A 57671-nucleotide genomic window follows, 5' to 3' on the forward strand; every position below is an offset into this window, starting at 1 on the left:
CCCAACTGTTCCCCACGCTGCGCGGCCCGTCGAACCTGCGCACGACGATGCACAAGATCATCGCCCGCGCTGGGCTCACCCCCTGGCCCCGGTTGTTCCAGAACATGCGCGCTTCATGCGCCACCGATTGGGCGAGCGAGTTTCCCAACCACGACGCCGCCTCGTGGCTGGGCCATTCGCCCATGATCGCGGCGCAGCACTACCTCAAGCCGCGCGACGAGCACTTCCGCAAGGCCGCCGGACTTGGGGGTGGCGCTCAAAGCGACGCACGGGTGGCGCAAAAAGCGACGCAGAGCATCGCGGCAGATTCTGGCACCGAACCGAAGCGCACGCCGCAAACCCTTGGCGTCGCGGACTTTCTGCCGCAAGACGCCGAAGGCTGCAACGGTTCGCATTCCGGTCTAGTAGGCGGGCGGGGACTCGAACCCCGGACCCTTCGCGTGTAAGGCGAATGCTCTAGCCAACTGAGCTACCCGCCCGGGTATGCGGACATCCTATTCGCCCGCTACCACGGCGGCGTGTCGTCGTCGGGCTCGAGGTACTCGGCCTCGTCGGGGCGTCCGTGGTCCACCCGCTCGTCGAAGGGGCGGTTGTCCTGGGCCTTGTCGGCGGTGCTGGGCCGGTGGCCGAAGGCCGACCCGCCGCCCATGGCCGGTGCGTGAGGGCTGGTGCCAGCGTCGACCTTGGGCTCGAAGCTGCCCACGGGCTCGTCCTTGGCCCACGTGTCGTTGCGCGCGTAGCCGGCGCGGTTCTTGAACCGCGTCGTGTGGTTGTCCCACACCAGCTTCACGATGCCGGTCGGACCGTTTCGCTGCTTGGCGATGATCAGCTCGGCCTCGTTGACACGGTCCTCGTTCTCCTCCATCCAGGCCGGGTCGCTCAGGTGGTAGTACGCCTCGCGGTGCAGCAGCAGCACGACGTCGGCGTCCTGCTCGATGCTGCCCGACTCGCGCAGGTCGCTCATGCGTGGGCGGTTGCCCTCGCGCTGCTCGCTGCCGCGGTTGAGCTGGGCCAGGCACACCACGGGAAGCTCCAATTCGCGTGCCATGGCCTTGATGCCCCGGCTGATCGTGCTGACCTCCACCTGCCGGCTCTCGCGCCCCGCGCCCGGGGCGGTCAACAACTGCAAATAGTCCACCACCACGCAGCGGATGCCGAAACGCTGCTTCATGCGGCGTGCGCGTGCACGCAGGGCCGTCACGCTCAGGGCCGGTGAGTCATCGATATACAATGGCGCCCGCTCGAGCGTCTCGCACGCCGGGCGGATGCGGTTGACCAACTCATCCTGGCTGAACTGGCCGGTTCGCAGCTTGTGGCTGTCCACGCCCGAGTAGGCACTGATCAGGCGCTGCACCAGGCTGCTCTTGCTCATTTCCAGGCTGAACACGCCCACCGGCACGCGCTCGTCGCCCGCGGGTTCGAAGGGCGTGGCGCCGCCCATCGCGATCTGCTCGGCCAGGTTCAACGCAAGGGCGGTCTTGCCCATCGAGGGACGGGCGGCGATGATGATCATCTCGCCGTCCTGCAAGCCGCTGAGAGGTTCGTCCAGGTCGGTAAAGCCCGTCTTGAGCCCCGTCGTCGCGCCCGCGTCGCGGTCGGCGATGCGCTCGTACTCGGCCCGCAGCAGCTCCTCGAGCTTCTGGATGTCGGCCGACTGGTCGTCGTCGGCGATCTCGAAGATGCTCTGCTCGGCACGATCGATGAGCTGGCGGGCCTCTTCGGGCTCGTCCTGGCCCGCGTGCATCGCCTCGTGCACGATCTGGTTGGCCGCGGCGATCAGCTTGCGCAGCCGGCTCTTGGTCTGCACCAGCCTGGCGTACAGCCCGGCGTTGTTGGGGGTGCTGACCGCCTCGGCCAGGCTGGCCAGGTAGGCCGCCCCGCCGATGGCCTCCAACTCGTTGCGCTCGCGGAGGCGGTCGGCCACGACGTTCAGGTCGGCCTGGGGCTCGCGCTCGTAGACCTCCTTCAGCACGCGGAACACCGTCGCGTTGCTCTGGCGGTAGAAGTCCTCGGGCGTAGACACCAGCGGCAGGACGTCGGCCAGGGTGTAGGGGTCGAGGATGATCGAGCCCAGCAGCGCCATCTCGGCCTCGGGCGCGTGCGGCGGCAGCTTGTCGTATACCCGGCTCAGGTCGATCGCCGGCGTGCCGCGGTCCTTGCCGGCCCTGCGGTGGTCCCCATTTCCGTGCAGGTTTTCCGATCCGTTCGCGTCCATGCGTGCTCCCGAAGTGTTCGACCTGCGAGAGTACGATCAGCCATGAGCACCGGGCAAGACGGCCACAAGCAGAACCTCTCCGACACCGCGTCCACGGGCTCGCAGACGCCTTCCGACAAGCCCACCGACGCGCATTTTTCCGGGCCGCTCGACGCCATCCACGCCTACGGCACCACCCACGACGAACACCTGCCCGACGAACTGCCCGAAGACCCCTTCCCCACCCTGCACGAGTGGGTCGAGTTCGCCAAGACAAACAAGGTCCAGCCCAATCCCACCGCCATCGCGCTGGCGACAGCAAACGACACCGCGTCGGAAGCGTGGCCCAACGTCCGCATCGTGCTCTGCCGCGGCATCGACGTCGATTCGGGCTCGATCTGGTTCTTCACCAACGGCAAGAGCGCCAAGGGCCAGGAACTGGCCGCCAACGCCCACGCGGCCGCGGTCTTCCACTGGGACGCCCTGGACCGCCAGGCACGCCTGCGGGGCATCGTCGAGCCCCTGCCCGCGGCCGAGAGCGACGCCTACTTCGCCAGCCGGAGCTGGGAGAAGCGCGTGGGCGCCTGGGCCAGCGACCAGAGCCAGCCCATCCAGTCGCGCCAGGCCCTGGTCGACAAGCTCGCACAGACCCTGCGCCGCTTCGGCATCGACCCCGACAACCCCCCGCCCCACGGCGCCGACGTGGACATCCCCCGCCCCCCGCACTGGGGCGGCTTCCGCATCATCGCCACCGAGGTCGAACTCTGGGTCGGCAGCCCGGCCCGCATCCACGATCGGGCCCGGTGGACGCGAGGGACGCCGGGCGAGGCTTGGCGTGCAACTCGGTTGCAGCCGTAAGCGGGCTGGTCCTCGACTCGGATTCGTTTCTTGTCTCGCCGAACCCACACCCGGGCGGTATAAGAAAAGAAACGTGTAGTAGGGATGACGCCGATAGATGCTGGCCTTCGTGGAGCCCCTTCATGACGCCCTTCACGAGTCGATGACCAGGGAGGTGCTTATCGGATTCGTTTCCTATCTCTCGCCCCACCCCGGGGGGCGAGAGATAGGAAACGAATCACGCTTCACCATCTGGTCACGCCGCCCTTGCCCGCACAACCCGCACGGCCCACCCCGGTTCCCGTCGATAGCCGCGAAGTTGCCGCCACTGACCGCCGATGATCCCTGGGTCGCCCGCGGAGTCGTGGGTGCGGGGGAACGCCCGTGGCAGGAAAGGTCCGCGCCCAACTGAGCAGCGTCGAGGTGGAAGCCCTCACCGAGCTTCTCATGCGCAAGCTCGATGCGATGATCATCGAGACCCAGCCCGAGGTCGCCGCACGCCTGCTCGAACTGGTCTCCGACCCCGACGCGGGGCTCAACGACTTTGCCAGCGTCATCCGCAACGACACCGCCCTGAGCGGCCGCCTGCTGCGCATGAGCAACTCGGCCTACTTCGCCCAACGCGAGCCGGTCACCACCCTCGAGCGCGCCTGCGTGCTGCTGGGCATCAACCGCATCCGCGCCCTGGCCCTGGGCTTCTACATGAGCCGATCCATCGACGCAGGCGGCGAGAAACGCTACGGCCGGACCATGTGGGGCAAGAGCCTGCTGCGGGCCTGCTTTGCCGCCAAGCTGGCCGAGGCCGTCAAGCCCAGCCTCTACGCCGAGGCGTTCCTCATCGGGCTCATGATGGACGCGGGCGTGCCGCTGGTGCGCACGCTCATCGGGCCATCGGTCTACGACGAGGTCTGCCCGGCCCAGCTCCCGCCCTCGCGCGCCTGCAAGAGCGAAAGCGAGCACTTCACCTATACGCATATCGACATGGCCCGCGCCCTAGTGCGGCGGTGGCGGATGCCCGACATTCTGGCCAAGCCCATCCTCTGGCATCACAGCCCGCCGCAGAACCTCAAGAGCACCGAGCCGGTGCACCTGCTGCACCGCATCTCGTTCTACGTGGGCGCCATGCACATCGAGCACGAGCCCCCGGCGGCCATGGCCGTCCCCCTGCCCACGCTGGGCAACAAGCTGCTGGGCCTGCCGAGCGACAAGCTGGGCCGCACCTTCGCCGTGGCCTGCAAGGAATACGCCGCGGTGCGCGAGTTCTTCGGGCACGTGGCCGAGGGCATTACCGACGTCGAGGCCCTGGGCATGCGGGTGCACGGCGCGATCAACAAGATCATGGAGCGCAGCATCGAGGAAGACCTGAAGCAAGAGGGCGATCTCTCACCAGCCACCTTCCGCTTCAACGCCGGACAGATCCAGGTTACGCGAGACGACGAGAACAGCGAGTTCCTGGTTGCCTTCGTACTCGACAGCGTCGGAAACCCCCAGGCCCGACATCGCTTTCCGGTGGGATCGGCCAGCGCCGCCGACCTGCTCAACGAACTCTGCCTCGAACAAGAGGACATCGACAAGGCCGAGCTGGAGAGCATGAGCGACTACCTGCGCGCCGTGGCGGCCTGACGCGCTCGACCATCACGCTCAATCGGCCAGTTCGCTGCCCGGGCGCACGCGTCGTGCCCGCCACACCATCCGCAGCAGTTCCAGCGGCCCGACCGGCTCGTGGCCCATGGATCGACGCATCATGCCCAGGCGATACGCGTGGGCCCACTGCTGGCTCATCACCTCGATGGCCCACCACCACGTTCGCGTAGGGTCGTACACGTTGGTCGCCTCGGCCGATGAACCGTTCAGCTCGATCACGCTGAACCCTCGGCCGGCCTTCAACTCCTGCTCGTCGGCATAGCGGATGTCGAACCGTCCGATGTCCAGGCCACCGGGCGACCCGTCGGCATTCGGGAACCGCCGGCAGATGCCATCAATCACGTCGGTCAGCTCGTCGGTGATCAGGTCGCCGCCGTCCTCGAACCGGCAGCCCTGCACGTGGTTGCCGGCCATGCCCATCTTCACCCGCTCGCCCGCCGGGGGCACGCGGTCAATAGCGCGCCCGAACCGCGCAACGAACACCGGCTCCTGCACGCGGAAGCGATCGTCTGCCAGAACGAGCTGGCGCAGGGTGCGCCTGCCATCGCCCTCGATGACCGGAAACACCTTGCGCGTCACCGCGAAGATCTCGCCCTCGTGGCCCCGCTCGTCGACTTCACCCGGCTTGTGCAGCCGAACCCAGAACAAGCCGACCTCGTGCGGCGAGGGATCGAACTTCTGCAGCACCAGGTCTGCCGGCACGCGAGCCACCTGCTCGCGCACGTCCTCGATGCCGTGGCACACCCGCACCGCCCGGCCGCGTTCGCCGCGATCGGGCTTGAGCACGACCGGGTAACCACCCAACTCGGGCCGCGTCTGGAGCAACCGTTCCACGCGCCGCACGCGACGCTGCGGATCGCTGTGCATGCGCACGAGCACGGTCGGCAGCAACGGCGCACCCGCGTGCTCCAGGGCCGCGGCGATCGTGCTCTTGCGCTCGCCCACGAACCCGCCCGCACCGGCGATGCCCGGGTTGGTGGCCGTAAATACGACCGGATGCCTGGCCCGCAGCGTCTGCGTTACGAACGTCGGGGTGAGCAGGATGTAACTGATCCAGCTGGGCCAGAACTCGTGGCTGATCCATCGCCACACCTGCGCCCGGATGCGCTGGCGGCCCATCCTGGTCCACACGCGCGGCAGCACCCACGTCAGCGGCGCCGCCAGCAGCAGCACGACCACGAGCGCCGCCACGCCCCACTGCTCCACCGCCCACCACCCGCCGAATCGCACCAGCAACCATGCGGGCAGCAGGGCCAGGATCCCGATAAGCAGGCACAGCACGCGTCGCCAAAGCCCGGGCCCGCGGATCGCCACGGCCACCGCCAGCCCGATGCTCGCGACGCCATAGTCGATGTACATACCCGCCACCAGTGCCGCGGTAACCACCAGCCCCATACGCCACCACGCCAGTGCCAGCAGCATGACGACCAGCGCCTCCAGCGTCCAATGCCGAGATCGCAGCCACGTTGCCGCCTGATCCAGCGACCGCGTCAGCGGGCCATGCTCGGGCCCCATCGCCACGTCCACCGTCGATCGAACGGGCCGGGCCCCCGGGTCCTCGTGCCGACGTACGAACGCCGCGATGTGCGCCGCCAGCGGCTCGGGCTGGGTGAAGGGCATGATGTGCCCGCCGTCCAGCCGTACGAGCGTCGATCGCTCGGCAAGCTCGTGGTGCACCTCGGCCGCCCATGGCGCTACCAGGAAGTCCTTCTGGGCCTGCAGGATGAGTAGCGGCTCGTCGAGCGTGCGCAGCGTATCGGCCAGCGGCCGCTGGTCGGTCTCCATGAAGTTCGCGATGAACGAGTACCAAAAGCTCCGCGGCCCCAGCATCCCGAAGTGCGGAACCAGCTCCACCGCCGCGAACACGCCTACGTATCCCAACGCGTACTTGGCCTTCTCGAACAGGTAGTCGCCCGATCCCTCGGTCTGCTGAGCGCCCGTGGCCATCATCATGGTGATCGACGCGATCTCCACCTGCCACGCCTCGGGCAGATCGGTCATGTTCAGCACGACCGCCCCGCCGTTGCTCCAGCCCAGGACGTGCACGCGATGCGGCGCCTCGCCCTGCTCTTGCAGGTGCTGGATCAACTCGCTGCACACGAATGCCATCCAACGGGCCGACGCATCGGACTGCGTCTGCGAGGCTCCGAATCCGGGCAGATCGACCGCGACCGAGTCGATGCCACGCCGGGCTAAGGCCGGAGCGAGTTGATCGAAGTTCGTCGCATCGCCCGGCGAGCCGTGGATAAGGAGAACAAAAGGCGCATCGGGCTGGCCCGACGCGTATGCGGTGTACGCAACGTCGCGGCTGGCAATGTTGACCACGCCCGTTGGCTGCGGCGGGGGCATCACCATGAGCCCGCGCGGCCAGATCGCGTACACCACGTGAGAGGCCACCAGCAGCGACAGGTACACCCCCAGCACCCACCGCCAACGCACGCGCCGCTCGGGCCGGGTCCAGTGCTCGACGCCCCGCACCGCCGTCAGCTTTCGCCGCCGATGGTGATCGGCGTGAGTGGCCCGACCACCTTGCGCCGCCGGATGCCCGGGTTGCCCAATTGACCGCACGCGGCCATGGTGCTGCGCCCCTTCGTGCGGCGCCGCTTCACGAACACGCCGTGCGAACTCAGGCGATGCACGAATGCCTCGACGTCTTCCTCGTGCGGCTCGGGCCACGGGCTGTCACGCCGGGGGTTGTAGGGAATCACGTTGACCATGCAACGCAGCGGCTTGACCCACTCGGCCAGTTCGTCGGCGTGCTCCATCGCGTCATTCAACCCCGGAATCAGCACGTATGCGATCAGGTATGGCTTGCCCGTGCCGTTGGGAAAGTCCAGCAGCGCATCACGCAACTGCCCCATCGGCATCGCTCGGTTGATCGGCATGATCTGGTTGCGGATGGCGTCGTTGGGCGCATTGAGGCTGATCGACACCCCAAGACGATGCCACCCCGGCTGCCGCACCGCCTCGCGCAGTCGCGCCAGACCGTCAAGCCGCCCCACCGTCGAGACGGTCACCTTGCTCATCGCAAGCCCACAACCGGCCTGATCGGTGAGCACCGCGATGGCCTGAAGCACCGAATCGGTGTTGTCCAGCGGCTCGCCCATGCCCATGAATACGAGATTGCTCGGCTCGGCCCCGAGCTGGTGCCGGGCGGCGTGCCACTGGCCGACGATCTGGGCGGGCGTGAGCGAGGCCATGAGCCCCATCTGCGCCGTCTCGCAGAAGCCACAGCCCATGGCGCATCCGACCTGGCTGCTGACGCACAGCGAGTGCGCCAGCCGGCCCTTGCGCCCGATCATGGGAATCACGACCGACTCGGCCTCCAGCTTCACGCCCTGCCGCTCGATGTCCAGTTCTTGGACGAACTTGGTGATGACCCCCTCGGGGGTGTCTTCCCGCTCGCTGCGAACTAGCCGACCGACATGCGGCACGCCCACCTGCTCGAACACAGGGTCGTCAGTCCGGCCTTCTCGCAGGAAGGCCTTGTACGCCCGAAGGGCCCATAACCCCCGCCCCTTCACCCGCGGGCCAACGGCCTCCACCCACTGGCGGCTGGTCAGGCCCAGGGGACTGGGCGTGTCGGTCGTCTGTTCGGCCTGGCTGTGCATTGCACCGATCGTACCGGCCGCCCGGAGGGGTCGGCCAGCGGAATTGTGAGGATCTGGCTTTCGACGCCACGCCGCGTGAAGTCGCGTCCCGATCAGGCCGAAGTCTGGAAGACGTGCATCGCCGGGCGCAGGGGCCAGGCAATGGGCACACCAACGCGGAGGCGCCGATGCCCCATCGCTCACGCCCGGCCATGGCCGGGTTCACGCTCATCGAGTTACTGGTCGTCATCGGCATCATCGCCGTGATTGCCGCCATCACGGTCCCCGCGGTCGCCAGCGCCCGCCAGACCGCACGCAGCACCATCACGCTGCAGCGACTGGGCCAGCTCTCGACGGTCGCCAACCTCTACGGCAGCGACCACAAGGACCGCATCTGGACCGCTCAGAACTGGCTCAAGACCGTCGAGGGCGACACTGCCCTTCCCGGCGTGCTGATCGAGGGCGGCTACCTGACCGACGACGAGATCCTCGAGTGCGCCGTCAATGGACGCCGGCTGCCCTACAAGGACTCCAGCGGGCGCACGCCCACCCCGCCACCGGGCCTCTACGCACACGCCGAGGTCGATAGCGACTTCGCCTTCGTGCACCAGGTCGAGGGCGCTCGTCTCGGGCTGCACACCCAGTTTGCCTATTACCGCGACCCGGCCCAGCGCGGCTGGAGCGGTGGCGTCTGGCTCGAAGATCAGAACGCGCTGGAGAATCTCCCGGGCGTTCCCGTCTTCGTGGAAGAGAATCCCGCCTTCTATCACGCCAACGACGAGATGCTCACCTTCAAGGGCTTTGACCAGCTCGACCGGCGCCACGATGGTGGCGGCACGGGCAAGAGCCTCATGGCCTTCCTCGACGGACACGCGGCCGGCATGGCTCCGCCCGCCGACGACGCGCCCGAGGGCCTGGAGGTCAGCGATCTGACAGCCGCACACTTCTACCTGAGCGCCCGCGGCGGACGCTGGCGGGCCATGACCCTCAGCAGCGAGTACCGCTACGGCTGGGTCAACGACCCGCGCTGAACCAGCGCCACGGACCGCGTGGCATCACGCCCCGTGGTGCCACGCTCGGAACATCCACACCTTCTTCTGGATCTCATCGCCGATTCCATCCAGGAGATTGACCGTCGTGCGATCGCCGGCCGTCTCGGCATCGTCGATGACCTCGCGGACTTCCTTGTGGATCGCCAGCATGTCCGCCACGAGGTTCTCGACCATGCGCTTGTCGTCGGGCGTGCCTTCCTCCTCGGCGATGCGCGTGTGCTCGAGGCACCGCGCCAGCGTCGGGAGCGGCGAGGCTTCCTTCGCACGCACACGCTCGGCCAGCTCGTCCAAGTACGTGGTCCAGGCGTTGTACATCTCCTCGAACTGCGCATGCAGCTCAAAGAACTGCCGCCCACGCACGTTCCAGTGGTAGTTCTGGATCTTGTAGCGGAACACCGCTGCATCGGCCAGCAACCCGTTGAGGCCGCTGATGATCTTGGCGTCGATCTCGGCGTTCATGGCTTCGCTCATGCGAATCCTCCCGTTCTCGGTCCTGCGGCCATGCCATGCAAGTGAAATAGCCCGCTGGGGACCGCGTTCTCCGCGTATTATTTTAGCCGGTGCACGACCCGCACCACCGGGGGTTCCACATGCACAAGCCGCTCTCGCTCGCCGCCATCGCCATCGCCACGCCCGCGTGCTGGGCACAGTGCGACTACGCCCGGGCCGACACGCTCGCGGCCGCCATCGTCGACGACAATCCGCTGATCTCGGGCGCCAGCATGCGTTTCGAAGACCCGCTGCTGCCCGGCCCGAGCCTGGAGCGTTTCTACGGCGACTACGACCGCGGCACCGTCGTGCCCATCGCCAGCGCCACCAAGCTGCTCTCGGCGATCGTCGTCATGAGTTGCGTGGAACGCGACGGCCTCGACCTGGACGCCCCCGTTTCGACGTATCTACCCGAGTTCGTCGGCACCAAGGGCACGATGACCGTCCGCCAGATGTTCAGCCACACCTCGGGCCTGCCTAGCAACAGCGTGTTCGCGTTCGATCCTTCGCTCACCCTCGCCCAGGCGGTCACGCGCATCGCGCTGTTCACACCGCTCGAAGCATCGCCGGGCACGGACTTCTGCTACGGCCAGGTCGGCATGCACGTGGCGGGCCGCGTGTGCGAAGTCGTGAGCGGAACCGACTGGGACACGCTCTTTGACGAACGCGTCGCCTCGCCTCTGGGCCTGACTTCGACCAACTACGACGGGCTCTACGAGACCGACAACCCGCTCATCGCCGGTGGCGCCGAGAGCAGCCTGGGCGACTACGCACGCGTGATCCGCATGCTGGTCGACGGCGGCGTCTACCGCGGCACGCGCATCATCGAACAGTCCTCCATCGATGCCATGACGACCGACCTCACCGCCGGACTGCCCATCCGATGCACGCCCGACCCCGGCGGCTTCCGCAACTACGGCCTGGGCGTCTGGGTGCAGACGCGGGCCGACGCCTCCCGGAGGATCGAGAGCCCGGGCGCCTTCGCGTATACGCCCTGGCTCGAACTCGATCAATCCGGCACACCCCTGCTCGGCGGCGTCTTCATGATCGAAGACGCATTCTCCTCGCTGAGCGATCCCATCGACGAGTTGCAGGACGCAGCCCTCGACGCCAGGCTCGCATGCACGCCGTGCCCGGCAGACCTGGACAACGACGGCACGCTCACGCTCTTCGACTTCCTGGCATTCCAATCGGCTTGGGCCGCGGGCGAGCCGGCCGGAGACTTCGATCGCAGCGGCATGCTCGACCTGTTCGATTTCCTCGCGTTCTCGAACGCCTTCGACGACGGCTGCCCCTAGCCGTTGTTCGACGACCGCCGACGCGTGCGCGGGCCATGGCCGCCAGCCGCGAGCTGCGCGGCGGTAAAGCTCCGCCCCGTGGTGCGCTTGTCCCATGTGTGCGCGGGTCCCTTGAATGACTCGTAGCTCATCCACAGGTCGAGCCAGTAGCTGCGAAACGCGTTGCCGTCCAGGCCCACGCCAAATCGCTCATAGTGCTCGTTCACGAGCCTCAGGACGCGGCGATCATCACCCTCGAACCCGAGCACGTTGCGGCCGTGGCGAACGCTCTCGGTATCCAGCGGCAGGAACCCGTAGCGGCCCAGCAACTGCATGATGTTGTGGGCCGCGTAAGGACCGACGCCCGGAAGATCAAGCAGGAAGCGCCGCACCTCATCATCGGGCGTGTTGGGATCTTCCAGCCACGCCTGCGGCACCTCGCCCCGGTTGAAGAGCCGGGCAAGGTCGACGATGCGCTGGTCGCGGTAGCCCACCCCGCACCTCGAACGAAGCCAGGAAGGCGACTTGCGCGCCAACTGATCGGCCGTGGGGAATGCATGCACGCCGCTGGGCGCGGCCTTGCCCACCCGAGCGCACAGGGCGGCGTTCATGTCGATGGTGCCCGTCCACCGCACGTTGCAACTGGTCACCGTCTTGATCACGTCTTCGAACAGCGAGCCCGAACGCATCAGCCGACCCCGGCCGCTGAAGCGCCAGCGATCGTCGATGGCGTGAAACGCGGCGATGTCGTCGGCCGACTCGTCCAGCCGCAGCATCCGCGTGATCATTGCACGGGCCTGGGCACACTCGCTCCGCGAAAGGGAACGGTCGGCCGTGGCGGTCAGCGGCATGCCCACGCGCTGTTGCCGAAGCACGAACCTTGCGGGCCCATGCTCGAGCATGTACGCCGCCGAGTAAGTCGAACTCGCAGGGACCCACTCGTACGGATCGAGCAGAAAGTAGCCGTACGAGCACGCGTCGCGCGGTAGATCGAAGTCGGCAGGCACCGCCAGGCGGAGCCGGGTCACGCGCGATGATGGCTGCGAGACCGGCACCGGCTAGACCGCCAGCAATCGATCGAACGGCACCGCGAAGGATGCAATATTCACGCACAGACGGTCGGCGGCGCGCGAGAACATCGGGTAGTGCTCGTCGAGCCGAGACTCGAGCTCGTCCAGCGTCATGGGCAAATCGCCCTTGATCTTCTTGAGCACCGACACGTGCCGCGTGATGCCAGGGCGGTCGAACTCGAAGTGGTACTGGAATCCGTACGTACGGATGCCGGCCTTGAAGCACTCCACGGGCGTGGTGCCGCTCTTGGCGAGCACCGTGGCGCCGGGGGGCGCCTGGGCCACGTGGTGCTCGTGGCTCTGGAACATCGCCACCTTCCAGGGCACGCCGGCCAGCATCGTCTCGGTCTGCCCGGCCACGGTCAGTTCCACGGGCTCGAAGCCAAGGGACATCTGCGGCAGCTTCTCGACCTCGCCTCCCAGCGCTCGCGCGATGAGTTGGTGGCCCATGCACAGCCCGATGACGGGCATCTGCGCCTCGTGGGCGGTCCGGATCAGGTCCAGCGTGCGCAGGATCCACGGCTCGTCGCTCAATGGCGAGCCCGGGCTTCCCAGCACGATGAGGCCCTGGGCGTTGTCCATATCGCCGGGCACCGCGGCCTCGCCATCGCGGTCGATGCGGCGGTAATCGAGCTTGAAGCCGTGGTCGCGCAGGGTGACCCCCAGGCGACCGGGGCCGAGGTGCTGTCCATCCTGAAGAACGATGATCGTGGCCATGGGAGCCGATGTTAGCGTGTGGGGGCCGTGTCCGCCCGGATCCATCCCCGGGCTCTAACCTGTGATGGGCCCAGCCCCAAGGCTCGACGCCCGACCCCGGCCCAGGAGAACGACGTGAAGAAGACAAGCCCCCGACTTATCCGGACGCTGCAAGCCACCTGCCTGGCGGTCACCCTGGCCGCCGGAGCGAGCACCGCCGCGGCCCAGAATGGCGCCCCCGCCACCACGGCCGACGCCCAGGAGCAGGTCGCCCCGGCCGACATCCGCCAATCCACCGTGAAGATCTTCACCACCAGCCGCGGCCCCGATCTGACCCGCCCCTGGACACGCCAGCAGCCCACCGACTCCACCGGCTCGGGCCTGGTCATCGAGGGCGGTCGCATCCTCACCAACGCCCACGTGGTCGAGTACGGCCAGCAGATCTTCGTGCAGCCCTACCTGACGAGCCAGCGACTGGCCGCCCGCGTCGTGGCGCGGAACACCGGCATCGACCTGGCCCTGCTCGAACTCGAAGACCAGGACGCGATCGATGGCGTGCCCGAGGCGGTGCTCTCGGCCGACCTGCCCGATATCGGCGACAAGGCCAATGCACTCGGCTATCCGCTGGGCGGCGAAGAGCTCTCCATCACCGAAGGCATCGTGTCGCGCATCGAGTTCGTGGGCTACCAGGCCGGCACACTCGGCCTGCGCATCCAAGTCGATGCCGCGCTCAACCCTGGCAATTCGGGCGGGCCCGTCACCGTCGACGGCAAGGTCATCGGCCTGACGTTCAGCGGCATCTCGCAGGCCGACAACATCGGCTACATCATTCCCAACGAGGAAATCCGCCTGTTCCTGGACGACATCGAGGACGGCGAGATCGACGGCCGCCCGTTCCTGCGCGAGACCTTCGACGGCACCCGCAACCCGGGCGTGCGGGCCAAGCTGGGCCTGTCGCCACAGCTCGAGGGCATGGTCGTCGCCGGTGCCGTCGAGGGCAACCCGCTCCAGTCGTGGGACGTGGTGACGAGCATCGCCGGCCGCAGCATCGACAGCCAGGGGCTGGTCAGCGTGACCGACGACCTGCGTCTTTACTTCGAGTACTTCGTGCACCACGGCCTCAACGACGACGACACCGTGACGCTGGGCGTACTCCGCGATGGCGAGCAGATCGAGGTCCGCTCGCCCGTCGTGCGCGGCGATGACGACTTCTACGAACCGCTGGACAACACCTATCCCAGCTACATGGTTTTCGGTCCGCTCGTGTTCACGCCGGTCTACCAGGCGCACGTCTACGGGCTTGATCTCGATCGCATGGCCGCCCGTCGCAGCCCGATCGTGAAGCGCGCCTTCACGGGCAAGGACCCCGACGCCGAGATCCAGGAATTCGTCATCCTCGCCGGCGGCCTGCTCAACCATCGCGTCAACGTGGCCTACGAAGTGCCACCCTTCTCGACGCTCAAGAGCATCAACGGCACGGCCATCACGAGCCTGGCCCACTGCGTCAAGACGCTCAAGGAACTGGCCAGTTCCTCGGAAGAGTTCATCATCTTCGAGTTCCATGACCGGGGAGCCGACCGCCTCGTCTACAAGCGCACGGACATCCTCGCGTCCATTGAAGACGTGCTTAACGAGAACGGCATCCGCCGACCGATCTCGAGCGATTTGGAAGATCTCTGGCCCGATCTGGGCGAATAACCAGCCTCACGCATACAACGCGACGGTGGCGTCGTGCGGGCCCAGGTAGTCCTGGCGGAACAGCATCCGCCCGCTGGCCCGCTGCGCCCACTTGAAGACGTGGAAGCTGCTGAAGCGGTTGGCCGGCCCGGTCGACTCTCGCCGCTTTCGCCCCGCAGAACTCAGGAAGTTGAACGCCAGCACCGCGCCCTCGCGCCGATGCAGGGCGTCCCACGCGCGGTCGAGCACCAGCAGGGCCGTGCGCTCGTCGAGCGTGTTGAGCGAGCCGCTGAAGACGACCTGGCTCACGCCGTGTTCGCGAACGAGTCGCTCGAACAGCCCCGCATCGCGCACGAAATCGGCGATCTCCCACGCGCTGCCCGGGAAGCGGGCCCGGGCTGGTTCGACCAGTTCGCTGATGCCCTCGACGCCGACGTAGGTCCTGGGCGTCTGATTGGCCGCTTGCAGGAACTCGAGCAGATCACCCCGCCCGGCGCCCATGTCGGCAAGCACAGCGCCCTTGGGCCGGCAGACCTCGGCCAACACCTTGAACCGCGTGACCTGATACTCCTGGCTGCGCCAGAGCAACGCCTCGAAGCCCGGGCCGTGAGCGCGCACCGCTTCGCGGTACGGCTCGAGATACCGCGGGTCGGGCTGGTCTGTGTTGGATGGCATGGGGTGCGGTTGGGTCAGCCGAAGCGGACCATGCGGGCAAACTGCTCGAATCGCTCGTCCAGTTCGCTGGTCTTCAGGCTCGCCAGGCGATCGAGGCTGAACGACTCGATGTTAAAACTCGCCACGATCGTCCCGTGCGCCACGGCACGGTGGATGGCCTCGAACGAGGTCGGGTCGGTGCCCGCATCGCCTTCGCGCGAGAGTGAGCCCATCATGCCGCCTGCAAAGCTGTCGCCGGCGCCCGTGGGGTCAACCACCTCTTCGGTCGGGTAGGCCGGCAGGGCGGCGATGCCGTCCCGATGCACGATGATGCAGCCGTGCTCGCCCTTCTTCACCACGACGAACTTGGGCCCCATCTCGATGATCTGCCGGGCCGCGGCCACGGTGTTGCGCTTGCCGGTAAACTGCTCGGCCTCTTCGAAGTTCAGCACCAGCCCGTCGATCTTCTCGCACAACTGGCTCAGCTCGGTCTTGGCGGTATCGATCCACAGGTCCATCGTGTCGGCGACGGCCAGCTTGCGATCATTCAACTGCTCGAGCAGGCCGAGCTGCACCGACGGGTGCGTGTTGGCCAGGAACACGTACTTGCTGTCGCGGAACGAGTCCGGCACGGCCGGCGGCTCTTCGGCCAGCACGCCCAGATCGGTGTACAGCGTCTCGCGCTGGTCCATGTTCTCCAGGTACTTGCCGCCCCAGCGGAAGGTCTTGGAGCCCTTGCGAACCTCCAGCCCGCTGTGATCGACGCCCTGGAAGTGCTCCATCGTCTTGCGGAGTTCGTCGGGGAAGTCTTCGCCCACCGCCGCCACGACCCGGACGGGCTGGCAATAGAAGGAGGCGGCCGCCGCAAAATACGTACACGAACCGCCCAGCACGTTCTCCCGATGGCCGTGATCAGGGGTGTAGACGGTGTCGATTCCAACGGTTCCGGTGACAATCAGAGGCATGGGATCAGCATAGGGCCAGCCCTTGGGGAAACAACCCCCCTCGCATGGAGCGTGGGAAACTCCGACGCGCACGTCCAGCCCGCTACGCTCGCCCTCCATGGCCAACCCCACCTCGCCCGCAACCCCGAACGCCAATCCCGCCGCCGGCGTGGGCTTCGGGCTGCTGGCCTACATCTGGTGGGGCAGCGTAGTGCCGATCTACATCAACACGCTCACCCGCGGCGACTGGGCGACGCCCGCGATCGAACTGATCGCACAACGCGTGCTCTTCGGCATACCGGTGTTGATCGCGCTGCTGGCGGTCATGGGCCGGCTGGGCGAACTCAAGGCTGCTCTCACCGAGCCCAAACGCCTGCGCGTCCTTGTCATGAGCGCGGGGCTAATTGCTTGCAACTGGTTCGCGTTCATCTACGCCGTCTCGACCAAGCGGCTCATCGACGCCAGCCTTGGGTACTACATCACCCCCCTGGTCTCCATTGCCCTGGGCATCCTGCTGCTGGGCGAACGCCCGCGCAAGCCACAGATCATCGCAATCGCCCTCGCGCTCGTGGCCGTGGTCATCCTCACGATCGATCGCGGCGGACTGCCCTGGATCGCCGTCACGCTGGCATTGAGCTTCGGCTTCTATGGCCTGGTCCGCAAGCGTGCCCAGACCAAGCCCGCGCCCGGCCTGTGCGTCGAGATGATCATCATGCTGCCCGCGGCAATCGGCCTCTACGCCTGGCTGTTCCGCTCGGGCGACGCCCAGATTACCCAAGGACCACCCATGCGCACGCTGCTCATGGCTCTGGGTGGCGTCATGGTCACGGTGCCACTGGTCGCCTTTGCCGCCGCCGCACATCGCCTGCGCCTGGCCACGCTTGGCATGCTGCAATACCTGGCCCCAACGGGACAATTCGTTCTGGCCATCATCTTCGGGCAGCAACTCGACGCCATCACGCTCGCCGCCTTCGGGCTGATCTGGACGGCATTGGCCCTATACAGCGCCGACGCGTGGCGAGCAGGCCGCAAGACTCGCCGAAGAACCAGTGCGTGACTACCGAGACCCGCTCTGCGAACTCGGGCGCACAAAGCTCTGGTAGGCCGCATCCATCGCACGCCGATAGATCCAGGCCTTCTCGAAGACCCGTGGCTCACGCCGGGCTTCTGCCAGGCTCTGCTCAAGCCGCTCGACGATCCGTGGCTCGAGTTCGTCTCGACCGAGCAACAGCATCGACTCGATCGTCACCTCGTAGATCGCAGCGCACGCCGCATGCTGGCCGGCATTAAACAGCGGCACGCCCTGCTCGACGGCCAGTTCATACAACCGCGCTGCACCAGCACGAAACGTGCCGGGCGTGGTTCGATCATCGCCCGATGAGGACGGTAGCAAAACCGCATCGATCAGGTGAACCACGCCATTGCCCGCCTGGATGTCGCTGGCGATGATCGAAGCCCCGTTGACTTGGAGCGTTCCCCGATCGGTTCCAAAGCGGATGACCTCACCCGTCAGTGCCTGCGTCTTGGTGACGCCGAGCAGTTCGCGGGCCTCCAGCCTGCCGGGCACCACGTGCAACGCCAGGATGCTCACCAGTTGTTGTCGATTGGCCGGCTCGAGCAACGCGCCCAGCGCACCATCGGGCAACGCAGCAAACGCGTCGTTCACGGGCGCGAAGACCGTCCATGGCCCATTCTCCGGGCCCAGCTGGTCGGCCAGGCCGGCGGCCTTTATCGCGGCCACCAGCGTGCTGAGCTCGTCGGTCTCTGACGCGATCGCAGTGATCGACCGGAGTTCGGGCATGAGTACGGCATCAACGACGTGCACCACGCCGCCATCGAACGCGACGTCGGTTGCCACGATCGATGCCGTGCCCACCGTCGCACCCCCATCGCTCCCGACCCGCACGCTCTGACCGTTCAGCGTCTCCAGCGACCGGCGGGAAAGAACCTCGGAAGACGATTTCGCACCCGCCACCACGTGGTACGCGAGGATCGATCGAAGCGTCTGCCGGGCCTCGGGTCGCAGCAGTGCGTCGACCTGTTCCTTCGGCAGCGCCGCGAATGCATCGTTCGTTGGTGCGAAGATCGTCACGGGCTCGTCGGGCAGCGTCATCTCGGCCGCCTCGACGAGACGCAACAGCGTCGTGAGTCCGGCTTCGGTCGCGACGGTGGCAAGTTCACCACCGCTGGTCTTCGGGGAAGCGGCGCCCTGCGATCCGTAGGCACGGATCGATCGCACATCGAGCTGGAATGGACCGGGCTGCTTGTCGGAGAGCGACACGCCGATCGATTCGATGTTTGTCGGTATGATCTCGGGCGCGCCCGACACGAGCCGGCCAAACGAATACAACCGGAATCCTTCGAACGGCAGGCGAACGGTCTCCCACGTCCCCTCGGTGGTCTTGAAGTCCTGCTGGTAAGCACCGGCCATCATGCGCACGTTCGAGAGACGCACGTCGAACTTGTACGTCCGCCCGTCGCCACGAACCTCGACCTCGATGCCCTGTGCTCCCTCGAAGTCGGCGCCATCGACCGCGGTCCGAACCTGGCTGAACCCACCGTTGTTCTCCAGGCTCAGGTCGCCGCTGAAGCGCATCACGCCCGACTGCGGCGAAGACACCCGACCGGTGGACAGCCCACCCATCACGCCGTCCACGACGGTGCGCCACCCGTCCACACCGCGCTCGAACTCCATCGAGAAGTCCTGGGCCAGCGTCGTGTCCGAAGAAATCGTCAGGCCGGCCGCGACGATCCCCGCAATCAGCTTCGTCCGCATGTCATATCACTCCCACTCTTGGTTTTGGCCATATCCCCCGCAAAGGAGTTGGCAGGACTCTCAAGTGTGAGCGAACAAATGACCGGCATTCCGGCAAGGCTGCCGAAGCACGGGACAATGGGCGAGATATAGGGGAAGATGCGTACGCAGCATGAAGCCGCGTGACCGAAATGGCCATGCCCCGAAACCAACGCGGCTGCGAAATGCAGCCGCTTCGGGCCGTCGTCTAGTACCCCCCACAGGACTCGAACCTGTAACCCGCTGATTAAGAGTCAGCTGCTCTACCGATTGAGCTAGGGAGGCGTGGGTAGCTCCATTGTACCCTGCCAATCGCCTCAGGCAGGCCTCACTGGATTATCTGGATCGGCATTTTCCCGCAGAATTGCGCCTTCCCTGCAACGATGACGCTCAAAAGCTAGTAAGGCTTTACTAGACTAGCCCGCCCATGGTGGACAACGGAGGTGGCATCATGATCCGCACGATGAACTGGCGAAAGAGCATGGCGGCCGCGGCCGCACTCGTGCCCCTGGCGATGATGGGCGGCTGCAACAACGGCGTGCAAGGCGCCTTCTCGGGCGCGGCCCTGGGCAGCCTGGCGGGCCTGGGCATTGGCTCGGTCACCGGAGACCGCAGCGACGCCGTCACCATGGGCGCCATCCTGGGTGGCGTGGGCGGCGCCATCATCGGCGACCAGAACGCCCGGGCCTCGGCCTACAGCACGCGCAGCGCCCATACCTCGATGGCATACCCAAGCCAGCCTGTGTACGTCGATCGGCCCGTGTACGTCGAACGCTCCGTGTACGTGCAATCACCACCCGCGGTGTACAAGAGCTGGGGCGGCCGGGGGCACTACCCCCACCAGCGGCACTACTACCGCCATCACGCGCCGCGGCACTACCACGGGCATTACGACTACTGCCGCTGAGCGTCAGTCGGTCTTCATCGCCTCGGCAATGCGTCGCAGCGTGTCGGCCCACAGCCCCGCTTCGGCCCGAAGGTCTTCTTCGAGCAGATCGGCAACGGTCACGAGGTCGTCATTCCCAACGGCTCGCTTGAGATCGTCCAGTTGACGGGCGAGCGCGTCGGTACGCTCTTCCAGGGCGCCCTCGGCCGCGTATCCCGAAAGCGGCCTTCCCACCGCGGCCCCGCCCTGAACAACGGCTTGGCGGACGGCCTGCCATGTGCTGAGCAGTTGAGCCAGGGCGCCCATGGCTTCGCTCATTTCGCCGCGGTGGATCATCTCGGCGCACGCGGCGTGCTCGTCCTTCGCGCTCTCCATGGCGTCGGCCGCGTCGAACAGCGTGACCCGGACCAGCGAGGCGGGATCGGTCGACGTCATCTCCAGCACCTGCGCCTCGAGCGGCTCGTCGCTTGGCTCACCCAACTGCTCGCCTTCGACGGGCTGGCCGTCGACCATCACCTCGATGACGATCCGGCCCTGGTCCCGGGCCGCAGCCGCGCCCGCCTCCAACGCCGCCGCCAGCGTGGGACGATCGATCGCCAGGTCTTGACCGTCGAGGGTGGCCTTCATCGGGTAGATTCCTCCGTGCTCATGGCAGGTGCAGATCGGCCACGACGGGCGCGTGGTCGGAGATGCCATCGGCTGCTTCGCGGTCGATCCAGCAGTCCTTCATCGCTTTTTTCGCTGCCGGGTTGGCCAGCAGATAGTCGATCCGCCACCCACGATCGAGCGTGCGGGCCTGTCCGCGATTGCTCCACCAGCTGTAGGGCCCGTGCACGTCGCCGTGCTTCTCGCGGATGACGTCGTGCCAGCCTGCGTCGAAGAGCCCCCCCACCCACTCGCGCTCGTGGGGCAGGAAACCGCTTGTCTTCTGGTTGCTCCGCCAGTGGAAGATGTCCCGCTCGGTATGCGCGACGTTGAAGTCGCCACCGAGCAGCACCGGCGTGCGCTTCCGCCGCAGCGGCTGCACCCACTGGCTGAACTGGGGCATCCACTGCTCCTTGATCGCCTGCCGATGCTCGCCCGAAGAGCCCGATGGCAGGTACACGCTGGCCACCACCAGCCCTCCCACGTCCGCCGAGATCAGGCGGCCCTCCTCGTCTTCCTCGCAGGCGCCGTTGCACAGGCCGAACTTCACCCGCCTGGGCTTGGTCTTGCTCAGCAGGGCCGTACCCGAGTAGCCCTTGCGGGCGGCGGGATTCCACACGATGTGGTACTTGCCGGCATGGATCAGCGGCTCGGGCGCCTGCTCGCGCAAGGCCCGGACCTCCTGCAACAACACGACGTCGGCGTCGATCTCGTCCAGGCGATCACCCAGGCCCTTTTTCCAGGCCGACCGAATGCCGTTGATGTTCCACGTCGCAACTCGCATCGACCAGTGTAAACGCCGCAACGGGCGGGGCAAACGAATCGTCAGCTCGGCACCCATCGCTCGAACGGGCGATCACCGGGAATGCGCAGCGGATGCAGCGGGTCTCCCCCGCGCGACGCGCCCAGGCACCACAGCTCTCGACCGGCCAGCAGGCCCAGCACCGCGGAGGGCCGATCACGACGCCAACGCGCAACCGACGCGCCCCAGCCCACGATCACGCGGTCGGCCGACTCGATCGCGCGAGCCACGTGCATCGTGTTCTGGGGCCCTTCGGGGTCTTCCGCCCGCGCCAGGTCGGCCGGTCTGGTGGCGCGATATCCGTAGAGATTCACGACCACCACGCGCGCCACAGATTCGCACGCCGACGCGCTGAAGGCGCGAACGCGGCGAATCGTCTGATCATCGGTCGTCGCATCGGCGGTGCTGGGGTTCAGCATGACCCACGCCACCGTCGCCGATGCATGAGGATCGAGGATGCGTTCGAGCCGGTAGCGAAAGCGTCCGCACCGGGAAAACACGGCCGACATGCTGGAGGCTAGGCCGAATCGGGCCCATCGAGCCCAAGGGCCTTCATCTTCTTATACAACGTCGTACGGTTGATGGCCAGATCGTCGGCCGTGGCCTGGCGGTTCCAGTCGTTGGCCTTGAGCGCCTTGCGGATGATGCGCTTCTCAGGCTCTCGCAGCGCATCGGCCAAGGGCGTGGGCACCCACGGCGATTCCTGCTCGACCTGGCTGCTTGGACCGGTCGCGGGCGTCAGCGGCCCGGTGGCGTTCTCGATGACCTGCTGGGGCAGATCGTGCAGGCCGATCGTGGGCGTCCGGGTCAACACGGCAGCGCGCTCGACGATGTTCTGCAACTCGCGAACGTTGCCCGGATAGGTGTACCGGCGCAGCGCGTCGATCGCCTCGTCGCTGAAACCAAGCAGCGTCTTGCCAAGTTCTTCGGCGTGCTGCTTCAGGAAGTGCTCGGCCAGCATCGGCACGTCGTTCACGCGATCGCGCAACGGCGGAATCTCGATCTTCACCACGTTGATGCGGTAGTAAAGGTCCTGGCGGAACTTGCCCTCGGCCACCAGGGCCTCGAGATTCTGGTTGCTGGCCAGAACGACGCGCGTATCGACCTCGATGGTCTCGTTGCTGCCCACCGGTTCGAAGCGCCGCTCCTGCAGCACGCGCAGAAGCTTGAGCTGCATGCCCGGGCTGGCACTGTTGATCTCATCAAGGAAAAGCGTGCCGCCGTCGGCCGCGAGGAATCGCCCCGCCTTGTCCGCGTGCGCACCCGTAAACGCGCCCTTGACGTGGCCGAAGAGTTCGCTCTCCAGCAGCGTCTCAGGGATCGAGCCGCACGAGATCTCGACGAATGGCTCGTTCCGCCGCGGGCTGTTCTGGTGGATCGCCCGCGCAATCAGGCTCTTGCCCACGCCGCTCTCGCCGGTCATGAGCACCGTCGTCCGGCTCGGCGCGACGGCCTCGATCAACTCGAAGATCCGCTGCACGCGATGGTCGCGCCCGACGATGCCCTCGAGCCCGTATCGCCCTGCGAGTTGCTGCTTCAGCCGGCGGTTCTCGCTGAGCAGCTTGTGCTGGCCCAGCGCGCGCTCGAGCGATACACGCAGCTCGCTGTCGACCACGGGCTTGGTCAGGTAGTCGCTCGCGCCCAGCCGAAGCGCCTCGACGGCCGACTCGATCGTGCCATAGCCGGTGAGCATGATGACCGCCGCGTCGTGCTCCTTCTGGATGTGCGCGAGCAGGTCCATGCCGCCCATGCCGGGCATCGAGACGTCGCAGATGGCAAGGTCGAACGGGTGCGGCACGCGGCTTGGACCGTCGGTGTGCTGCTCGGCTTTGGCCAGCGCTTCCATGGCTTCGGCCGCATCGAAGGCCGTCGCCGCTTCGTAACCCTCGCGCGTGAGGAACTCGGCCAGACTCTCGGCGATGATCGGATCATCGTCGATCACCAGCACCTTGTGCGTGCCAGTAGACTTTTTGCCAGGGGCTGGAGCGGCTTCGGTGGGCATCGAACTCACCCGATGCTCTGGGCGCCGCGGTCCTGCGGCACGGGGTAGCGGGCTCGCAGCACGGCCCCGCCCCCGCGGCTGGGCGTCAGTTCCAGCGTGCCGCCCATGTCTCTGGCAACCTCGGCGCTGATGGCAAGCCCCAGGCCGAAGCCCTTCTCTTTGCTCGTCACCCCGGGCTCGAAGAGTCGGCTGGAGGCGACCGAGAGATCCAGACCCGGACCGCTGTCGCGGATCTCGAGCACCACCTGGGTTCCGTCGCCCTCGTCTTCTTCCAGTCGCAGCGACAGCGTGACCTTGCCAGGCTTACCCGACCGCTCCACGGCTTCGATGGCGTTGCGCAACCCATTGAGGATCAAGGGGTAGATCGGCCCCGCCGCGACCCTTTCCACCCCGGGTTCCAGACGCCCCTCCAGCTTTGCCAAGGCCTCGGCCGCAGCCGGCCCGACCACCGCCAGCGCGTGCTCGGCCGCCTCAGCCAGAGAAATGGGCGCTCCACGAGCGATCGTGGGCGAGCCAGGCCCGCCAGGGGCCCCACTTAGCGTGGCGTGGAGGATGTCGCACATCCGCTCCATCGCCTGGTAGGCCGTGTTCACGTGCTGGCGAACGCCATCCAGTTCTTGCACGGCCGACGCGCTCAACTCCGCGTCAAGCGACTGCCGCGCCAGGGCCAACTGCCGCATCGACCCGTCGAGCAGATTGTTCAGGTCGTGGGCCAGGCTGGTCAGCTTGTCGGCCACGGGGACCATGCCCTGCACGCCGGGTGCCGGACGACGCGACGGCCGGGGATCGCCCTCGGGACCCTGATTGTCTCGATGTTGCTCCATCGCATCGGTCATCGGCCGGTGCAGGGCTCGGGCTGTGTTGCTTCCGTGCAACACTTTGGCACATAATGTTCTCGGACGTTTACGACCGACAACATCCCGACCACACGCGCAGGAAGTGCGCCTCGGACTCAGGCGACGCCCAACGCCTCGGCATCGCGGTCGCTGAGCATCCCGCCGTCGGACCGCTCCTTCACCGTGCCGTCGCGCTTCCAAGATCGCTCGCAGCGCGGGTCGGAGCCATGGTCGGTCACGGCGATCTCGGCCGAGCCCACCTCCACCTTGCTCACGCCCAGCAGGTCGGCCAGATCGACCGGATCGAAGCCGTCCAGCAGCCCGTCGGCATTGGGCAGAGCTACCCATGCGTCCAGCGGGTTGTCGATGTCCTTGCCGCCCTTCTCCGCCGGGCCGCGGGCCTGCTCGATGGCGGCCAAGGCATCATCGCGCAGATCCATGACCTTGGCCCACCGCTCATCGGCCGACACGCCGCTGGCGGGCAGCACGGTCTCCAGGTGCACGCAGGTATCTACGTCGTCCTCACCCACGCGTCGCAGGGCCCGGAAGGCCTCGTCTGCGGTGTGGGGCAGGATGGGCGCCAGCAGGCGGCACAGCCCGTCGGTGACGTGGCGTAGCACCGTCTGCGTGCGCCGGCGGCGGGCGTTGTCCGGCTTGTCGCAATACAACCGGTCCTTGATGGCCGCCAGGTATACCGCGCTCATCGAGTCGTTGCAGAACGCATAGAGCTTCGCGTGCGCCACGCGGAACTCGTACTTCTCGTAGGCCGCCAGCACATCGCTGGTGAGCGCATCGAACTGCGATAGTGCCCATGCGTCGATGCTGGTGGGCTCGATGCTCTTGAGGTCAACCCCGTCTCCCGGCTCGAAGTCGCCCAGGTTGCCCAGCATGAAGCGGAGCGTGTTGCGCACCTTGCGGTACGCCTCGCCCGCGATCGCGAAGAACTCGTCGTCGACCTTGGCGTCGTTCTCGTAGCTCAGCGAGGCCACCCACCACCGCAGCACGTCGCAGCCATACTTGGTGAACAGCGCCTCGATGGTATCGCCGCGGCTCTTGCTGAGCTTCTGGCCGTCCTTGTCGACCATGAAGCCGTGCGTCACCACGGCCTTGTAGGGCGGCCGACCCATCGACCCCAGCGAGCAAGCGAGGCTCGACTGGAACCAGCCACGGTGCTGGTCGCTGCCCTCGAGGTACAACTCGCTGGGGAAGACGCCCAGGCGGTGGCGCATCACGGCGTTCCACGTCGCGCCACTCTCGAACCAGACGTCCAGGATGTCCTCGCCCTTGCGCAGCTCGCTCTTGCTGACGCCCTTGAGCTCGCTCGGCAGGTCGGCATCGTCGGCCGGGTTCCAGTTTGCCAGCAGTTCGCTGGGGCTCTCGGTAAACCACGCGTCGCTACCGCGCTCGCCAAACACGCGCGCCATCTCGCGGACGAGTGCGGGCGTAAACACGACCGTGCCGTCCTCGGTATGGAAGGCGGGGATGGGCAGCCCCCACGCGCGCTGGCGGCTGATGCACCAGTCCGGCCGGCTGTCGAGCATGCCCTTCAACCGGTTGCGCGCCCAGGCGGGGTGGAAGTTGACGCTCTCAGGATTGCTCGCGTCGACCCAGTGCAGCGAGCGCTCGCGCAGGGACTTCTTTTCGTCGCCGCCCACCGTGAACTGACCATCGATGCTCACGAACCACTGCTCGGTGCTGCGGAAGATCACCGGCGTCTTGCTCCGCCAGTCGTGCGGGTAGCTGTGCATGAATTTGGCGCTGTGGAACAGGTGCCCGCTCTCGCGCAAGCGCTCGGTGATCGCCTCGTTGGCCTTCCAGATGTGCTCGCCCGCGAGCCACTCGGGCGTCGTGTCGTCGTAGGTGCCGTTGCCCTGCACGGGGCAGTAGACCGGCAGCCCCACGCGCTTGCCCGTGTCATAGTCCTCGGCGCCGTGGCCGGGCGCGGTGTGCACCAGGCCGGTGCCGTCCTCGAGCGTGACGTACTCGGCCTCGTAGATCGTCCAGCACTTGTCCTCGCACTCGACGCCCTGGCCCTTGGGCGTGTACTGGAGGAACGGGTGGCGGTACTTGAGCCCCACCAGCGAGGCGCCGGTCGTCCTTGCCAGCACGTGCACGTCCTCGGCCTTGCCCATCTTGGCGACCGTGTCGAGCAACGCCTCGGCGACGACGGTGAGATTGCCATCGATGCGCGCAAGCACGTACTCGAACTTCGCCCCCACCGCGACGGCCAGGTTCGCCGGCAGCGTCCAGGGCGTGGTCGTCCAGATCATGAAGCTGGGGGTCTGGCCCGGACGCTCGGCGTCGGGGATGCCGAAGGCGTCGTAGACCTTCTCTTTATCCGCGGCCTCGAAGTCGACGTAGACCGAGATGTCCTCGCGGTCCATGTATTCCAGCTCGGCCTCGGCCAGGGCCGTCTCGTTGGCGATCGACCAGTGCACGGGCTTGAGCGCCCGGTACACCAGCCCGCGCTCGCACAAGTCCGCCAACACCTCGGTCACGGCCTTCTCGAACTGCGGCTGGATGGTCAGGTAGGGGTGCTCGTAGTCGGCCATCGTCAGCAGGCGGATCATCTGCCCGCTCTGCAATTCGACGTACTTCTTCGCGTACTGCTCGCACTCGGCCCGCACCTGCGCGCGGCGCTCCCAGACGTCGAGCCCGTCCAAGTCCTTGATCTTCTTGCTCTTGACCAGCTCGCCCATCACCTTGTGCTCGATGGGCAGGCCGTGGCAGTCCCACCCGGGCACGAAGGGGCAGTCCTTGCCCATCATGGTCTGGCTGCGGACCACGAAGTCCTTGAGCGTCTTGTTGGTCAGGTGGCCCAGGTGGATCGAGCCGTTGGCGTAGGGCGGACCATCGTGGAACGCGAAGTCCGGGGCATCCTCGCGCTGCTCGCGAAGCTTCTGGTAGATGCCCGCCTTCTGCCACCGCTCCACGCTGGCCGGCTCGTTGTTGACCAGGCCCGCCCGCATGGGGAAGGCGGTCTCGGGCAGGTTCAGGCTCTGGCGGTACTTGTTCTTGTCGGCCTTGGACTGGGTCGATCCGGTCATGGAGAGCACTCCGCGATGGCCGGCCCGCGGGGAATCGCTCCCAGGCGGGCTCGCTCGTTGGTCGTGGGCGGGGATGGTACGGGCGCGGGCGCTGGCACCCGCGGATCGGCGAACGGCGGCGGCGGCCCCTCAGCGGGGCGTCGTAATTCGGAGCGTCGCGTGGGCCGGGCCGGGGAGCATCCCCAAGTGTACGCGGGGTGTTTCGCCGGCGGGCCGGCCCGCTCGCGGCGGTATCCTTGATAAACCGCCCGCACCGCGGGCCACGCTCCCGGGGGACCCACCATGACACGCAGCCTGCTCGCCCTGGCCGCCATCGCCATCGCGCTTACCATCGCGAGCCCGGCCCACACCTGCTCGCGGGTGCTCTGGGTCACCAAGGGCCAGGGCGCCCTGGTGGGGCGCAACATGGACTGGTTCGAGGACATCAAGAGCAACATGTGGCTGCTGCCCCGCGGCATCGAGCGCAACGGCATGGGCAGCGGCCCCGTCGCCCGGGCCGACGCCAACCCCCTCACCTGGACCAGCCGCTACGGCTCGGTCATCATCACCGCCTACGACGCGGGCACGGCCGACGGGGTCAACGAGGCGGGGCTGGCCGGGCACATGTTATATCTGCCCGAGACCAGCGTGCCCGAGCGCGACGCCGGCACCCCCGGCCTGTGCATGTCGATGTGGGTGCAATATTATCTTGATAACTTCGCGACCGTCGCCGAGGCCATCGCCCACACGCGCCAGCACCCCTACCAGCTGCGCATGGCCGTCGAGCCCACCAGCGGCAAGCCGGCCACCGTGCATATCGCTCTGAACGACGCCACCGGCGACTCGGCCATCCTCGAGTGCATCGACGGCGAGCTGACCATCTACCACGACCGGGCCCACACGGTCATGACCAACCAGCCCACCTTCGACAAGCAGCTCGAGAACTTACGCCAGTACCGCGGCTTCGGCGGCGACAGGCGGCTGCCGGGCACCCACGAGCCGGCCGATCGCTTCGTCCGCGGCGCGTATTACAGCAAGAACCTGCCCGAGCCGACCAGCGAGCGCGAGGCCGTGGCCGCCCTGATGAGCGTGATGCGCAACACCAGCGCCCCCTTCGGCGTGGCCGACCCCGATCGCCCCAACGTCTCGACGACCGTCTGGCGGACCATCACCGACCTCTCCCGCCGCGTCATCTACTTCGACTCGGTGTTCAGCCCGCAGGTCTTCTGGGTGGACCTCAGAAAGCTCGACTTCGGCGAGGGCTCGGGCGTCCGGAAGCTCACGCTTGTCGACCGCTACGACCACCACGGCGATTCGAGCCGGGCCTTCGAGCCCGCCGCCATGTTCGACTTCCTGGGGCCCGAGGGCTGACGGCGGCCCCCGGGGGCCCGGGCGCGTGGCATGGTCCGGATAATGAGCGTGCCCGGGCGACCCGGGGACGCGCTCAGGCGACCCGGGGACGCGCTCGGGCGACCCGGCGACGCGCCCGGACGGCCCGGGTGGGGCCAGCGGGTGCACGACCGCGCCCGTGTGGCGGCTCGCCGGCCGGCGGGCCGATACCAACCATCCCCATTCGCCCCCGCCGGCGGGCCGCTATCTTTCGCACGCCCGGCGCGGGTCCATCCGCCCGCGCGTGGGCCCGTGGAGGACGCCGTGGCCGACCTTGATCGCCCCGCACCCAGCCTGGAGGCACTGGCCGAACTCGGCCGGTCGGAGGGGCTGCGCAAGGCCCGCCTGCTGCCCGCCGGGCTGCGGGCGATGGCCCTGGGCGAGGCCCTGCCCTGGCTGGAGGGCAACGACCGGCATCGCGCCGCCGCCTGGCTCATCCGCCGCGCAGGCCGTGGCGAGGGGCTCGAGGGCCTCAGCGCCGCCATCGCCCGGGTAGGGCAACTGGTCTTCGGCGGCCATGGCATCCCGGCCGGCCAGGAGGCCCTCTTCCAGCTCGCCCGGCAGTGGCAGGCCATCCCCGAGTCGCTGCGGGCGGCGGCTCTGGATGCCGCCGGCCCGGCCCGGTGGGTCCGCGCCATCGAGCGTTCGACGCTGCTGGAAGACCCCAGGGCCCGGGCCTGCGCCGCCGAAGTGGCCGGGCTGGTGGGCGGGCGGCTCGGCTCGCTGAGCGCCCTGCGCCTGGTGGGGCCCATGCTGGCCGACGACGACCGCGGCGTGGCCATGGCCGCCGAGCGGGCGCTGGTCCGAGCGACCGGGCGGGCCGCCGAGATCGACCTGGCCGCCATGCACACGCCCGGCGACCCCGAGGCGGGCTTCGAGGCCGGCGAGCCAACCGAAGCGGCCACGGTCCAGGGCGTGGAGGAAGTCATCGCCCGCGCGGTCATCGACTTCGATCAGCACCGCCGCTTCGGCGTGCTGCTGGCGGCCCTGGCGCTGCTGGGCGAGGCCACGACGTCGGCCGGGCGGCGCGGCGTGGGCACGCCCCTGGGCCGCTGGCTGGCCGGCAAGCCCACCGGCCCCAACGCGGGGGCCCACGGGGCCCTGCGCACCGTGCTGCGGAAGGCCGACCTGCCCCTGGCCCGCCGGCGAGCGCTCTCGTGGATCGTGATGGACCACCTGGCCCAGGCCGCCGGCGATCGGCTCAGCCGGGCCAGCACGCCCGCCGAGCACGAGGCGGTGCTCGAGCGGGCCTACCTGACGCGCCGCCGCCTCCGCGCCAGCCGCGTGGCGGGGCTCCAGGCCCGGCCCCGCCTGCGGCAGACCGCCGCGGGGCTGGCCGGCGAGGACGCCACGCCCCCGCTGGACTGGCCCGAGGCCTGCCCGGTGCCCGGCGAGGCGACCATCGAGCGGCTGGAGCCGGCCGCCCGCGCCGGGCTTGCCGAGTGGCTGGCGGCCTTGCAACTGGACCGCCAGGTCCGCGCGCGCGTGCTCGCGCCGCGGCTGGGGGACGACGAGACGCGGGTTCGCTACGCCCTGGCGCGCTTCGCGCCGCCGACCATCGTGGAAGACCTGGCCTACGACCCCGACGCCTCGGTGGCGCGTTCGGCGGCCCTGCACCTGAGCCGCCTGGGCGAACCCCTGGAAGCCACGCCCGCCGCGACCCAGCCCGTCGACGCGTGGATGGCCCGGCTGGACCGCCATCCCGACGAGGTCGTGCGGATGATCGGCCGGCAGGAACTGGCCCGCGCCGGCAAGCTGGGCGCCGGGCCGCTGGCGGCCTGCTCGGCCCGGGCGGCGCTCAAGCGCACCGACGCCGGGGGCTCGTGGCTGCTCGAGGCCATCGAGTCGGGCGAGCCCGCCCGGCAGATCGAGGCCATGGTCCTGGCGCGCCGCCTCCGATTGCCCGCCACGCACGAGGGCGTGCGCGATGCGTTGCTGGCGGCCGTCATGGCCGCCGGGCCCGCCGGGGGGCTGGCCGAAGACGACGAGCGGCAGCGCGTGGCGGCCTCGGCCGTTCGGGCCCTCTCGATCGCCCCGGGCCGGGAAGTGAGCCGGGCCATCGAGGCGGCCTGCGGCTACCCGGCCGCCCGGGTGCGGGCCAACGCCATCGAAGCGATCGACGATCGCCGCCGGCGCGGGCTGATCGAATCGCCGGCCGACCGCTTCGTCGAGCTTGCTGGCGATGCCCACCAGCGCGTGCGCGCCAACGCCGTGCGAGCCGGGCTCATCGGCATCGAGCGCAAGCCCGATCGATCCGCCAGGCAGGCCAGCGAGGCCGCCCTGCGCACCATGCTGGGCGACGAGCGGGCGGCCCACCGCGTGTCGGGCCTGTGGGTGGCCGGGCGCGTGCTGCGGCGTGGGCCCGAGCTGTCGCTGGGCCGAAGGTGGACCGAGCTGGCCGCCGTCATCGCCGACATGGCCCGCCACGACAGCGACCCGGGCGCCCGCGCCCGCGCCGCCGCGTGCCTGGGCAGCCTGGAGGCCGAGGCCCGCCAGCGCTGGCAGCGCGGGGCCAACCGCGGGGGCAACGGCAAGCGAGAGAAGGGCGCGGTGGCATGAAGCGCGGAAGCCTGTGCATTGTTATGTTGGTGCTGCTGCTGGCGCCCGCCGCGCTGGCCCAGGATGCGTACGAGACCGGACCCATCGAGATCATCAACGAGGGCGCGCCGGTTGACCAGCCGCAAGGCGAGCCCGAGGCCGCCGGCTCGTGGACCGACGCGTTGACCCCGGCGATGAAGCTGGGCATCGTGATGGTCGCCGTGGGCGTGCCCATGGCCGTCGTGGTGCTCGGACGCGTGTGGCGCAGCCAGCCCGAGCACGAGCGGGCGTTGATGCTGCTGAGCGTCTCCATGGGCCGCGGCCGGGCGTTCCGCCACCGCATCCGCTCGCTCTCGGGCGCACACGGCCCGGGCAGCCGCCCGATCTCGCCCATCGCAATGCTGCTGGCCCCCCGCGCCTTCGACGCCGCCCTGGACCACGCCACCCACGCCGAACGCGCCTACGGCGTGCCACTGCGCCACGCGGTGCATGGGTTCAGGAAGAGCTGAGCAAGGGGCACAGAGCGCCGTGCTTCAGCGTACCGCCACCGATCCCTGCTGAAGTACCAGGATGCTGCCCCAAGACCGGTCGGTCGAACCGCTTCCAATTCGCACGACTTCGGGTGACTCCAAACGCGGGCGTAGCGCTTGGTTTCGACACCGAACGCGCCGCGAGCCGACCCCCCGAACCACGCGATGCGTAGGCTGGGAACGGCGCGGCCGCGGCGCGTTGGCGGCGGTCGAGATCCCGCACCCCTGCCCGGGCCGCGGAATCAGCGACGCCGGCGCACCAGCGCGCCCATGCCCACCGCCAGGATGACGGCCGACCCGGGGGCCGGCAGAATCGCCAGTGCATCGACGTTGGCGAATTCGTTGAAGCTCAGCGGACCCTGGGAGTCAATGCCCAAGTCGCTACCAAACGCGTAGACCGCGAACAACCCCGAGAAGTCCGTAAAGAAGATGGTCGCCGCGTCGATGCCCGGTGTACCGCCCGACAGCGACGCCAGCGAAGCGGAGCCCGGCGACAGGCTGAAGAGGGCAAAGTCCGGCCCGCCCGCGCTGTCCCACATGATCAGGGCGTCCAGGTCGTCGGTACCGACGCCCAAGCTGTCCAACCCAATTAAGCCGGCGCCGGCGTACACGCCCGAGGACCCGCCGGGCATGACCTTGTAGATGTCTCCGGGCGTGGCCGTGATGACCGGGGGCTCGGAGTGGAAGTACGGCACGTCGTTGACCATGTCGCCATTAATGTCGAGTTTGCCCTGGACCAGGTTGTACGCGTCGATGTTATCGTGGCTGCCGGGCGTGATCGGAGGCGACGGGAACCCGGGCGGGACAGTGACGCCCGGCCCAAGCCCTGGCGTGAGCCCAAAGACGGACTCATCCAGAACGAGGAGGTTGCCCCCGCCCACGCCAGCAGTTGGCAGCACGCCAGCAAACGTTGGCACCGGCGCGCCAATGGGCGCCAGTGTGCCCTTGAAGGCTTGCGGATGGGTGAACGATGCGGTCGACGAATAGATATCGCCCGGATGCTGATTCGCGATGTTCTCGGCGAGCAACGCCGTTCCGGGCAAACCGGTCGTCGCCCGATCGACGCTGAACTGCAGGTTCAGCCTGGGCAGCACGGCGGGCGTCACCAACACATGGTCACCACTCAAGGCGTCCAGGTACGGGCTTGGCGCCCGGACGTGCGGCGGCACGCCCGGGCCGATGCTGCCAAGCAGGATGTCTCCGTCGATGTAGCCGAACGAGAGCGAAGGCGACGGCCCGACAACGCCCGCGAGCGTCGCGGGAAGCCCGAAGCCGTACGGATCCTCGGCACTCTGGAATGGCGGCACGGGCACGCCGACGATGGGCATCGACGGATTGTCGTCCAACGAGTACTGCCCCGGCTGCGCCGCCGCGCTCCCGCCAAGGACGAGCAAGCCCGCGGCCGCCAACGCGACCCCGATATGATGCGTCTGCGCTGTCATGTCTATCTCCTCTACCGCCTGATCAGCCCCGGACGAGCAAGACTTCACCGTCTCCCCCCCCCACGTGTCAGCGGCATTGTGTGCCAAACTAACAACGCCGCGCACCGTTGCCAAGAGGGAAACTTCCCCGTTCAGAGCCTCTGCGTATGAACACCCAAGACGCCCACATGAGCCATTCTGAACCCGCGTCGACGGCCGGCACTCCCGCGGACATCGCCATCCTCGGCGCCGGCGCGGCCGGGCTGATGGCGGCCATCAGCGCGGGGCGAGCGCTGCGCGACTCGGGGCGGCCCGGGCGCATCGTCCTGCTCGATGGCTCGAAGAACGTGGGCGTCAAGATCCTCGTCGCCGGCGGGGGGCGGTGCAACGTGACGCACCACGCCGTCGACGAGAAGCAGTACGCCGGCTCGTCGCGCAACACCATCCGCAAGGTCCTCCGTGCCTTCGGCGTGGCCGACACCGTCGCGTTCTTCGAGGAACTGGGCGTTGCGCTCAAGCGCGAGGACACGGGCAAGCTCTTCCCCACCACCGACAAGGCCCGCACCGTGCTCGACGCCCTGCTGGGCGAGGTCGACCGCCTGGGCGTCGAGCTGATGAATCCCTGGCGCGTGGCCAGCGTCGAGCGCGAAGGTGAAGGCTTCACCATCCACCGCGCGCAAGCCGAGGGCGCGCTGCACGCCGACCGGCTCATCCTCTGCACCGGCGGCATGGCCCTGCCCCGCAGCGGCTCGGACGGCGGTGGCTACCAATTCGCCCGCGCGCTGGGGCACACCATCACCGAGCGCGTGTTCCCCGCCCTGGTGCCCTTGATCGTCGGGCCCGACTCGCAATGGCTCACCGAACTGAGCGGCGTGAGCTGCCGGGCGGCCATCGAGGTACGCGCCGGCACCGGCAAGAAGCTCGCCCGCTTCGAGAACGACCTGCTCTGCACACACTTCGGCCTCAGCGGCCCGGGGCCGATGGACGCCTCGCGCTACCTGACCGCCGCGCGCCACGGGGACCGCGACGCCGCCCTGTTCATCTGCTGGATCGACGAGCCCTTCGAGCGCATCGATGCAAACTTACAAGGCCTCGGCCAGCGCACGCCCATGGGCTACGTGCGCGAGCACCTGCCCGAGCGCTTGGCGCGGGCGCTGTGCGAGCGGGCGGGCGTCGATCCGGCGACCCCGGGCAGCCAGCTCACGCGCGACGGCCGGCGCGCCCTGGCCCACCTGCTGGCCGCCACGCGCGTGGTCGTCTCGGGCGACCGCGGCTTCGCCCACGCCGAGGTCACCGCCGGCGGCGTGCCGCTCACCGAGATCAACCCTGCCACGATGGCCAGCCGCGCGTGCGAGAATCTATGGCTTGCCGGCGAGATATTGGATGTCGACGGGCGGATCGGGGGGTTCAACTTCCAGTGGGCGTGGGCGAGCGGGTGGCTGGCGGGGCGAAATGTTCTCGATGCCTGGTTACTTCAGCGATGACCACGCGAGCATGGCGACGAGGATGACGGCAAATGTCGCGACGCTTGCGATGGCCACGCGCGATGTGATCTTTGCTTGAAGTTGAGGTCGAAGCCCGTTCCAGCACGCCAACCCGCCAGCTAGCAGCATAAGCCCGCTGAGGGCGATGAGCCAGGACGGCGCACCGAGGCGTACGAGGTCTTCGGTATCGCCCACCGGCAGGACGATGGCGGTCGCGAGATACGCACCATTCGCGACCAAGCAGAAGCCCGCGAAGCCTCGGGCGAAGGCGTGCCACCTGCTGCGACAGGTTCGGAGCACGAGCCAAATCAAGGCGGGCAACGCGGAACCAACCGCTGGCCCGGCGAGTACGACGAACATCGGATTTGGGTTTCGAGAGAGATCGGTTCTCGAAAACTTCAGCGGATGCCACACGATGTCGGCGACGCTTCCACTACTCAGCCAGGCGCCAAGCACATGGCCGAACTCGTGCACGAGCATCATCGTGTACCACGAAGTGAGGGTCGCCGAAACGAGGAATACGGCAAGCACCCATGTGGGCAAGGTGTTCCGGGATTGCTGGCCTCGCTCCGAGAATTCTGTCATGCCCGTTATTTCTCGAACAGCTTCGACCGATCCGAGAACGCCTTGAACTCCAGCGCGTTGCCCGAAGGGTCTCGGAAGAACATCGTCGCCTGCTCGCCCGGCTGGCCCTCGAAGCGCACGTAGGGCTCGATGACGAACTCGACGTTTTCGCGACGCAGCTTCTCGGCCAGCGTCTTCCATGCATCCATGCCCAGCACCACGCCAAAGTGCGGGATGGGCACGTCGTGGCCGTCGACGGCGTTGGTCGGGGCCGCCGCTCGCGATTCATGGGAGAGATGCGCCACGATCTGGTGGCCGAAGAAGTCAAAGTCGATCCAGTGGTCGCTGCTGCGGCCTTCTGGACAACCAAGCAGCCCGCCATAGAACGCACGGGCGGCTGCGAGGTCGTGCACGGGGAAGGCAAGGTGGAACGGGTCGGGCATGGCTCAGTTCCCCTCCAGATCGATGTCGCCGGCGAAGTACCAGGATGCCGCGTGATCCTTCCCGAGTTCCTCGCCGCGAAGGATGGCCCGCAACGCTTCCACCGCAATGGCGTTGTGCCGCAGCACGGCGTCGTGGAACTCGCGCTCGGTCATGTCGCCGGTCTCGACCAGTTCCTCGTGCAGCGCCCGGAACTGCAGCCCACCCAGCATGTACGCCGCCTGGTAGAGCGGGGGATAGTCGCCGTTGACCGAGCGGCGAACCTCGGCCGTGGCATTGCGGCGCAGGTGGCCGACGTTCTCGACCAGGTAGTCCACCGCCTCCTCGGCGGTGATCTCACCCAGGTGGAACCGCAGGCTGAAGATGATGCGCGCACAGCGGTGCATGCGCCAGAACAGCATGCCCACGCGGTCTTCGGGGCCCTGCGCAAAGTCCATGTCCCACAGCCGCATCTCCCAGTAGAGCGCCCAGCCCTCCATCCAGAAGGGCGTGTAGAACAAGTCGCGATGCGTGCGGTAGCGCTCCATCATGAAACGCTGCAAGCCATGCCCGGGAATCACCTCGTGGTGCACCACGGCCCTGGAAAAGTGCCGGTTGTTGCCGCGCATGCTGGCAAGCTTGTCGGCGTGCTCCATCGAGTCGGTGGGGTACGACACGATGATGGTCTCGCCACCCAGGAAGTACGGGCTGACCTGCTGTCGCGCGGGCGACATCATCGACATCCGCCACGTCTTCTTGCACAGCTCGGGCACGGTGATCAGGCCGTTGTCCTCGATGAACGCCGTCGCCTCGTGGGCCATCTCGGCGATCATCGCCGGCTGCTCGCCCGGCGGCACGTGCTGGTCGCGCACGTGCTCGAGGGCCGCCTTCCAGTCCTTGCCGAAGCCCAATTCGTCCGAAGCCTGCAGCATCTGGTCGAGGCACCAGTCGTACTCGCGCTCGGCGATGGCGATGAGTTGCTCGGGCGTGTAGGCGATCATCTCGTGCTCGAGCATCCTCAGCAGCACGTCGCGGCCGACCGGGTCGCCGATGACCGGATCCTCGTCGCCCTTGATGCCCGCGACCTTCTCGCGCAGGGTCTCGGAGTGCGTTCGCAGCGCAGCCGAGCACGCGTCGTAGGGCTTCTCGCACCACCACGAGAACAGCGGGTCGTAGCCGTCATAGAAGTTGTACCAGGACCGCAACCCCCACGCGAGCCGGTCGAGCTGGATGGCCGCCCGCCTCGCCAGCACGCGGTCGCGCTCGCCCTGGGCTTCTTCCAGCTCGCCTGTCGCCTCCGCGATGCGTTCGGCCAGCTCGTCCAGCGTCTGCGCCGCCTTGCGCTGGTCCAGGGGCTCCAGCCGCCGGCGCGCTTCGAGCAGCCCCACGATGGGCTCGACGAACGGCACCAATGGCTCGATCTCGGCGAGTTGCTCGCGCTCGTACTCGGCCTGATCGATCTCGAACCGCACGTGTTCGCGCAGCAGCACGTGCTCGGCCTTGCCATCCACGTCCAGCGCGTCGAAGTCGACCGAATCCAGGCGCTCCAGCCATTCGCGATGGAACGCCTCGCCGCGCTCCAGGGCCGAGGTCGACATCGGCGCATCATGGAACCTTCGCACGCTGCCCAGATCGGCCCGGTACCGCTCGATCAACCCGGCCATGGTGGGCAGGCTGGGGTCAACGTCAGGCGACGCGGGATCGGCAAGGATGAGAACGATGGCGGCGATGATGGCGTGCAGCATGCAGGCATGTTACGGCAACAAGCGAAGGGCCCATCGCAAGACGCAAAAAGGGCCCGGCGTGTGCCGAGCCCTTCTGAAAACCAGAATCGGGGTGAGAGGATTCGAACCTCCGACCTTCTCGTCCCGAACGAGACGCGCTACCAAGCTGCGCTACACCCCGGAAGGTCGAGATGGTACGCCGCCACCCGCACCGGGGCGACCGAGGCCCATCCTGACCGACGTCCGATCAGTTCTGGATCTTGGGCTCGACCAGGTACACGTTGTCCTCGACCGTCGATGGATCGCCGTCCGGGCCCGCCGAGTAGAAATAAGGCCGGCTGTTGGTCGTCAGGCCCCCATCGGCATCACCCTGGGCCGGATCGCGGCGGATGTCCGACGGGAAGTATCCCGTGGCGGGGCTCGGAGCCGGGCCCAGGATGGCATCCACGGCCTCGGCCGAGCGGCGGACGCCGTGGAACGCCGGGTGCACGAACCGAATCGGGTTGCCCCAGGCATCGAGCACGGTGGGCAGCAGCGGCTCGCTGTCACCGGGCATCGGATCGGGCGCGGTCCCGTAGGCAAACTCGCGGTAGTTCTTGGTGTCCAGCCCCTCGAGCAGGTTCGAGACGCCCGAGACCCGCGTGGCCTCGGCCAGGAACACGCCCACGCTGTTGATGGGCGTGCCCGTCGAATCATCGACGGCGTCGGCCATCGGGAAGTAGATGACCGTGCCCGTCACGGCGCCCTCGGGCAGCCGCGGATCGATGATCGACGCCGGCGGGGCCGAGTCGGTCGCCTGCTCGTAGCTGTTGAGCACGTTATCGAGGGTCTTGAGCAGGTCGCGCGTCTGGCTGACCTTGCCGCCCTCGACCACGCGCGAGCCCACGGCCAGGCCCAGGGCGATGAGCACCGAGATGATCAGCACCACCACGAGCAACTCGATCATCGTAAAGCCACGCCGGCCGATCGCTTGCCGCATCATGTTCACCATCGAATTCCCCTCCCGCGTCTTGGATATGCCGGCCAGCCGGAGTCCGGGCCCATCACCCGCCCCAGCCTGCACCCATGGTACTGCCACCGGCCGCTCCGGTGGCTTCTCGGGGAGGGAGGCCGACCAGGGGTCCATCCGCAGGCGACGGCCCCCGGGTTCGGATTTGCGAACAAAACTCTATCGCTCGAGCCACGCTCCGGCCGTCAACCCATGCCCGGCCCGGTGATGCCGCCCGCCGGGGGTGGTCCACCGGCCGCCGGCCGAGCGGGCGCCGGTCGCTGCCCGCCCTGCCCGGCTTGCCCCCCTCCGCCGCCGCGCGGGCCCATCATGGGCCCCAGACCGCTGCGGCTTTGGGCCTGCTCGGGGCCGACCTGGATCTTGAAGATGTAATCGGTCACACGGGTGCGCACCGACTGCTGCATCTCGCCGAACAGCTTGGCGCCCTCGCTCTTGAAGGCGATGCGCGGGTCCTGCTGGCTGAAGGCCCGGAAGCTGATGCCGTCGCGCAGCTGATCCATCTGGTACAGGTGGTCGCGCCACTGGTTGTCCAAGGCCTCCAGCAGCACCATTCGCTCCAGGTGGAGCATCTCGGCCCGCAGGAGTTCCTCGACGCGCCCACGCACCACGCCCTCGCGCTGCTGGCCCCGCAATCCGCGCATCCAATCGGGCACGCCCGTGCGCAGGTTGAACCGCTGCTTCAAGTGTGCGTCGAGCGTGTCATCGTTGGGGCACGCCAGGGCGTCGCTGATCTCCTTGTCAAGCCGGCCCGAGTCGACGAACTCGCGCGATGCCTCTTCGATCTGCTTCTGCAGCGCCGCGGGGTTGGTCTTGCGAAGCTGCTCCTCGGTCAGGCCCAGCTGGTAGCGCCGGTTGGCCCAGTCAGAGAGCTGGCCCAGCGCGTCGCCCGGGCTCGTGCGCATCAGGTTTCGCGTCACGTTCATCGCGAACTCGGCAGGGTACTTCACTTCCAGGTCGTGGTAGATCTCACGAGCCTTCTGCTTGATGTACTCGCCCGCCGAATCGTCCTCGGACTCCTCGGCCTTTACGAGTTCCTGCGTCTGCACCTCGAAGCCAAAGCGGTTCTTGACCCACTTGGCCAGCTCACTCGCGCCGTAGTGCTTTTCGGTGAACCGAGCCAGGCCCGCCAGGTCGGCCTGATCGATCTTCTCGTGGGCTCGCTCGACAAGCGTGTCGAACACGTGGCGACGCTCGGCGGCCCCACCCTCGCGCAGATCCGCCGCGTGCAGTTCCACGTCGAAGCGGCTCTTGGCCCAGTTGATCAGGCCCGCCGAATCGAAGTCGACGCTGACTTCCGAGCCTTCCATGGGCATGTACTCGCCCAGGGTCAGGTCGATCATCTGCCGCGCGTCTTCCTTGGCCTCGCGGCGGATGGCCGTGTCCATCTCCTCGTAGTCCTTGCCGCGCAGGCGATCGGGCATGATCGAGCAATCAAGCTGCTGCTTGGCGTACTCGGCCGCGCACTCGGCGGGGTAGTCCTTGTCCAAATACTGCTCGCAGGCCTCGTCGATCACCACGTCGATGTAGGTCAGTACCAGGCCCTTGACGTCGCGGCCCTCGAGCACGCGCTGGCGCAGGCCGTAGAAGAACTGGCGCTGGTGCTCCATGACCTCGTCGTATTCGAGGATGTTCTTGCGGATCTGGAAGTTCCGCTCCTCGACCTTGCGCTGGGCCCGCTCGAAGCTCTTGCTCAGCCATGGGTGCTCGATGGCGTCGCCTTCCTTCATGCCGCCCACCTTGGACAGGAAGTTCTGCATCGCGGCGCCGGCGAACATCTTCATGAGCGGATCTTCCAGGCTCACGAAGAACCGCGTCGAACCCTGGTCGCCCTGGCGGCCCGAGCGACCACGCAGCTGGTTATCGATGCGGCGGCTCTCGTGCCGCTCGGTGCCGATGACGTGCAGGCCGCCCATGTCCTCGATGTTGTCGAACCAGCGGATGCGGTGGATCAGGAACCGGCCGCACGCGTCCAGCTCGGCCATCAGTTCGTCGCGCGTGGCCGCCTGCACCTGCTTGTCCGTCATGTAGGTGTACGTCGCCGCCCAGCGCTTGAGCAGCGCCAGTTCGATGTCTTCGAACGGCATCTGCTCGACGTCCCGCTTGCTTAGGCCGTCTTCTTTCAACTCAGTCTGGGCCATCTTGCGGAAGATGTTCTCACGCAGCTGTTCTTCGCTGGCGTCGGGCTTGAGCTCGCGCGAGGCGATGCCCCGGCGCAGCCAGTGGTCGATGAGATGCTCCCGCGAGCACTTGCCTAGCTTGATGTCCGTGCCACGGCCGGCCATGTTCGTCGCGATCATCACGGCGCCAAGCTGGCCCGCGTTCACCACGATGTGGGCCTCGCGTTCGTGTTGCTTGGCGTTGAGCACCTCGTGCTTCACGCCGTGCTTGCGCTGGAGCATCTTGCCCAGAAACTCGCTCCGCTCCACGCTGGTGGTACCCACCAGGATGGGTCGCCCCACGTCATGGAAGGCCTTGATCTCGTCGACGATGGCCTCCCACTTGTCCTTCTCGCGCAGGAACATCAGGTCGTCGTAGTCGTTGCGGATCACCGGCCGGTTGGTCGGGATGCTCACCACGTCCAGGCTGTAGATGTCGTTGAACTCCTGGGCCTCGGTGTCGGCCGTACCCGTCATGCCCGCCAGCCGCTCGTACATCTTGAAGAAATTCTGGATCGTCACCGTCGCGACGGTCTGCGTTTCCTGCTTGACGGGCACCTTCTCCTTGGCCTCCACGGCCTGGTGCAGCCCGTCGCTCCACTGCCGACCGATCATCGGCCGGCCCGTGAACGTGTCCACGATCACGACGCTGGGCTCGGGCTGGCCCGTCTGGGGGCTCTGCGTGTTCATGATGACGTAGTCGCGGTCGAGCTCGTACACCACGTGGGCGCGCAGCGCCTGCTCCATCAGGTGGGGCAGGTCCATGTTTTCATCGACGTAGAACGAGCCCACGCCGGCCTTGCGCTGTGCCTCGGCGATGCCCTCGTGCGTCAGGTACGCCTGCTTGCGCTCGGGCTTGATCTCGTAGTACTGCGTGTGCTGGTCGCGGGCCTCTTCGAGGGCCGGCAGCTCCTTGCGCAGCTGCGCCAGCTCGGCCTGCATCTGCTTCGCGTCGTCCTTGCTCCGCGCGGTGCGCACGTCGCCCTCGAGCGCCTTGATGCGATTGACCGCCTCCTGCACCTTTTCGTCGGCCTGCGTCCAGGGCTTGTTCAGCTCCACAAGGTGCCGCGCAAGCTCATCGGCCTGCTCGTACCGCGGCCGATCCTCGTGGGCGGGGCCACTGATAATCAGGGGCGTCCGCGCCTCGTCGATCAGCGTCGAGTCCACCTCGTCGACGATCGCGAACTCGCGCCGACGCTGCACCTGCTCGGCCACCGATCGCTTCATGTTGTCGCGCAGGTAGTCAAACCCGAACTCGCTGGTGGTGCCATACACCACGTCGCAGCGGTACATGTGCCGCTTGATCTCCTCGGGCTGCATGTGCTGGGGGTGGATGGCCCCCACCGTCATGCCCAGCGCGTGGAAGAACGGGAACGTCCAGTCGCGGTCGCGCTGCACCAGGTAGTCATTCACCGTCACGACGTGGATCTTCAGTCCCTCGACCGCCGCCAGGCACGTGGCCAGCGGCGCCACGATCGTCTTGCCCTCGCCGGTCTTCATCTCAGCGATCTTGCCCTGGCTCAGCACCATCGCACCCAGCAACTGCACGTCGAACGGACGCGTCCGGAAGGGCGGTCGGCTCTCGGGAATCAACTCACGAACCGCCGCGTAGAACTCCGGCGGAATCTCCACCCGCACCCAGCCGGGGATGGGCTCGGTCGAGCCCAGGAACTCGTCCTTCTCGTCGGGCACGGCGCCCTGCGGGGCTTCGCCCATGAACGTGCGAGGCAGCATCAAGGGCAGCTCGTCGGCCTGCTTCTTGAGTTCGGCGTGCAGCTTCTGCATGTCCGCAGGAAGCTGGCTGGCGTCGAAGTCGTGCTCGGGGTTGAGCGTGTTGCGGATGCCCACCGAGCGGTCCATGGCTTCTCGCGCCACTGCGAATACCTCGGGCAGGAGCGCTTCGGCCTTCTCACCACCTTCGATGCGCTTGCGGTACGCGCGGAACCTGCTCTTGAGCTCCGAGTCGGTCAGCCCGCTCATCTCGTCGCTGAAGCCGTTGATCTGCTCGACCTTGCTCGTGTACTTCTTGACGAAGCGCTCGTTGCGGGTGCCGATGATCTTGTTTAGCACGGGCCCGATGACGGGAATGCCCTGGTTGCTTGCCATGATGGATGCCTCACGATGCCGCGCCTCCGGCCGTGCCGCTTCCTGATGCACAGGAACGCACGCCGCGACGCCCCGATGGGGATGCCTTGGATCTGGAAAAAGTCTCGGGCGAGAGATATCGCCGCCGCGACCCGCCCGAGAGCGACCGCGCCGGCATGGGACCGTCTCACGCCATCGCGGGCGGAGGCAGGTCCAGAAGTTCATGCAGCCCGTGCATTGCGGGAAGGGGGCCGCTCACCTGGGCCGACAGAGGTACGAAGTGCGCAGTGGGCACCGGCGCCAGGCGCTGGCCAGCATCGGGCACGGCCGCACACGCCAGCAGGCCCTCGACCATCCGGCTCAGGCCGGCCACGCTCGTGCGAGCCGGGCGACCCTCGGCGGCCACGCGGAATCCCTGGGGCGACACACGCATGGCCGCATCGGCCGAGGCGAGCACGACGAGCAACGCCGCCAACGCCGCGAGCGATGCCGCTCGGCCGCCAACCGTTGTTCGCATTGTGTTCGCGGAATGCGTCATCGTGCCACCCGTACCATCGGCCGCCGAAGCCCGGACATTCCGTGAATGCCTCGATCACAAGCGACAGCCGTACGCCTAAGTATCGGCCCGCCGAGGCCCACAAGCAATCTTCCGGCCGCCAACATAACAGCAAGCCGCGCCCATGGGCCGATATCCTTCCGATCCACCCGCCCGCGGCACCGGAGGCCTCCAACCATGCAGTCGACCATGACCGAAACCCACGACCGCCGGATGCTGCCCAACACTCGCAACGCCATCACCCACAAGTTCTCCGTGGGCGGCCACGAGGGTTATCTCACCATCGGCCTCTACGACGACGGCTCACCGGGCGAGGTCTTCATCAAGATGGCCAAGGAAGGCTCGACCATCAAGGGCATGGTCCAAGCCTACTGCCGGGCCCTGAGCCTGGCCCTGCAATACGGGCTGCCCATCGAGGAGGCCGTCACCCGCTTCAAGGGCATGCGCTTCGAGCCCATGGGCCACACCGCCAACCCCGAGATCCCCGAGGCCACCAGCCTCGTCGACTACGTCGCCCGCTACCTCGATCTGCACTTTGCCAAGCAGCGCTGAGCGGATTAGCCAACCCGATTCGGCGGCTCTTCCCCCGCCAGAATCGCCCGCACGTTCCCCGCCACCATCGCCGTCATCATCTCCCGATACCGACGCTCCGCACTCCCGATGTGCGGCGTCAGCACGGCGTTCTTCGCCGCGATCAGCCCCGGGTGCACCTCCGGTTCTCGCTCGAAGACGTCCAGCCCCGCGCCCCAGATCTGGCCCGACGCCAACGCCTCGGCCAGCGCCGCCTCGTCAACCACCGGCCCGCGCGCCGTGTTGATCAGGATCGCGTTCTCCTTCATCAGCCCCAGCCGCCGCTCGTCGATCAGGTGTCGCGTCTGCTCGGTCAGCGGCGTGTGAAGGCTCACCACGTCGGCCCGCGCCAGCCCCTCGTCGAGTTCCACCCGCTCGGCCGCCAGCGGCGCAAGCTCGAAGTCCCAGTGTCGGCTCCGCGCCACGTACAGCACGCGCATGCCCCAGCCGATTGACCGCAGAGCCACCGCCCGGCCAATGCGCCCCGCCCCCACGATCAGCAGCGTGCGGCCGGTCAGGTCGGCCCCCAGGAAGTCGCCCATGCCCAGCGGCCCGTTTTCCCGATACGCCTCGCTCCGCGCATAGGCATCAGCCTCCACCACCCGCCGCGCCACCGCCAGCAGCAGGGCCCACGCCAGGTCGGCGGTGCCCTCGGTCACCGCATCGGGCGTGTTGGTCACCACCACGCCGGCGTCCTTGCACGCCTCGAAATCGATGTTGTCGGTGCCCACTGCGTACTGACACACGCCAAGGAGTGATCCCTCGCTGGCCGTAAGCATCTCGGCGTCGACCTTGTCGGTAAACATGGTCACCAGCACCCGCGTCCCGGGCAGCGCGTCGAGCACGACCTGCCGGTCGGGCAGCCCTTCGCCCAGCACACGCACGCGGGCATCGCCGACGTCGAAAGGGCCGGGCATCGCCCGCGTTACTAGTACGTCGTTGCTGCTCGAACCGGAATTTGGGCTGTTTTTCACGCCGCGATCGTACTCCGGGCCGCGTCATGCAAGCCGATGCTCGAAGGCTTGAAACCGGCCCACGGACCTCGCAGACCCCTGTTTTTCAAGGGTTCGCGCGGCCGAGAGCAGAAATTTCGCCCAAAAACCACTGTTTTTTCAGGCTCAAAGCCCGTCAAGCCGAACAACTGTCGGCGAGCGGATGCGTACAGATACTTGCCTGGAGTATGGGCAAACCGCCCGGCACGAACGCCGGACCCCTCGCACGGAGTGCAACAATGGCCAAGAAGACCACGACTCGTTCTCGCAAGAAGACCACCAAGAAAACCGTTCGTCGCACCAAGACCGCCGCCAGCAGCCGCAAGGCGCCGGCCCGCAAGACCTCCACCCGCCGGGCGACCGCGACCAAGTCCACCGGCACCAAGATCACCGGCGCCAGGGGCAAGCCCCGCACCAAGAGCGAGATCCAGGCGACCATCGCCGAGCACGTGGGCATCTCCAAGAAGGAGGTCGCCCAGGTCTTCGACACGATGAGCACCATGATCGCTGCCGACCTCAAGAAGGGCAGCGTGGGCACCTTCAACGTCCCCGGCATGATGAAGGTCACCGTCCAGCGCAAGCCCGCCACCAAGGCACGCAAGGGCATCAACCCCTTCACCGGCGAGCCCACCACCTTCAAGGCAAAGCCCGCCCGCAACGTCGTCAAGGTCCGCCCCCTCAAGGCCCTCAAGGACATGGTCGCCTGAGGACTCAGGCACCCAGCCCAGCCGGCGCATAGCCTCTGCTATGGCCACCCAATCGCACGCCCCAACGCAGCGCACCCAGCCCGTGCGCCGCGTTGCAGGGCGTGCGGCCGTTGCGCTCGAAACAACCCTGCTCGCCCACGGCCTGCCACGGGGCCAGGGCCTGCCGCTGGCCGGGGAACTCGACGAAATCATCGCCGGCCACGACGCTCGGCCTGCCACCATCGGCGTGCTCGATGGTGTGCCCATCGTCGGCATGACCAGCGAAGAGCTGACCGAGTTCCTGGGCCGCGGCCACATCGAGAAGGCCAATTCCGCCAATCTCGGCCCGCTCATCCACCAGCGGGCTACCGCCGCCACGACCGTCAGCGCCACCGTGCAACTGGCCGCCAGCGCCGGCATCCGAGTCATGGCCACGGGCGGCCTCGGCGGCGTGCACCAGAACGCGGCGCAGCGGCTGGACATCAGCGCTGATCTCTCCGCCCTCACCCGACACCCCGTCGCCGTCGTCTCAAGCGGCGTCAAGGCCATCCTCGACGTTGCCTCCACGCGCGAACTGCTCGAGACCCTGGGCATCCCCGTGCTTGGCTACAAGACCGAGACCTTCCCGGCGTTCTACCTCACCGACAGCGAAGCCAGCGTCGACGCGGTGTTCGACGATCCCGCCGAGATCGCCGCGTTTGCTCGGAAGCACCTGGCAGCCACGGGGCGCGGCATCCTGGTCGTCAAGCCCGTGCCCGCCCAGCACGCCATCGAGCCACACCTGTGGCACCACTGGCTGCAGGAAGCCCAGAGCACGACGCCGGCCGTGCAGGGGCGCGCCGCCACGCCAGCCATCCTCGACGGCCTGCACCGCATCTCGAACGGCAAGACGCTCAGCGCCAACCTCGCGCTCGTGCGCGAAAACGCCGACTTGGCCGCGCGCATCGCCGCCCAAATGGCCCGCTAGCGCAGTCCCTTCACGAACGCGCCCAGGCGCTCGATGCCCTTGCGGATGTCCGCCTCCGAGCAGGCATAGCTGATGCGCACATGCTCGTCGCCGCGCCCGCCGAAGGCTCCGCCGGGCACCATCGCCACGCCGTGCTCTTCCAGCAGCGCCTCGCAGAAGCTCAGCGAGTCGGTCACCTTGGCGCCCCCCGCGCTCGCCTTGCCGTAGTGCCCTGCCACCCGCGGAAACGCGTACATCGCCCCCTGAGGCCGGGCCGTCTCGACGCCATCAACGCCCTCGAGCATGGTCATGACGAGGTCGCGACGGGCCTCGAACGTGCTGCGGAACCGCTCGATGTCATCGGCGGACTTATCGAAGGCCGTCGAGATGGCTGGGTACAGGAACGACGTGATGTTGGTGATGGTCTGCGCCTGGATGCGCGACATGGCGGGAATGAGCTCGTCGGCCAGCGCCCCCGTCGCCGCCGCATAGCCCACGCGCCAGCCGGTCATGGCGTAGCTCTTGCTCAGCGCGTTGATCGTCAGCGTGCGATCCTTCACCGGCTCCATCGAACCCATCGACACGTGCTCGAGCCCGTCGAACACCAGCTTCTCGTAGATCTCGTCGGTCACCACGACCAGGTTCGGCGCAATCGCCCGAACCGCGTCACCCAGCACCTCGGCCAGCTCAGCCAGCGCCTCACGGGTATACACCGCACCGCAGGGGTTGCTGGGCGTGTTGATGATCACCATGCGCGTGCGCGCCGTGACGGCCTTCCGCAGCGCTTCGGGTCTCAGCACGAAGCCGTCTTCGGGCTTCAGGTCAACCTCGACGACCGTGCCGCCGCACATCTTCACGATGGGCTCGTAGCTCACCCACGCGGGCGTGGGCACGATGACCTCCCATGGCTGGCCGTCGGGCGCCATATCACCAAGCAGCGCAAAGCACGCCTGGAAGAACGCGGCCTTGGCTCCCGAGACGATGACCACGCCATTGGCGTCGATCTCCAGCCCGTTATCGGCCTGCAGCTTCCGGGCGATCGCCTCACGCGCGGGCTTGGGACCCGCGGCCGCCTCGTACTTGGTCTGCCCGGCCTCGAGCGCGTCGATGGCGGCCCGCTTGATGACCTCGGGCGTGTCGAAGTCCGGCTCGCCTGCGCCGAAGCTGACGATGTCCTTGCCCTGGGCCTTCAACGCCTTGGCACGCGTCGCGACGGCCACCGTGGCCGAACCCTCCAAGCTATCGACTCGCTCAGCCAGCTTCACCCAGGACATCTCGACCCTCCAGCACGCCAATCCCGACCACGCGTCCCCTTGCCGGACGCCGGCCAACCATACCGTTGGCCTCGGGCGGTAACCATACGCCCGCTCTGCCCCACGCCCGATCAAGGACCGACCCCGAGCATGAGCCACGTTCCTCGTTCCGCAAGCACCACCCACGACGAATTGCCCCAGGCCTTCCGCGATAAGGCCGCCGGCGTGAAGCTGCTCTGCCTGGACGTTGACGGCACCCTCACCGACGGCGGGCTCTACATTAACGAGGACAACGTCGAGACCCGCCGATACAACGTCCACGACGGCCAGGGCATCACCGCCTGGCATCGCCTGGGCTACGCCACCGCCATCGTCACGGCCCGTCCTGCTCGCTCGGTCCGTCGCCGCGCCAGGGATCTGAGCATCGCGCACCTCTACGACAACGTCACCGACAAGCGGCAGACCATCCTGACCCTGGCCCGCTCGCTCAAGCTCACGCCCGAGCAGATCGCCTTCGTCGGCGACGATCTCTCCGACCTGCGAGCGATGCACACCGTGGGCTGCCCCATCGCCGTGGGCGATGCAGACCAGAGCATCAAGGACCTAAGCCTGCTGACCACCAAGGCCCTGGGAGGCCACGGAGCCGTGCGAGAGGCCATCTGGGCCATCGTGCGCGCCCAAGGCAAGCTCGATCACCTCATGGCCCTGTACGCTTAGCTCACTACCATCGGCAATGCCAAACACCACCACCGGCAAGAGCCGGCGCGGCAACGCATCCAAACGCATCCTGCTGGCCGTGGCCATCGCGGCCATCGGCGTGGGCGTGCTCGTCTACGTCTTCGCCAGCGGATCCGGCGGCCCCAGGCAGGGCCCCCAGGGACAAGGCCTGCCCCCCGTGGGTTCCGAAGAAGGGCTCCAACTCGGTGGGCCGGGCGGCCAGGTGGCCCGCAACGTCGATATCTCCTTTGTCGATCGGGAAGACCCCACACGCACCCAGGCCCGCATGATCGCCGGCCAGATGGCCCCAGAGGGCTCGCGCGGCTACATCGCCACCGAGCCGCGCATGTGGATCTATCAGTCGGCCGGCCAGACCATCCACGTCATGGCGCAGCGGGGCGATCTGGCCATGCCCGCCCGCAGCCAGCCGCCCGAGCGCGGCACGCTCACCGGCGACGTCGTCATTCGGATCTACGAGCCGGGCGTCGACACGAGCCCAGGCGTGCTCGATCAGGCATCGCCCGCCGCCACGTTCAAGACGCCCGCGCTGGACTTTAACGTCGAACTGGGCACCGTCTCGACCCAGGAAGTCGTGACAGGGTCGGCCGAGAACCTCGTCTTCGAGGTCGACGGGCTGGACATCCGAGGCAACCAGGTCACCAGCCAACTCGAGCGGCTGGAGAGCCCCCGTGGCGGCACGGCCACCTTCACGCCGCCACCGTCCCGGCCTCGCCAGGAGCAGCCCGGGTCGCCCGCGACGCCCTCGGACGCACCCGCTCCGGCGCAGCCGCCCGCCGGCACTGCCGCCCCCGCACCGCAAACGCCTGCTGCGGCCCAACCGCAGGCCAATCCCATCGAGCAGTACTACCACCTCCAGCTCCGCGACGACGTGACGATCACCCGCGGCTCGATGACCACCAACGCCGATGCGCTCGACGCATGGGTGCGCCTGGTAGACAACAGCCTGCCCGACGGAGCCATCGCGCCACTCACGCCGCGAACGGCCAGCGGCCAGCTCGACACGACGGCCCGCCTCATGACGGCACTGCTGGCTTCGTTGCAGGAAGGCGAGCCCGAGTCCGCCCCGCCCGGCGAACCCATCACGCTGACGTGGGATGGACCGCTGGTAGCGCGTCCTCTGGCAAGCCGACCACGAGAGCTGGCCAGCGACGACCTCGCGTTCCGTCTGAGCGCACCCCAGCGCGGCCTCGTCCAGGTGGCCGATGCCGAGCTCAACGCCCGCGGCCACGCGGCCACGATCGACTACTACCCCACCACCCAGCGGGCCATCCTGCTGGGGCCGGCGGCCAACAGCGTGTTCGTCACTGCTCCGGGCGTGGGCGAGGCCCGCGGTATCCGCGTCGAGCTCGACCTGCTCTCGCAGACGGCCGCGATGATCGGTCCGGGCCAGCTCACCGCGCTCGGCCAGGACCAGGAAGGCCGCATCGCCTGGGCCGAGCGCGCCGACATGACCTTCCGCAGCGTTCCCGCCGGCGACGGCCAGCGGCAGGCCCTGACGCTCAGGGACGCGAACTTCCGCGGCAAGGTCAACGGCCAGACCCAGGACGCGCGATTGAGCGCCGAGACCGTCGACGCCGAGTTCTTCGACGTCGATTCGAGCCAGCCGCTCATCCGCCGGTTGGTCATGACCCGTGAGCCCAATGAACCGGCCACCGCCAGCAGCGACCGCACCGGCAGCCTCAGCGGTGATCGCATCGAGTTGCTGTTCGTGCACGATCGAGCCCGGCAGCGCTCCCTGCCGGACAGACTCATCGCCACCGGCTCGGTCGAAGGGCGCGGCCAGGATGCCACGTTCACCGCCAACGCGCTCGACGCCGAGTTGATGGCCTCCATGGAAGGCTCGAAGCTGCGCACCGAGGTGCAACAGGCCGAGCTGACCGGCGACGTTGACCTGCGAGCCAACGATGCGCAGGGCGCCCGCGTGTCGGCCACGGGCGCGCGCGTGTTCATCCGACCCCAGGACCAGTACGCCGAGATCGAGGCCGCCGACGGCGCCATCGCCACCGCGTCGCGCGCGGGCACCGAGATCGCCGGACCGCAGATCCGCCTGGACGCCCTGAAGGGCCAGGCCCAGGTCTTCGGCCCCGGCACGCTGACGCATGAATTGCAGCGTGAGGATCGCCCCCGCCCCAGCACCCTCACGCTGGGCTGGGACAACTTCATGCTCTTCGACGACGCAAAGGGCCAGGCCGAGGCCGACGGCAACGCCCGCATCAACCTCACCGACGGCCGCACCGAAGAAGACCGCATCGCCGCGGCCAACATCCAGGTCGCCTTCACGGCGCCGCCCGACGACGCAAGCGAACCCCTGGACCCACAGATCGCCGAGGGCCAGCGGGAGTTGCTCTGGGCTCGGGCCGAGGCCGATCCCGCCCCCGGCTCGGTAGTCATCATCGAATCCCGCCGATTCCTGGGCGCCTCGCCCGAGGACCGCACGCTCAAGTCGGCCCTGGTCCTCATGGTGCCGCAGGCCACGATCGACGGACCGACGAGCAACATCGAAGCGGTCGGCCAGGGGCGGGCCATCATCCTCGAGCAACCCGACGCGATGCCGCTCGACGACGGCGCGACCGCCGAACGAGGCCGTGGCTCGTTTACCGACCTTGCGCGCGGTGGCTCGGGGCAGGCACTCGTCGACTGGCTTGGCTCGATGTCCTTCGACCGCGCCGCCCAGGAACTCGTGCTCGACCGCAGCGTGCGTCTCAGCCACCGCAGCAACCCGGATGCGCCTCAACTCGATCTGGACTGCGAGCAGCTCACCATCACGCTCGAAGGGCTCGACCGCTCCCGCTCGGCCACCACGCTCCGCCGGGCGGTGGCCGAGGGAGCCGTGTACGCCGCCACCGACGACCGCGAACTGGTTGCGCGAAGCCTCGACTACGACGCCGCCAGCGGCATCATCATCGCTTCGGGAGACCCGATGGCCCCCGTCGTCGTCTTCGATAAGCGAAGCGCCCAGCCCGCCTCGGCCGCCAGCGTCCGCTGGAACATCAACACGGGCGAATTCACCATCGTGCGGCCGCTGCCCGCGGGCGGAGCGATTCCGGGGGGTTAGAAACTGCTGGTGGGCTCTCAGCCCCCCATCGCCTCCACCCGCTTCTCCTGGCTGCCGATCGATTCGATCCGCAGGCCGAAGTTTTCGCCCACCTTCACAGCCACGCCCGAGCCCACCTCGCGGTTGTTGACACGCAGCGAAAGGTCGTCCTCGGCGGTCTTGTCCACCTCCAGGATCGTGCCCGGCCGCAGGCCCAGCACCTCTCCCACGGACATCGTCCGCTCGGCCAGCACGACCACCACGGGCACCTCGAGGCTCAGGATGGTCTTCACGTCACGCGCCATGCACAGGCCATCGGCCCGCCGGCAATGCGGACTTGAGCGTGGAAACCCGGCGGAGGGGTCAACCGTCGTAGCGGCCGACGATCAGGCTCACGTTGTGCCCGCCGAAGCCGAAGGTGTTGTTCATCGCGTAGCGAACGGGCGACTTGCGGGCCTCGTTGGGCACCAGGTCGATGTCGAAGTGCGCTTCGGGGTTGACCAGGTTGATGGTCGGCGGCACGAGCCCCTCGCGCAACGCGTGGATGCAGCCGATGAGCTCGACCGCCCCCGAGGCCCCAAGGGCGTGGCCGTGCACGCTCTTGGTCGAGCTCATGAGCAGCGAACCGCCCTTGCTCTTGCGGGCATGGTCGCCGAAGACGTCCAGCACGGCCGCCACCTCGGCGCTGTCGCCCAGGGGGGTGCTGGTGCCGTGGGCGTTGATGTAGCCGATATCCTGGGGCTTCAGGCCCGCGTCTTCGAGCGCCCAGGTCATGGCCTGGCGGGCGCCCCGGCCGGCCTCATCGGGCGCGGTGATGTGGTAGGCGTCAGCGCTGGCCGCCCAGCCCACCATCTCCGCCAGGATCGTCGCGCCCCGGGCCTTGGCGTGGGCTTCGGTCTCCAGCAAGAACGCGGCGGCGCCCTCGGCGAGCACGAACCCGTCTCGATCGGCGTCGAACGGTCGGCTGGCCTTATCGGGCTCCTGGTTGCCGCTCAGGGCCTTCATGGCCTGGAACGCGCCCACGCATAGGGGGGTGATGGCGGCTTCGGTCCCGCCCGCGATCATGACGTCGGTGCGTCCGCGGCGGATGGTCTCGAGCGCTTCACCGAGGGCATTGCCCGAGCTCGCGCACGCGGTGGCCATCGCCGTGGCCGGACCGCGCAAGCCGTAGCTGATCGATGCATTGCCCGCCGTGGCGTTGACCATCAGCTTCGGAACGGTCAGCGGACTCAGCCGCTTCGGCCCGCGATCCAGCAGGATGGAGTGTCCATCCTCGATGGTCGCGATGCCGCCCACGCCGGTGCCAAAGGCCACACCCGCGCGCTCGGGCTCCATCGACGAGAAGTCGATGCCCGACATCTTGACGGCCTGGGCGATGGCGGCCATGCCGAACTGGGCCGAGCGATCGAGCCGCTTGGCTTCACGCGGGTCGATGTGCTCGCCCGGGTTCCAGTCCTTCACCTGGCCGGCAACGTGGGCGCTCCACTGGCCCTCGAAGCGGGCGAACTCGTCGCCCTCGAGGCGAGTGATGCCCGAGACGCCGTCGCGCATGGCAGCCCATGCCGACTGCGGATCGGGACCCATGCAGGTGATGGCCCCGACACCGGTGATGACGACCTTGTGCTGGTTCGTGGCGTGGCTCCCCATGGCGTGGAACCGCCGGCGGCATCAGCCGCCCGGCGGACTACTCGATGCCGTGGGCCTGCTTGATGAAGTCGATGGCCTGGCCGACCGTCTTGATCTGCTCGGCCTGCTCGTCGGGAATGGACGTCTCGAATTCGTCCTCGAACTCCATGACAAGCTCGACCGTGTCGAGGCTGTCGGCGTTCAGATCCTCCACGAAGCTCGTGTCGCGGCTGATCTTTTCCTTTTCGGCGTGCATCTGCTCGGCGACGATGTCGATCACCTTCGACTCGATTTCAGCTTCGGTCACCTGTAAGCCTCCAGTCCCCGGGGGATCGAACGTCCCCCTTGCGGCACCCCAACGCGACGGGCGAGGGGAAGTCTGACCACCCGCCGCCCCAAGTCAACCGCCAGTGGCGGAAGGCCGAGAACCGTTCGGGTGGCGCGATTCTACCCGCAGGCGGGCCACCGGGGCAATCCGGGCCGCCCACCTTCCCAACCCCGGCCCATCCGCAACCCGATCCCGGCCCAAGTCTGGACGAGGTCTGGACCAAGCCTGAACCAGGACTGGACCGGGCAGGGGCCCGGCCCTCAATCGGCCAACCAGCACCGCCCCACGGTTCTCGGGCATCGGCCTGTAGGGGTCGCGCCGCGCGGGAGGGCGCCGCGGGGCCCGCCGGCGGCTCGGGCAGGATCCCGGGCTTCTGTCGGGCCCCGGGCCAGCCGATTCCTCACCCTGGTCGCCGGTCGGTGTCGGTGGCGCTGCCTTTGTCCGTTCCAACGAGGGATGCGGGGGGAATGACGATGATGCCAGACAATCCGACCGAGTTCAGCCAGCAGGTGGCCCAGATCCTGCGCCGCCTCCAGCCCGAGTTGACCATCGACTCGATCCGCGAGGACGAGTTGGTCATCGCCGGCCGCCGGCTGGACCTGATCAACCTCTTCCGCATCGTGAGCCATGATCCCCAGCGGGGCGTGGAGATCGTCGAGCACTACCTCGAGCAGCTCTTTGCCGGCGACCTGATGTACGTCAACGCCATGAGCTTCGACATCGCCCGGCCGCGGATCATGCCGCGCATCCAGCCCGAGAGCATCTTCGAGAGCCTCAGCCGCCGCCTGGTGGCCCACACGCCCTTCGTCAACGGAGCCGTGGTGGTGTACGTGCTCGACCTGCCCCAGATGACCGTGAGCATCACCACCGAGCAGCTCGTCCAGTGGGGCGTGAACATCGAAGAACTCGAGGACATCGCCCGAGAGAACCTCGACCTGTACGCGCCCGAAATGGACGTGCAACTCGTCGAGAGCCGCGAGGGCGGGACGGCCGCCATCCTGGCCGAGCAGGACGGCTACGACGCCGCCCGCCTGCTGCTGGGTAAGCTCTACCACCGCCTGGCCCCCTCGCTGGGCGGCGACTTCCTGGTGGCCATCCCCGCCCGCGACATGTTCGTCGCGCTCTCCCGTGAACCCGCCGAGTTCGTCCAACGCATCCAGGACCGCGTCCGCCAGGACTACGAGCGGCTGCCGTACCCGATCACCGATCAACTCTTCTACGTCACGCGTGACGGCGTGGCGGGGACCGGAGAGTCGAAGGCGGCATAACCGGCCCGGGCCACGGGCCCACTACCCTTGGGCCTTGATCCTGCTCATCGACAACTACGACTCGTTCACCTGGAACCTCGTCCAACGCCTGGGCGAGGTCGCACTGGCGCGCGGTGAAGTCCTCGAGCCCGGCGTCGGCCTGGTCGTCGCACGCAACGACGAGATCACGCCCGACCAGGCCGCCGCCCTCGACCCCTCGGGCATCGTCATCAGCCCCGGCCCGTGCACGCCCACCGAGGCCGGCGTGTCGGCGGCCATCATCGAACGCTTCGCGGGCGTGGTGCCCGTGCTGGGGGTGTGCCTGGGCTGCCAGGTCATGGCCCAGATGGACGGCCTGCCCGTCGCCCGCCACGACGTGCCCGTCCACGGCCGGACCAGCCCCGTGCACCACGACGGCTCGGGCGTGTTCGCCGGCCTGCCCAGCCCGATGGAGGCCGCCCGCTACCACTCGCTGGTCATCAAGGGCGAGATCCTCCCACCCGTACCCGGCCGCGACGGATGGGCCATAACTGCCTGGACCGACGAGCCCACCGCAGACGGCGGCGCGCGCCGGGTGCTCATGGGCCTGCGCCGCGTCTGGGCCGATGTTGCCAGGGCCCCGCTGCTGGGCGTGCAGTTCCACCCCGAGAGTTATCTGACCCCTGAGGGCCCTGCGCTGCTGGGGAACTTCCTGGGAATGGTTGCTCGTCATCGACAAGCCGTCGCCGCCGCGACTGTCTCATGAATCGGGGAACATTCTCCGATTCTCGAGGTATACTCCCCATGGTGACACCCGTCCGCTTCATCGCGTTGTTGGTGTCCCTGGCCGTCGTGCTGGCCGGGCCGGTATCAACGTGGGCCGCCACGGGCGATTGCTGCTGCGTCGAGACGGCCGCCCAGGTCGATGCCGACGTCGCGGATTCCTGCTGCGGATCGGATGCGCCCGCTGACCAGAATTCGCACGACGAAGAGCCGGGCGATTGCCCCAGCGACTGCGACGCGTGCGTGTGGTGCGCCACCATGGGCCAGTTCGCCAAGATGAGCCGCCCCCCCCTGGGGCTTGACCTGCCCGATCCGCAGCCCGACGCGCTCACGGCACTCGAGCCGCAGAGCCACGCCATCGAGGCCCACTTCTCGCTGCTGCGTCCCCCGCGAGGCTGAACGTCCGCACCCGCGTTGCGCGCCCGCCTTATGGCGGTCGCGCGATGGTCCATGCGCAACGTTCACCCGCGGAGAGTCCGCCATGAAACCTAAGTCTGTATTCGGGCGCATCCCGCCCTCGACGGCCGTCGCCGCCGGCGTCGCTGTCATGCTTGCCGGCATCGTTTTCTGGACCGCCGGCGAGAGCTTCACCCCGGCCACGCCGGTGCGCGTGGCGCCGGTGGTCTTCGAGGCATCGGCCGCCGAAACGCAAGCCGCCGAGCCCGGCGAACGCCAGCCCGCCGGCCAAGCCATCCAGGCCCCCGGATGGCTCGAGGCCGCCCCGTACTACACCGCCGCCACCGCGCTGACCGACGGCGTGGTGGCCGAGGTGCTGGTGCTCGAGGGACAGACCGTCGAGAAGGGCCAGCCCGTCGCGCGGCTCGTACCCGACGACGCCACGATCGAGCTCGCAGCCGCCCAGGCCGACCTGGCAAGCGCACAGGCCGAACTGGCCGTCGCCGAAGCCAACCTCCGTGCCGCCCAGACCGACTGGGACAACCCGATCGATCGCGAGCGCGCCGTCGCAGCCACGAAGGCCCAGCTCGCCGAGACCCGAGCCCAGCTCGCCCAGTTGCCCGCGCTGATCGAGACCGAGCGGGCGATGCTCAAGCAGATCGAGGCCGAGCTCGACCGCGCAAGCCGGGCCGAGCGGGGCGGGGCCGCCAACGAGCTGGAGGTCATCGTGCTCACCCAGCGCGTGGCCGGCCAGCGGGCAACGCTGGAAGCGACCGAGCAGCGGCAGGCAATCCTCGAGGCCCAGCGCAACCGCCTGCAAGCCGAGGCCACCGCCGCCGAGCGAAACTACGAGCTGCGCATTATGGAAAAGCAGAACCTCGACCTTGCCCGCGCCAATGCCCAGCGAGCCGAGGCGGCCGTCCAGGTTGCACGGGCACGGCTTGACGAAGCACAACTCCGCGTCGATCGCCTGACCATCAACGCCCCGATCACGGGAGCCGTGCAACGTCGACTGAAGGTTCCCGGCGACAAGATCATGCTGGGCATGGACGACCCGCACTCGGCCCACGTCGTGCACCTGTACGACCCGGCCAAGCTCCAGGTCCGCGTCGACGTGCCGCTGGCCGACGCGAGGCACATGTTCGTGGGCCAGGAGTGCGAGGTCATCGTCGAAGTGCTTCCCGACCAGACCTTCGAGGGCGTGGTCGATCGCATCACCTACGAGGCCGACCTGCAGAAGAACACGCTCCAGGCGAAGGTCCGCGTGCTCGATCCCTCGCCCCTGTTGCGGCCCGAGATGCTCACACGCGTGAAGTTCCTGCCCCGCGGCGGCGGCCAGCAGGAAGCGCCAGAGCTGGGCGACACCGCCATGCTCGTGCCCACGGGCGCCATCGACGGCGGCCGCGTGTGGGTCGTGCGCAACCGCCGCGGCGACACGGGCAAGGCCTTCGCACAGGGCATCGAAGTGCTCGAGGACCTGGGCGACTACGCCCGCGTCCGCGGCGCGCTCCGATCAGGAGACCTGCTCGCGCTCGACACCACCAATCTCAACGACGGCGCTCGCGTGCGCATCGCTACAGGCAGCAAGGACAGCGACCAATGACATTGATCAAATGCGAACAACTCACTCGTGAGTTCAAGAAGGGCGACGAGATCATCCGTCCGCTCGACGGGCTCGACCTGAACGTCCCCGCCGGCGAATTCATGGCCCTCATGGGCCCCAGCGGCAGCGGCAAGACCACGCTGCTGAACCTCATCGCCGGCATCGACAAGCCCACCAGCGGCAAGCTCATCATCGATGGAATCAACATCGCCGACCTCAGCCGCAACAAGCTGGCGGCCTGGCGCAGCGAAAACGTCGGCTACGTCTTCCAGCTCTACAACCTCGTGCCCGTGCTCACGGCCTTCGAGAACGTGGAGCTCCCACTGCTGCTGCACAAGCTCAGCCGGGCCGAGCGCCGCCAGCGCGTGCAGAAGGCCCTCGAAGACGTCGGCATCTCCGACCGGAGCGACCACTTCCCGCGACAGCTCTCGGGCGGCCAGGAGCAGCGGGTGGCCATCGCCCGCGCGATCGTCACCGACCCGACCATCCTCGTGGCCGA

49 protein-coding genes and 3 tRNA genes (2 of these 52 only partly in view) are annotated in these 57671 nt (G+C 68.0%); 21 read left to right on the forward strand and 31 right to left on the reverse strand.

Features of this window, described 5'->3' with window-relative positions; all coding sequences use genetic code 11:
- The 3 genes from RIE32_07205 to dnaB all read right to left on the reverse strand — a co-directional run.
- Positions 1–53, reverse strand: partial view of a hypothetical protein gene (locus RIE32_07205; protein ID MEQ9096036.1) — the 5' end (the start) only. 109 nt of this gene lie to the left of the window's left edge; only the first 53 of its 162 coding nucleotides appear in the window; the start codon lies at positions 51–53; its stop codon lies off the left edge, out of view.
- A gap of 352 nt (positions 54–405) precedes the next feature.
- Positions 406–479, reverse strand: a tRNA-Val gene (locus RIE32_07210).
- Positions 480–505: 26 nt separating this feature from the next.
- Positions 506–2215, reverse strand: coding sequence for a replicative DNA helicase (dnaB, locus tag RIE32_07215; protein MEQ9096037.1), 1710 nt, complete (start codon positions 2213–2215; stop codon positions 506–508).
- Between the two features lie 42 nt (positions 2216–2257).
- Between dnaB and pdxH the strand changes: the two genes are divergently transcribed.
- Positions 2258–3052, forward strand: a complete 795-nt coding sequence (pdxH, locus tag RIE32_07220; protein MEQ9096038.1) for a pyridoxamine 5'-phosphate oxidase — start codon at positions 2258–2260, stop codon at positions 3050–3052.
- A gap of 363 nt (positions 3053–3415) precedes the next feature.
- The gene (locus tag RIE32_07225; protein MEQ9096039.1) at positions 3416–4654 is read left to right on the forward strand and encodes an HDOD domain-containing protein; all 1239 of its coding nucleotides are present in this window, start codon (positions 3416–3418) and stop codon (positions 4652–4654) included.
- An 18-nt stretch (positions 4655–4672) separates the two neighbouring features.
- On the opposite strand, the gene RIE32_07230 is transcribed toward RIE32_07225, so the two are convergent.
- Both RIE32_07230 and RIE32_07235 read right to left on the reverse strand, forming a co-directional pair.
- Positions 4673–7114, reverse strand: a complete 2442-nt coding sequence (locus RIE32_07230; protein ID MEQ9096040.1) for an alpha/beta fold hydrolase — start codon at positions 7112–7114, stop codon at positions 4673–4675.
- 44 nt (positions 7115–7158) lie between these two features.
- Positions 7159–8286 (reverse strand): radical SAM protein, encoded by a 1128-nt coding sequence (locus RIE32_07235; protein ID MEQ9096041.1) that lies wholly within the window; start codon positions 8284–8286, stop codon positions 7159–7161.
- 167 nt (positions 8287–8453) lie between these two features.
- Here RIE32_07235 and RIE32_07240 point away from each other — a divergent pair, with 167 nt between their 5' ends.
- Complete coding sequence (locus RIE32_07240; GenBank protein MEQ9096042.1) at positions 8454–9296, forward strand: prepilin-type N-terminal cleavage/methylation domain-containing protein; 843 nt, start codon at positions 8454–8456, stop codon at positions 9294–9296.
- Between the two features lie 24 nt (positions 9297–9320).
- Here RIE32_07240 and RIE32_07245 read toward each other — a convergent pair whose 3' ends face one another.
- Positions 9321–9788, reverse strand: coding sequence for a Dps family protein (locus RIE32_07245; protein ID MEQ9096043.1), 468 nt, complete (start codon positions 9786–9788; stop codon positions 9321–9323).
- A 119-nt stretch (positions 9789–9907) separates the two neighbouring features.
- Between RIE32_07245 and RIE32_07250 the strand changes: the two genes are divergently transcribed.
- The gene (locus RIE32_07250) at positions 9908–11104 is read left to right on the forward strand and encodes a serine hydrolase domain-containing protein (GenBank protein MEQ9096044.1); all 1197 of its coding nucleotides are present in this window, start codon (positions 9908–9910) and stop codon (positions 11102–11104) included.
- On the opposite strand, the gene RIE32_07255 is transcribed toward RIE32_07250, so the two are convergent.
- Positions 11101–12111: a hypothetical protein gene (locus tag RIE32_07255; GenBank protein ID MEQ9096045.1), complete on the reverse strand. Its 1011-nt coding sequence runs from the start codon at positions 12109–12111 to the stop codon at positions 11101–11103. The genes RIE32_07250 and RIE32_07255 overlap by 4 nt on opposite strands.
- Before the next feature lie 30 nt (positions 12112–12141).
- Positions 12142–12870 (reverse strand): type 1 glutamine amidotransferase, encoded by a 729-nt coding sequence (locus RIE32_07260; protein MEQ9096046.1) that lies wholly within the window; start codon positions 12868–12870, stop codon positions 12142–12144.
- A 114-nt stretch (positions 12871–12984) separates the two neighbouring features.
- Here RIE32_07260 and RIE32_07265 point away from each other — a divergent pair, with 114 nt between their 5' ends.
- Positions 12985–14547 carry a trypsin-like peptidase domain-containing protein gene (locus tag RIE32_07265; GenBank protein MEQ9096047.1) on the forward strand — a complete coding sequence of 521 codons (1563 nt, stop codon included), beginning with the start codon at positions 12985–12987 and terminating at the stop codon, positions 14545–14547.
- A 6-nt stretch (positions 14548–14553) separates the two neighbouring features.
- Here the strand turns inward: RIE32_07265 and RIE32_07270 are convergent, their stop codons facing one another.
- Both RIE32_07270 and RIE32_07275 read right to left on the reverse strand, forming a co-directional pair.
- Positions 14554–15201, reverse strand: a complete 648-nt coding sequence (locus RIE32_07270; GenBank protein MEQ9096048.1) for a hypothetical protein — start codon at positions 15199–15201, stop codon at positions 14554–14556.
- A gap of 14 nt (positions 15202–15215) precedes the next feature.
- A complete protein-coding gene (locus RIE32_07275; protein MEQ9096049.1) occupies positions 15216–16145 on the reverse strand; it encodes a PfkB family carbohydrate kinase in 930 nt (309 codons plus the stop codon).
- Positions 16146–16242: 97 nt separating this feature from the next.
- Between RIE32_07275 and rarD the strand changes: the two genes are divergently transcribed.
- Positions 16243–17181 carry an EamA family transporter RarD gene (gene rarD / locus RIE32_07280; GenBank protein ID MEQ9096050.1) on the forward strand — a complete coding sequence of 313 codons (939 nt, stop codon included), beginning with the start codon at positions 16243–16245 and terminating at the stop codon, positions 17179–17181.
- On the opposite strand, the gene RIE32_07285 is transcribed toward rarD, so the two are convergent.
- Together RIE32_07285 and RIE32_07290 are read right to left on the reverse strand one after the other, a co-directional pair.
- Positions 17182–18900: a CIA30 family protein gene (locus RIE32_07285; GenBank protein MEQ9096051.1), complete on the reverse strand. Its 1719-nt coding sequence runs from the start codon at positions 18898–18900 to the stop codon at positions 17182–17184. It abuts the gene before it with no gap.
- 230 nt (positions 18901–19130) lie between these two features.
- Positions 19131–19203, reverse strand: a tRNA-Lys gene (locus tag RIE32_07290).
- Between the two features lie 166 nt (positions 19204–19369).
- Here RIE32_07290 and RIE32_07295 point away from each other — a divergent pair.
- On the forward strand, positions 19370–19825 hold the full coding sequence (locus RIE32_07295; protein ID MEQ9096052.1) for a glycine zipper domain-containing protein: 456 nt from the start codon (positions 19370–19372) through the stop codon (positions 19823–19825).
- A 3-nt stretch (positions 19826–19828) separates the two neighbouring features.
- Here the strand turns inward: RIE32_07295 and RIE32_07300 are convergent, their stop codons facing one another.
- From RIE32_07300 to ileS, 6 genes are all read right to left on the reverse strand, one after another.
- Positions 19829–20431, reverse strand: a complete 603-nt coding sequence (locus RIE32_07300) for a hypothetical protein (protein MEQ9096053.1) — start codon at positions 20429–20431, stop codon at positions 19829–19831.
- Positions 20432–20450: 19 nt separating this feature from the next.
- Positions 20451–21233: an exodeoxyribonuclease III gene (locus RIE32_07305; protein MEQ9096054.1), complete on the reverse strand. Its 783-nt coding sequence runs from the start codon at positions 21231–21233 to the stop codon at positions 20451–20453.
- Between the two features lie 41 nt (positions 21234–21274).
- The gene (locus RIE32_07310) at positions 21275–21760 is read right to left on the reverse strand and encodes a DUF1643 domain-containing protein (protein MEQ9096055.1); all 486 of its coding nucleotides are present in this window, start codon (positions 21758–21760) and stop codon (positions 21275–21277) included.
- An 8-nt stretch (positions 21761–21768) separates the two neighbouring features.
- Entirely contained in the window at positions 21769–23253 is a 1485-nt protein-coding gene (locus RIE32_07315) for a sigma-54 dependent transcriptional regulator (protein MEQ9096056.1), read from the reverse strand.
- Between the two features lie 5 nt (positions 23254–23258).
- Positions 23259–24089 carry an ATP-binding protein gene (locus RIE32_07320; GenBank protein ID MEQ9096057.1) on the reverse strand — a complete coding sequence of 277 codons (831 nt, stop codon included), beginning with the start codon at positions 24087–24089 and terminating at the stop codon, positions 23259–23261.
- A 116-nt stretch (positions 24090–24205) separates the two neighbouring features.
- Entirely contained in the window at positions 24206–27136 is a 2931-nt protein-coding gene (gene ileS / locus RIE32_07325) for an isoleucine--tRNA ligase (protein MEQ9096058.1), read from the reverse strand.
- Positions 27137–27418: 282 nt separating this feature from the next.
- Between ileS and RIE32_07330 the strand changes: the two genes are divergently transcribed.
- The 3 genes from RIE32_07330 to RIE32_07340 all read left to right on the forward strand — a co-directional run bounded on the left by RIE32_07330 (position 27419) and on the right by RIE32_07340 (position 31551).
- Positions 27419–28486 (forward strand): linear amide C-N hydrolase, encoded by a 1068-nt coding sequence (locus RIE32_07330; GenBank protein ID MEQ9096059.1) that lies wholly within the window; start codon positions 27419–27421, stop codon positions 28484–28486.
- A gap of 282 nt (positions 28487–28768) precedes the next feature.
- A complete protein-coding gene (locus RIE32_07335) occupies positions 28769–31063 on the forward strand; it encodes a hypothetical protein (protein MEQ9096060.1) in 2295 nt (764 codons plus the stop codon).
- Entirely contained in the window at positions 31060–31551 is a 492-nt protein-coding gene (locus RIE32_07340; GenBank protein ID MEQ9096061.1) for a hypothetical protein, read from the forward strand. The genes RIE32_07335 and RIE32_07340 overlap by 4 nt, the downstream gene beginning before the upstream one ends.
- Before the next feature lie 263 nt (positions 31552–31814).
- Here the strand turns inward: RIE32_07340 and RIE32_07345 are convergent, their stop codons facing one another.
- Positions 31815–33014 (reverse strand): hypothetical protein, encoded by a 1200-nt coding sequence (locus RIE32_07345; protein ID MEQ9096062.1) that lies wholly within the window; start codon positions 33012–33014, stop codon positions 31815–31817.
- A 146-nt stretch (positions 33015–33160) separates the two neighbouring features.
- Between RIE32_07345 and RIE32_07350 the strand changes: the two genes are divergently transcribed.
- The gene (locus tag RIE32_07350) at positions 33161–34477 is read left to right on the forward strand and encodes an NAD(P)/FAD-dependent oxidoreductase (protein ID MEQ9096063.1); all 1317 of its coding nucleotides are present in this window, start codon (positions 33161–33163) and stop codon (positions 34475–34477) included.
- Here RIE32_07350 and RIE32_07355 read toward each other — a convergent pair.
- The 7 genes from RIE32_07355 to RIE32_07385 form a co-directional block, all read right to left on the reverse strand.
- Entirely contained in the window at positions 34463–35062 is a 600-nt protein-coding gene (locus RIE32_07355; GenBank protein ID MEQ9096064.1) for a M50 family metallopeptidase, read from the reverse strand. The genes RIE32_07350 and RIE32_07355 overlap by 15 nt on opposite strands.
- Positions 35063–35067: 5 nt before the next feature.
- Entirely contained in the window at positions 35068–35484 is a 417-nt protein-coding gene (locus RIE32_07360; GenBank protein ID MEQ9096065.1) for a VOC family protein, read from the reverse strand.
- 3 nt (positions 35485–35487) lie between these two features.
- Positions 35488–37206 (reverse strand): DUF885 family protein, encoded by a 1719-nt coding sequence (locus tag RIE32_07365; GenBank protein ID MEQ9096066.1) that lies wholly within the window; start codon positions 37204–37206, stop codon positions 35488–35490.
- Between the two features lie 86 nt (positions 37207–37292).
- Positions 37293–37366, reverse strand: a tRNA-Pro gene (locus RIE32_07370).
- A gap of 66 nt (positions 37367–37432) precedes the next feature.
- On the reverse strand, positions 37433–38167 hold the full coding sequence (locus RIE32_07375) for a type II secretion system protein (protein MEQ9096067.1): 735 nt from the start codon (positions 38165–38167) through the stop codon (positions 37433–37435).
- A gap of 212 nt (positions 38168–38379) precedes the next feature.
- A complete protein-coding gene (gene secA / locus RIE32_07380) occupies positions 38380–42456 on the reverse strand; it encodes a preprotein translocase subunit SecA (protein ID MEQ9096068.1) in 4077 nt (1358 codons plus the stop codon).
- 166 nt (positions 42457–42622) lie between these two features.
- Positions 42623–42952 (reverse strand): hypothetical protein, encoded by a 330-nt coding sequence (locus RIE32_07385; protein MEQ9096069.1) that lies wholly within the window; start codon positions 42950–42952, stop codon positions 42623–42625.
- Between the two features lie 216 nt (positions 42953–43168).
- Here RIE32_07385 and RIE32_07390 point away from each other — a divergent pair, with 216 nt between their 5' ends.
- Positions 43169–43543, forward strand: a complete 375-nt coding sequence (locus RIE32_07390) for a hypothetical protein (protein ID MEQ9096070.1) — start codon at positions 43169–43171, stop codon at positions 43541–43543.
- A gap of 5 nt (positions 43544–43548) precedes the next feature.
- Here RIE32_07390 and RIE32_07395 read toward each other — a convergent pair whose 3' ends face one another.
- A complete protein-coding gene (locus RIE32_07395) occupies positions 43549–44535 on the reverse strand; it encodes an NAD(P)-dependent oxidoreductase (protein ID MEQ9096071.1) in 987 nt (328 codons plus the stop codon).
- A 257-nt stretch (positions 44536–44792) separates the two neighbouring features.
- Between RIE32_07395 and RIE32_07400 the strand changes: the two genes are divergently transcribed.
- Positions 44793–45260, forward strand: a complete 468-nt coding sequence (locus tag RIE32_07400; protein MEQ9096072.1) for an HU family DNA-binding protein — start codon at positions 44793–44795, stop codon at positions 45258–45260.
- Between the two features lie 40 nt (positions 45261–45300).
- Complete coding sequence (locus tag RIE32_07405) at positions 45301–46206, forward strand: pseudouridine-5'-phosphate glycosidase (GenBank protein MEQ9096073.1); 906 nt, start codon at positions 45301–45303, stop codon at positions 46204–46206.
- Here the strand turns inward: RIE32_07405 and RIE32_07410 are convergent.
- A complete protein-coding gene (locus RIE32_07410) occupies positions 46203–47459 on the reverse strand; it encodes a pyridoxal phosphate-dependent aminotransferase (protein MEQ9096074.1) in 1257 nt (418 codons plus the stop codon). The genes RIE32_07405 and RIE32_07410 overlap by 4 nt on opposite strands.
- A 129-nt stretch (positions 47460–47588) precedes the next feature.
- On the opposite strand from RIE32_07410, the gene RIE32_07415 reads away from it, so the two are divergent.
- Positions 47589–48155: an HAD hydrolase family protein gene (locus RIE32_07415; GenBank protein ID MEQ9096075.1), complete on the forward strand. Its 567-nt coding sequence runs from the start codon at positions 47589–47591 to the stop codon at positions 48153–48155.
- 16 nt (positions 48156–48171) lie between these two features.
- Positions 48172–51231 carry a hypothetical protein gene (locus tag RIE32_07420; GenBank protein ID MEQ9096076.1) on the forward strand — a complete coding sequence of 1020 codons (3060 nt, stop codon included), beginning with the start codon at positions 48172–48174 and terminating at the stop codon, positions 51229–51231.
- A 17-nt stretch (positions 51232–51248) separates the two neighbouring features.
- On the opposite strand, the gene RIE32_07425 is transcribed toward RIE32_07420, so the two are convergent.
- The 3 genes from RIE32_07425 to acpP are packed head-to-tail and all read right to left on the reverse strand — an operon-like array spanning position 51249 to position 53143.
- Entirely contained in the window at positions 51249–51515 is a 267-nt protein-coding gene (locus RIE32_07425; GenBank protein ID MEQ9096077.1) for a FliM/FliN family flagellar motor C-terminal domain-containing protein, read from the reverse strand.
- Between the two features lie 58 nt (positions 51516–51573).
- Complete coding sequence (fabF, locus tag RIE32_07430) at positions 51574–52857, reverse strand: beta-ketoacyl-ACP synthase II (protein MEQ9096078.1); 1284 nt, start codon at positions 52855–52857, stop codon at positions 51574–51576.
- Between the two features lie 37 nt (positions 52858–52894).
- The gene (gene acpP, locus RIE32_07435) at positions 52895–53143 is read right to left on the reverse strand and encodes an acyl carrier protein (GenBank protein ID MEQ9096079.1); all 249 of its coding nucleotides are present in this window, start codon (positions 53141–53143) and stop codon (positions 52895–52897) included.
- A gap of 488 nt (positions 53144–53631) precedes the next feature.
- Here acpP and RIE32_07440 point away from each other — a divergent pair, with 488 nt between their 5' ends.
- The 5 genes from RIE32_07440 to RIE32_07460 all read left to right on the forward strand — a co-directional run.
- Positions 53632–54432: a DUF1444 family protein gene (locus RIE32_07440; GenBank protein ID MEQ9096080.1), complete on the forward strand. Its 801-nt coding sequence runs from the start codon at positions 53632–53634 to the stop codon at positions 54430–54432.
- A gap of 34 nt (positions 54433–54466) precedes the next feature.
- Entirely contained in the window at positions 54467–55156 is a 690-nt protein-coding gene (locus RIE32_07445; protein ID MEQ9096081.1) for an aminodeoxychorismate/anthranilate synthase component II, read from the forward strand.
- 38 nt (positions 55157–55194) lie between these two features.
- A complete protein-coding gene (locus RIE32_07450) occupies positions 55195–55572 on the forward strand; it encodes a hypothetical protein (GenBank protein MEQ9096082.1) in 378 nt (125 codons plus the stop codon).
- A gap of 82 nt (positions 55573–55654) precedes the next feature.
- Entirely contained in the window at positions 55655–57172 is a 1518-nt protein-coding gene (locus RIE32_07455) for an HlyD family efflux transporter periplasmic adaptor subunit (protein MEQ9096083.1), read from the forward strand.
- Positions 57169–57671: the 5' portion of an ABC transporter ATP-binding protein gene (locus RIE32_07460; GenBank protein ID MEQ9096084.1), read on the forward strand. 226 nt of this gene lie beyond the right edge of the window; only the first 503 of its 729 coding nucleotides appear in the window; the start codon lies at positions 57169–57171; its stop codon lies beyond the right edge, outside the window. The genes RIE32_07455 and RIE32_07460 overlap by 4 nt, the downstream gene beginning before the upstream one ends.

It is taken from the genome of Phycisphaerales bacterium, from assembly GCA_040221175.1.
Taxonomy (GTDB): Bacteria; Planctomycetota; Phycisphaerae; order Phycisphaerales; family UBA1924; genus JAHCJI01.

What these genes read in the sequence shown, in the direction of transcription:
- RIE32_07420 (MEQ9096076.1), top strand. Translation starts at nt 48,172, where the DNA reads ATGCCAAACACCACCACCGGCAAGAGCCGGCGCGGCAACGCATCCAAA.
- RIE32_07245 (MEQ9096043.1), bottom strand. Translation starts at nt 9,788, where the DNA reads ATGAGCGAAGCCATGAACGCCGAGATCGACGCCAAGATCATCAGCGGC.
- RIE32_07235 (MEQ9096041.1), bottom strand. Translation starts at nt 8,286, where the DNA reads ATGCACAGCCAGGCCGAACAGACGACCGACACGCCCAGTCCCCTGGGC.
- RIE32_07355 (MEQ9096064.1), bottom strand. Translation starts at nt 35,062, where the DNA reads ATGACAGAATTCTCGGAGCGAGGCCAGCAATCCCGGAACACCTTGCCC.
- RIE32_07270 (MEQ9096048.1), bottom strand. Translation starts at nt 15,201, where the DNA reads ATGCCATCCAACACAGACCAGCCCGACCCGCGGTATCTCGAGCCGTAC.
- RIE32_07240 (MEQ9096042.1), top strand. Translation starts at nt 8,454, where the DNA reads ATGCCCCATCGCTCACGCCCGGCCATGGCCGGGTTCACGCTCATCGAG.
- RIE32_07340 (MEQ9096061.1), top strand. Translation starts at nt 31,060, where the DNA reads ATGAAGCGCGGAAGCCTGTGCATTGTTATGTTGGTGCTGCTGCTGGCG.
- fabF (MEQ9096078.1), bottom strand. Translation starts at nt 52,857, where the DNA reads ATGGGGAGCCACGCCACGAACCAGCACAAGGTCGTCATCACCGGTGTC.
- secA (MEQ9096068.1), bottom strand. Translation starts at nt 42,456, where the DNA reads ATGGCAAGCAACCAGGGCATTCCCGTCATCGGGCCCGTGCTAAACAAG.
- ileS (MEQ9096058.1), bottom strand. Translation starts at nt 27,136, where the DNA reads ATGACCGGATCGACCCAGTCCAAGGCCGACAAGAACAAGTACCGCCAG.
- RIE32_07390 (MEQ9096070.1), top strand. Translation starts at nt 43,169, where the DNA reads ATGCAGTCGACCATGACCGAAACCCACGACCGCCGGATGCTGCCCAAC.
- RIE32_07400 (MEQ9096072.1), top strand. Translation starts at nt 44,793, where the DNA reads ATGGCCAAGAAGACCACGACTCGTTCTCGCAAGAAGACCACCAAGAAA.
- RIE32_07410 (MEQ9096074.1), bottom strand. Translation starts at nt 47,459, where the DNA reads ATGTCCTGGGTGAAGCTGGCTGAGCGAGTCGATAGCTTGGAGGGTTCG.
- RIE32_07350 (MEQ9096063.1), top strand. Translation starts at nt 33,161, where the DNA reads ATGAACACCCAAGACGCCCACATGAGCCATTCTGAACCCGCGTCGACG.
- RIE32_07300 (MEQ9096053.1), bottom strand. Translation starts at nt 20,431, where the DNA reads ATGAAGGCCACCCTCGACGGTCAAGACCTGGCGATCGATCGTCCCACG.
- RIE32_07425 (MEQ9096077.1), bottom strand. Translation starts at nt 51,515, where the DNA reads ATGGCGCGTGACGTGAAGACCATCCTGAGCCTCGAGGTGCCCGTGGTG.
- RIE32_07375 (MEQ9096067.1), bottom strand. Translation starts at nt 38,167, where the DNA reads ATGATGCGGCAAGCGATCGGCCGGCGTGGCTTTACGATGATCGAGTTG.
- dnaB (MEQ9096037.1), bottom strand. Translation starts at nt 2,215, where the DNA reads ATGGACGCGAACGGATCGGAAAACCTGCACGGAAATGGGGACCACCGC.
- RIE32_07315 (MEQ9096056.1), bottom strand. Translation starts at nt 23,253, where the DNA reads ATGCCCACCGAAGCCGCTCCAGCCCCTGGCAAAAAGTCTACTGGCACG.
- RIE32_07455 (MEQ9096083.1), top strand. Translation starts at nt 55,655, where the DNA reads ATGAAACCTAAGTCTGTATTCGGGCGCATCCCGCCCTCGACGGCCGTC.
- RIE32_07275 (MEQ9096049.1), bottom strand. Translation starts at nt 16,145, where the DNA reads ATGCCTCTGATTGTCACCGGAACCGTTGGAATCGACACCGTCTACACC.
- RIE32_07330 (MEQ9096059.1), top strand. Translation starts at nt 27,419, where the DNA reads ATGACACGCAGCCTGCTCGCCCTGGCCGCCATCGCCATCGCGCTTACC.
- RIE32_07285 (MEQ9096051.1), bottom strand. Translation starts at nt 18,900, where the DNA reads ATGCGGACGAAGCTGATTGCGGGGATCGTCGCGGCCGGCCTGACGATT.
- RIE32_07305 (MEQ9096054.1), bottom strand. Translation starts at nt 21,233, where the DNA reads ATGCGAGTTGCGACGTGGAACATCAACGGCATTCGGTCGGCCTGGAAA.
- RIE32_07310 (MEQ9096055.1), bottom strand. Translation starts at nt 21,760, where the DNA reads ATGTCGGCCGTGTTTTCCCGGTGCGGACGCTTTCGCTACCGGCTCGAA.
- RIE32_07365 (MEQ9096066.1), bottom strand. Translation starts at nt 37,206, where the DNA reads ATGCTGCACGCCATCATCGCCGCCATCGTTCTCATCCTTGCCGATCCC.
- RIE32_07415 (MEQ9096075.1), top strand. Translation starts at nt 47,589, where the DNA reads ATGAGCCACGTTCCTCGTTCCGCAAGCACCACCCACGACGAATTGCCC.
- RIE32_07385 (MEQ9096069.1), bottom strand. Translation starts at nt 42,952, where the DNA reads ATGCGAACAACGGTTGGCGGCCGAGCGGCATCGCTCGCGGCGTTGGCG.
- RIE32_07440 (MEQ9096080.1), top strand. Translation starts at nt 53,632, where the DNA reads ATGACGATGATGCCAGACAATCCGACCGAGTTCAGCCAGCAGGTGGCC.
- pdxH (MEQ9096038.1), top strand. Translation starts at nt 2,258, where the DNA reads ATGAGCACCGGGCAAGACGGCCACAAGCAGAACCTCTCCGACACCGCG.
- RIE32_07450 (MEQ9096082.1), top strand. Translation starts at nt 55,195, where the DNA reads ATGGTGACACCCGTCCGCTTCATCGCGTTGTTGGTGTCCCTGGCCGTC.
- rarD (MEQ9096050.1), top strand. Translation starts at nt 16,243, where the DNA reads ATGGCCAACCCCACCTCGCCCGCAACCCCGAACGCCAATCCCGCCGCC.
- RIE32_07360 (MEQ9096065.1), bottom strand. Translation starts at nt 35,484, where the DNA reads ATGCCCGACCCGTTCCACCTTGCCTTCCCCGTGCACGACCTCGCAGCC.
- RIE32_07260 (MEQ9096046.1), bottom strand. Translation starts at nt 12,870, where the DNA reads ATGGCCACGATCATCGTTCTTCAGGATGGACAGCACCTCGGCCCCGGT.
- RIE32_07295 (MEQ9096052.1), top strand. Translation starts at nt 19,370, where the DNA reads ATGATCCGCACGATGAACTGGCGAAAGAGCATGGCGGCCGCGGCCGCA.
- RIE32_07405 (MEQ9096073.1), top strand. Translation starts at nt 45,301, where the DNA reads ATGGCCACCCAATCGCACGCCCCAACGCAGCGCACCCAGCCCGTGCGC.
- RIE32_07250 (MEQ9096044.1), top strand. Translation starts at nt 9,908, where the DNA reads ATGCACAAGCCGCTCTCGCTCGCCGCCATCGCCATCGCCACGCCCGCG.
- RIE32_07320 (MEQ9096057.1), bottom strand. Translation starts at nt 24,089, where the DNA reads ATGACCGATGCGATGGAGCAACATCGAGACAATCAGGGTCCCGAGGGC.
- RIE32_07345 (MEQ9096062.1), bottom strand. Translation starts at nt 33,014, where the DNA reads ATGACAGCGCAGACGCATCATATCGGGGTCGCGTTGGCGGCCGCGGGC.